The 46,718-nt window shown below is 67.2% G+C and carries 49 protein-coding genes and 2 pseudogenes (1 of these 51 running past the window's edge); 17 read left to right on the forward strand and 34 right to left on the reverse strand.

Annotation, left to right across the window (positions count from 1 at the left end; translation table 11 throughout):
* Both N4S67_RS02270 and N4S67_RS02275 read left to right on the forward strand, forming a co-directional pair.
* Positions 1-1,849: the 3' portion of a helix-turn-helix transcriptional regulator gene (locus N4S67_RS02270; RefSeq protein WP_260991310.1), read on the forward strand. The gene continues 908 nt to the left of window position 1, outside the view; the window shows 1,849 of its 2,757 coding nt (coding positions 909-2,757); the start codon falls outside the window, past its left edge; it ends in the stop codon at positions 1,847-1,849.
* A 96-nt stretch (positions 1,850-1,945) separates the two neighbouring features.
* Positions 1,946-2,158: a hypothetical protein gene (locus N4S67_RS02275; protein ID WP_260991311.1), complete on the forward strand. Its 213-nt coding sequence runs from the start codon at positions 1,946-1,948 to the stop codon at positions 2,156-2,158.
* A gap of 11 nt (positions 2,159-2,169) precedes the next feature.
* Here N4S67_RS02275 and N4S67_RS02280 read toward each other — a convergent pair whose 3' ends face one another.
* The 4 genes from N4S67_RS02280 to N4S67_RS02295 form a co-directional block, all read right to left on the reverse strand.
* A complete protein-coding gene (locus tag N4S67_RS02280) occupies positions 2,170-3,483 on the reverse strand; it encodes a PhoH family protein (protein ID WP_260991312.1) in 1,314 nt (437 codons plus the stop codon).
* A gap of 189 nt (positions 3,484-3,672) precedes the next feature.
* Positions 3,673-4,500 (reverse strand): acyl-ACP desaturase, encoded by an 828-nt coding sequence (locus N4S67_RS02285; RefSeq protein ID WP_260991313.1) that lies wholly within the window; start codon positions 4,498-4,500, stop codon positions 3,673-3,675.
* A 56-nt stretch (positions 4,501-4,556) separates the two neighbouring features.
* Positions 4,557-6,017 carry a glycine hydroxymethyltransferase gene (locus tag N4S67_RS02290; protein WP_260991314.1) on the reverse strand — a complete coding sequence of 487 codons (1,461 nt, stop codon included), beginning with the start codon at positions 6,015-6,017 and terminating at the stop codon, positions 4,557-4,559.
* 18 nt (positions 6,018-6,035) lie between these two features.
* Entirely contained in the window at positions 6,036-7,232 is a 1,197-nt protein-coding gene (locus N4S67_RS02295; protein ID WP_260991315.1) for a DUF885 domain-containing protein, read from the reverse strand.
* A gap of 30 nt (positions 7,233-7,262) precedes the next feature.
* On the opposite strand from N4S67_RS02295, the gene coaA reads away from it, so the two are divergent.
* Positions 7,263-8,201 carry a type I pantothenate kinase gene (gene coaA / locus N4S67_RS02300; RefSeq protein ID WP_260991316.1) on the forward strand — a complete coding sequence of 313 codons (939 nt, stop codon included), beginning with the start codon at positions 7,263-7,265 and terminating at the stop codon, positions 8,199-8,201.
* Here coaA and N4S67_RS02305 read toward each other — a convergent pair.
* From N4S67_RS02305 to N4S67_RS02330, 6 genes are all read right to left on the reverse strand, one after another.
* Positions 8,198-8,836 carry an NADPH-dependent F420 reductase gene (locus N4S67_RS02305; RefSeq protein ID WP_260991317.1) on the reverse strand — a complete coding sequence of 213 codons (639 nt, stop codon included), beginning with the start codon at positions 8,834-8,836 and terminating at the stop codon, positions 8,198-8,200. The genes coaA and N4S67_RS02305 overlap by 4 nt on opposite strands.
* A 106-nt stretch (positions 8,837-8,942) precedes the next feature.
* Positions 8,943-9,353: a hypothetical protein gene (locus N4S67_RS02310; RefSeq protein ID WP_260991318.1), complete on the reverse strand. Its 411-nt coding sequence runs from the start codon at positions 9,351-9,353 to the stop codon at positions 8,943-8,945.
* A gap of 34 nt (positions 9,354-9,387) precedes the next feature.
* On the reverse strand, positions 9,388-9,780 hold the full coding sequence (locus tag N4S67_RS02315) for a hypothetical protein (RefSeq protein WP_260991319.1): 393 nt from the start codon (positions 9,778-9,780) through the stop codon (positions 9,388-9,390).
* A 93-nt stretch (positions 9,781-9,873) separates the two neighbouring features.
* Positions 9,874-10,281 (reverse strand): hypothetical protein, encoded by a 408-nt coding sequence (locus N4S67_RS02320; protein WP_260991320.1) that lies wholly within the window; start codon positions 10,279-10,281, stop codon positions 9,874-9,876.
* Positions 10,282-10,363: 82 nt separating this feature from the next.
* Positions 10,364-11,713, reverse strand: a complete 1,350-nt coding sequence (locus N4S67_RS02325; RefSeq protein ID WP_260991321.1) for a hypothetical protein — start codon at positions 11,711-11,713, stop codon at positions 10,364-10,366.
* Between the two features lie 2 nt (positions 11,714-11,715).
* Positions 11,716-12,507: a (2Z,6E)-farnesyl diphosphate synthase gene (locus N4S67_RS02330; protein ID WP_260991322.1), complete on the reverse strand. Its 792-nt coding sequence runs from the start codon at positions 12,505-12,507 to the stop codon at positions 11,716-11,718.
* A gap of 56 nt (positions 12,508-12,563) precedes the next feature.
* Between N4S67_RS02330 and trhA the strand changes: the two genes are divergently transcribed.
* A complete protein-coding gene (gene trhA / locus N4S67_RS02335) occupies positions 12,564-13,298 on the forward strand; it encodes a PAQR family membrane homeostasis protein TrhA (RefSeq protein ID WP_260992019.1) in 735 nt (244 codons plus the stop codon).
* A gap of 58 nt (positions 13,299-13,356) precedes the next feature.
* Here trhA and N4S67_RS02340 read toward each other — a convergent pair whose 3' ends face one another.
* From N4S67_RS02340 to mca, 4 genes are read right to left on the reverse strand one after another with little or no spacing between them, the layout of a single operon-like run.
* Positions 13,357-13,728, reverse strand: coding sequence for a nuclear transport factor 2 family protein (locus N4S67_RS02340; RefSeq protein WP_260991323.1), 372 nt, complete (start codon positions 13,726-13,728; stop codon positions 13,357-13,359).
* A 10-nt stretch (positions 13,729-13,738) separates the two neighbouring features.
* Positions 13,739-15,745, reverse strand: a complete 2,007-nt coding sequence (locus tag N4S67_RS02345) for a thioredoxin domain-containing protein (protein WP_260991324.1) — start codon at positions 15,743-15,745, stop codon at positions 13,739-13,741.
* Positions 15,729-15,965 (reverse strand): hypothetical protein, encoded by a 237-nt coding sequence (locus N4S67_RS02350; RefSeq protein ID WP_260991325.1) that lies wholly within the window; start codon positions 15,963-15,965, stop codon positions 15,729-15,731. The genes N4S67_RS02345 and N4S67_RS02350 overlap by 17 nt, the downstream gene beginning before the upstream one ends.
* Positions 15,962-16,831, reverse strand: a complete 870-nt coding sequence (mca, locus tag N4S67_RS02355; protein WP_260991326.1) for a mycothiol conjugate amidase Mca — start codon at positions 16,829-16,831, stop codon at positions 15,962-15,964. The genes N4S67_RS02350 and mca overlap by 4 nt, the downstream gene beginning before the upstream one ends.
* Positions 16,832-16,936: 105 nt before the next feature.
* Here mca and N4S67_RS02360 point away from each other — a divergent pair, with 105 nt between their 5' ends.
* The 3 genes from N4S67_RS02360 to N4S67_RS02370 all read left to right on the forward strand — a co-directional run bounded on the left by N4S67_RS02360 (position 16,937) and on the right by N4S67_RS02370 (position 18,799).
* The gene (locus tag N4S67_RS02360; protein WP_260991327.1) at positions 16,937-17,356 is read left to right on the forward strand and encodes a DUF4307 domain-containing protein; all 420 of its coding nucleotides are present in this window, start codon (positions 16,937-16,939) and stop codon (positions 17,354-17,356) included.
* Between the two features lie 249 nt (positions 17,357-17,605).
* Complete coding sequence (gene greA, locus N4S67_RS02365) at positions 17,606-18,100, forward strand: transcription elongation factor GreA (RefSeq protein ID WP_260991328.1); 495 nt, start codon at positions 17,606-17,608, stop codon at positions 18,098-18,100.
* Positions 18,101-18,136: 36 nt separating this feature from the next.
* Positions 18,137-18,799: a GOLPH3/VPS74 family protein gene (locus N4S67_RS02370; RefSeq protein WP_260991329.1), complete on the forward strand. Its 663-nt coding sequence runs from the start codon at positions 18,137-18,139 to the stop codon at positions 18,797-18,799.
* On the opposite strand, the gene N4S67_RS02375 is transcribed toward N4S67_RS02370, so the two are convergent.
* Complete coding sequence (locus N4S67_RS02375) at positions 18,791-19,963, reverse strand: cystathionine gamma-synthase (protein WP_260991330.1); 1,173 nt, start codon at positions 19,961-19,963, stop codon at positions 18,791-18,793. The genes N4S67_RS02370 and N4S67_RS02375 overlap by 9 nt on opposite strands.
* 31 nt (positions 19,964-19,994) lie before the next feature.
* On the opposite strand from N4S67_RS02375, the gene N4S67_RS02380 reads away from it, so the two are divergent.
* Complete coding sequence (locus N4S67_RS02380; protein ID WP_260991331.1) at positions 19,995-21,173, forward strand: acyl-CoA dehydrogenase family protein; 1,179 nt, start codon at positions 19,995-19,997, stop codon at positions 21,171-21,173.
* Between the two features lie 6 nt (positions 21,174-21,179).
* Here N4S67_RS02380 and N4S67_RS02385 read toward each other — a convergent pair whose 3' ends face one another.
* From N4S67_RS02385 to N4S67_RS02400, 4 genes are all read right to left on the reverse strand, one after another.
* Positions 21,180-21,953: an RDD family protein gene (locus N4S67_RS02385; RefSeq protein ID WP_260991332.1), complete on the reverse strand. Its 774-nt coding sequence runs from the start codon at positions 21,951-21,953 to the stop codon at positions 21,180-21,182.
* A 13-nt stretch (positions 21,954-21,966) separates the two neighbouring features.
* On the reverse strand, positions 21,967-22,521 hold the full coding sequence (locus tag N4S67_RS02390; RefSeq protein ID WP_390893182.1) for an RDD family protein: 555 nt from the start codon (positions 22,519-22,521) through the stop codon (positions 21,967-21,969).
* Between the two features lie 115 nt (positions 22,522-22,636).
* On the reverse strand, positions 22,637-24,031 hold the full coding sequence (locus N4S67_RS02395) for a cystathionine beta-synthase (RefSeq protein ID WP_260991333.1): 1,395 nt from the start codon (positions 24,029-24,031) through the stop codon (positions 22,637-22,639).
* 45 nt (positions 24,032-24,076) lie between these two features.
* On the reverse strand, positions 24,077-25,138 hold the full coding sequence (locus N4S67_RS02400; RefSeq protein ID WP_260991334.1) for an alpha/beta hydrolase fold domain-containing protein: 1,062 nt from the start codon (positions 25,136-25,138) through the stop codon (positions 24,077-24,079).
* 195 nt (positions 25,139-25,333) lie between these two features.
* On the opposite strand from N4S67_RS02400, the gene N4S67_RS02405 reads away from it, so the two are divergent.
* Complete coding sequence (locus tag N4S67_RS02405; protein WP_260991335.1) at positions 25,334-26,293, forward strand: SGNH/GDSL hydrolase family protein; 960 nt, start codon at positions 25,334-25,336, stop codon at positions 26,291-26,293.
* 32 nt (positions 26,294-26,325) lie between these two features.
* On the forward strand, positions 26,326-27,543 hold the full coding sequence (locus N4S67_RS02410; protein WP_260991336.1) for an acetyl-CoA C-acetyltransferase: 1,218 nt from the start codon (positions 26,326-26,328) through the stop codon (positions 27,541-27,543).
* 75 nt (positions 27,544-27,618) lie between these two features.
* Here the strand turns inward: N4S67_RS02410 and N4S67_RS02415 are convergent, their stop codons facing one another.
* Together N4S67_RS02415 and N4S67_RS02420 are read right to left on the reverse strand one after the other, a co-directional pair.
* A complete protein-coding gene (locus N4S67_RS02415) occupies positions 27,619-28,479 on the reverse strand; it encodes an endonuclease domain-containing protein (RefSeq protein WP_260991337.1) in 861 nt (286 codons plus the stop codon).
* A 129-nt stretch (positions 28,480-28,608) separates the two neighbouring features.
* Positions 28,609-29,454, reverse strand: coding sequence for a Bax inhibitor-1/YccA family protein (locus N4S67_RS02420; protein WP_260991338.1), 846 nt, complete (start codon positions 29,452-29,454; stop codon positions 28,609-28,611).
* A 156-nt stretch (positions 29,455-29,610) separates the two neighbouring features.
* Between N4S67_RS02420 and N4S67_RS02425 the strand changes: the two genes are divergently transcribed.
* The 3 genes from N4S67_RS02425 to N4S67_RS02435 are packed head-to-tail and all read left to right on the forward strand — an operon-like array spanning position 29,611 to position 33,140.
* Positions 29,611-30,648 carry an enoyl-CoA hydratase/isomerase family protein gene (locus tag N4S67_RS02425; RefSeq protein ID WP_260991339.1) on the forward strand — a complete coding sequence of 346 codons (1,038 nt, stop codon included), beginning with the start codon at positions 29,611-29,613 and terminating at the stop codon, positions 30,646-30,648.
* Positions 30,645-31,421: an enoyl-CoA hydratase gene (locus N4S67_RS02430; RefSeq protein ID WP_260991340.1), complete on the forward strand. Its 777-nt coding sequence runs from the start codon at positions 30,645-30,647 to the stop codon at positions 31,419-31,421. The genes N4S67_RS02425 and N4S67_RS02430 overlap by 4 nt, the downstream gene beginning before the upstream one ends.
* A gap of 9 nt (positions 31,422-31,430) precedes the next feature.
* A complete protein-coding gene (locus tag N4S67_RS02435; RefSeq protein WP_390893183.1) occupies positions 31,431-33,140 on the forward strand; it encodes an alpha/beta hydrolase in 1,710 nt (569 codons plus the stop codon).
* Here the strand turns inward: N4S67_RS02435 and N4S67_RS02440 are convergent.
* Both N4S67_RS02440 and N4S67_RS02445 read right to left on the reverse strand, forming a co-directional pair.
* Entirely contained in the window at positions 33,137-33,517 is a 381-nt protein-coding gene (locus N4S67_RS02440; RefSeq protein ID WP_260991341.1) for a rhodanese-like domain-containing protein, read from the reverse strand. The genes N4S67_RS02435 and N4S67_RS02440 overlap by 4 nt on opposite strands.
* Positions 33,514-34,056, reverse strand: a complete 543-nt coding sequence (locus N4S67_RS02445) for a cysteine dioxygenase (protein WP_260991342.1) — start codon at positions 34,054-34,056, stop codon at positions 33,514-33,516. Before N4S67_RS02445 ends, N4S67_RS02440 begins: the two co-directional genes overlap by 4 nt.
* A 109-nt stretch (positions 34,057-34,165) precedes the next feature.
* On the opposite strand from N4S67_RS02445, the gene lpqV reads away from it, so the two are divergent.
* On the forward strand, positions 34,166-34,600 hold the full coding sequence (gene lpqV / locus N4S67_RS02450; RefSeq protein ID WP_260991343.1) for a lipoprotein LpqV: 435 nt from the start codon (positions 34,166-34,168) through the stop codon (positions 34,598-34,600).
* 56 nt (positions 34,601-34,656) lie between these two features.
* Positions 34,657-35,622, forward strand: a complete 966-nt coding sequence (locus N4S67_RS02455; protein ID WP_260991344.1) for a patatin-like phospholipase family protein — start codon at positions 34,657-34,659, stop codon at positions 35,620-35,622.
* A gap of 1 nt (position 35,623) precedes the next feature.
* Here the strand turns inward: N4S67_RS02455 and N4S67_RS02460 are convergent, their stop codons facing one another.
* Together N4S67_RS02460 and N4S67_RS02465 are read right to left on the reverse strand one after the other, a co-directional pair.
* A complete protein-coding gene (locus N4S67_RS02460) occupies positions 35,624-36,478 on the reverse strand; it encodes a patatin-like phospholipase family protein (RefSeq protein ID WP_260991345.1) in 855 nt (284 codons plus the stop codon).
* Between the two features lie 82 nt (positions 36,479-36,560).
* Entirely contained in the window at positions 36,561-37,610 is a 1,050-nt protein-coding gene (locus N4S67_RS02465) for an NAD(P)H-dependent amine dehydrogenase family protein (RefSeq protein WP_260991346.1), read from the reverse strand.
* Between the two features lie 138 nt (positions 37,611-37,748).
* Here N4S67_RS02465 and N4S67_RS02470 point away from each other — a divergent pair, with 138 nt between their 5' ends.
* Complete coding sequence (locus tag N4S67_RS02470; RefSeq protein WP_260991347.1) at positions 37,749-38,948, forward strand: lipid-transfer protein; 1,200 nt, start codon at positions 37,749-37,751, stop codon at positions 38,946-38,948.
* Here N4S67_RS02470 and N4S67_RS02475 read toward each other — a convergent pair.
* Positions 38,872-40,035, reverse strand: a complete 1,164-nt coding sequence (locus tag N4S67_RS02475) for an alpha/beta fold hydrolase (protein WP_260991348.1) — start codon at positions 40,033-40,035, stop codon at positions 38,872-38,874. The genes N4S67_RS02470 and N4S67_RS02475 overlap by 77 nt on opposite strands.
* A 114-nt stretch (positions 40,036-40,149) precedes the next feature.
* On the opposite strand from N4S67_RS02475, the gene N4S67_RS02480 reads away from it, so the two are divergent.
* Positions 40,150-40,467, forward strand: coding sequence for a hypothetical protein (locus N4S67_RS02480; RefSeq protein ID WP_260991349.1), 318 nt, complete (start codon positions 40,150-40,152; stop codon positions 40,465-40,467).
* Between the two features lie 5 nt (positions 40,468-40,472).
* Here the strand turns inward: N4S67_RS02480 and N4S67_RS02485 are convergent, their stop codons facing one another.
* From N4S67_RS02485 to N4S67_RS02520, 8 genes and pseudogenes are all read right to left on the reverse strand, one after another.
* Positions 40,473-40,769 carry a hypothetical protein gene (locus N4S67_RS02485; RefSeq protein ID WP_260992021.1) on the reverse strand — a complete coding sequence of 99 codons (297 nt, stop codon included), beginning with the start codon at positions 40,767-40,769 and terminating at the stop codon, positions 40,473-40,475.
* 158 nt (positions 40,770-40,927) lie between these two features.
* A complete protein-coding gene (locus N4S67_RS02490; protein WP_260991350.1) occupies positions 40,928-41,977 on the reverse strand; it encodes a hypothetical protein in 1,050 nt (349 codons plus the stop codon).
* A gap of 450 nt (positions 41,978-42,427) precedes the next feature.
* Complete coding sequence (locus N4S67_RS02495) at positions 42,428-42,757, reverse strand: STAS domain-containing protein (protein ID WP_260991351.1); 330 nt, start codon at positions 42,755-42,757, stop codon at positions 42,428-42,430.
* 174 nt (positions 42,758-42,931) lie between these two features.
* The gene (locus N4S67_RS02500) at positions 42,932-43,390 is read right to left on the reverse strand and encodes an ATP-binding protein (RefSeq protein ID WP_260991352.1); all 459 of its coding nucleotides are present in this window, start codon (positions 43,388-43,390) and stop codon (positions 42,932-42,934) included.
* Positions 43,391-43,422: 32 nt separating this feature from the next.
* On the reverse strand, positions 43,423-43,767 hold the full coding sequence (locus tag N4S67_RS02505; RefSeq protein WP_260991353.1) for an STAS domain-containing protein: 345 nt from the start codon (positions 43,765-43,767) through the stop codon (positions 43,423-43,425).
* A 127-nt stretch (positions 43,768-43,894) separates the two neighbouring features.
* Positions 43,895-44,479 carry a CHAP domain-containing protein gene (locus N4S67_RS02510; RefSeq protein ID WP_260991354.1) on the reverse strand — a complete coding sequence of 195 codons (585 nt, stop codon included), beginning with the start codon at positions 44,477-44,479 and terminating at the stop codon, positions 43,895-43,897.
* Positions 44,480-44,841: 362 nt separating this feature from the next.
* Positions 44,842-45,649 (reverse strand): annotated as a pseudogene (locus N4S67_RS02515) (peptidoglycan recognition protein family protein).
* Between the two features lie 168 nt (positions 45,650-45,817).
* A pseudogene (locus tag N4S67_RS02520) lies at positions 45,818-46,718 on the reverse strand (condensin complex subunit 2); the annotation flags it as partial.

Below are 46,718 nucleotides of genomic sequence, written 5' to 3' on the forward strand. Positions count from 1 at the left end.
CGAAGTGGCGGAGACCAAGGGCGTCATCACGATTGACGGCCACCGCATCCACTTCGCGCACCCGCTACTGGCCAGGGGCGTGTACACCCAGGCACCTCCGAGCCGCCGCCGGCTCATGCACCGCAGGCTTGCCGAGATCGTCGACGAACCGGAGCTGCGCGCCAGGCACCTTGCCCTTGCGGCGACGAGCGGCGATCACACCACCCTGCGGGCGCTCGACACCGCGGCGGACTCCGCGCAGGCGCGGGGTGCACCCGCCGCGGCGGCGGAACTGGTCGATCTGGCGATCAACCTGGGTGGCGATACACCCGAACGGCGGCTTCGCTCGGCACTGCACCACTTCGACGCAGGCGACCAGGAGCGGGCGGCAACGGTACTCGAAGACACCATCGGTCAACTGCCGCCGGGCAGCCTTCGCGCAGAAGCGTTGAGCCGCTTGGCCGTCGTGCGCCTCTACAGCGACGGATTTCACGACGTCGGCCGCATGCTCGGCCAGGCGCTGCGTGAGGCGGAGGAGACCAGCCCACTGCGCGTGCAGATATCGACGTCGTTGGCGTACGCCCTACTCAACGCCAACCGAATCGACGAGAGCATTCGCACCGCCGAGGCGTCGGTGGCCGACGCAGAACGGCTCGGTCAGCCGCATCTGCTCAGCGTGGCGTTGGGGATGCGGGCCACCCTGCAGTTCCTGAGCGGCAACGGCATCGACGACGTCAGCATCCGCAGGGCGCTGGCCCTGGAGGACCCGCAGGCCTACACACCACTGGTATTCCGCCCGACCGTGCAGCACGCCCTGCTGATGGAGTGGACGGGTCAGTTGGACCGGGCCGACGAGGCGCTGGATGCAATCCGGTTGCGCTGCATAGAAAGAGGCGAAGAGGGCGAAGACGTGTTCCTCGCCCAGCACGTCGTCATGAGTTCGGTCTGGCGTGGTGACTTCGTCAAGGCGAACCTCGTCGCCGAGGATGCGATGGAGCAGGCCCGACAACTCGGCGGTCATACTCCGCTGTACTTCGCGCACAGCCTGCGCGCCCTGCTGGCCGCTTACTCCGGCAACGAGGACACCGCGCGCCAAGCCGTCGACGAAGCGCTCGAACTCAGCAGGCGCATAGGCAGTTTGCGCTTTGCGGAGCGCATCTACTCTGCGCTGACATTTCTCGAACTGTCGCTGGGCAACTACGACGCGGCAGCGGCTGCGGCGACGCCGATGCTGTCCGCCTTCGACCCCGAGTCCACCCCGACCGAACTGCCCAACGGGGCGTATCTGCCCGACGCTGTGCAGGCGCTCGTCCACCTCGGCCGCCTCACCGAGGCCGAGCCGCTGATCGGGGCGCTCGAGCGCAACGGCCGCCGGCTGGACCGCGCCTGGATGCGGGCCGCCGGTGCGCGCTGTCGAAGCATGCTGCACGCCGCACGCGGCGATCTCGAGGCCGCCCATGGGTCCGCCCTCGGAGCGCTGGCCGACTACGACCGGATCACCATGCCCTTCGAGCGGGCGCGAACGCTGTTGCTGCTGGGCCAGCTCGAGCGTCGCCAGCGCAAGAAGGATTCCGCATCGGCGGTACTGCAGGAGGCCGTCGATGCCTTCGAGCGGCTGCACACCCCGCTCTGGGCCGAGCGGGCCCGCGCCGAATTGGTCCGCGCCAACGTCGGCCCGCGGCAGAGCGGGCAGCTCACGCCGTCTGAACAGCGGGTCGCCGAGCTCGCCGCGTCGGGCATGAAGAATCGCGACGTCGCCAACGCCCTGTTCATCAGTCCGAAGACCGTCGAGGCCAATCTCGCGCGCATCTACCGCAAGCTCGGCATCAAGTCGAGGGCTGAGCTGGGCCGCCACATCGGTCGGGGCTGACCAAATCTCAGGTATAGGGAAACACCCTATTTCTTGACGCCGCAATCGGACTTAACGTAAATCCGCCAGATCGATTTCTTCAAAACGAGGAGAACCGTGCGCGCCGACCAAGCCCCCGCGACCCTGACCGCCCAGAGCCCGTCTCTGGTCACGACCGCCACCAGCCAGCCCGCGCTGCGCACCGGCTTCGCGATGCTGGGCCTGGTCTCGCTGCTGGACCTGCCGAAGGCAGAGCGCGCGGACCGGATGGTGGCCCTGGGCGGCGCGGCGGCTGCAGGCTGGTTCCTTGTGCGAGGCCGTCACCGCTAGCCCCGCCACCCTCAGGGCAGCGCGCCGGGACTGAACTCTTCCAGCATCTCGGTCACCAACGCCGCGATCGGTGAGCGCTCGCTGCGCAGCAGCGTGATGTGTGCGAACAGCGGGTGGCCCTTGAGCTTTTCGATCACCGCGGCGACACCGTCGTGACGACCGACACGCAGATTGTCGCGCTGGGCGACGTCGTGGGTGAGCACCACGCGAGAGCCCGAGCCCAGCCGCGACAGGACGGTCAGCAGCACGTTGCGTTCCAGCGACTGTGCCTCGTCGACGATGACGAATGAGTCGTGCAGAGAACGACCGCGGATGTGGGTCAGCGGCAGGACCTCGAGCATGCCGCGGGAGAGCACCTCTTCGAGCACGGCGGGGCTGGCCAGACCTTCGAGCGTGTCGAAGACGGCCTGCGCCCACGGGCCCATCTTCTCGCTCTCGCTGCCCGGCAGATAACCGAGATCCTGTCCGCCGACCGCGTACAGGGGTCGGAACACCACGACCTTGCGCTGGGTGCGGCGTTCCAGGACGGCCTCGAGACCGGCGCACAATGCGAGCGCGGATTTCCCGGTGCCTGCCTTGCCGCCGAGCGAGACGATGCCGACGGACTCGTCGAGCAACAGGTCCAGTGCGACTCGCTGTTCGGCCGAGCGCCCCCGCAGCCCGAAGACCTCACGATCGCCGCGGACCAGCTGAACCCTCTTCTCCGCGTTGACCCGGCCGAGCGCATGCGAGCTGCCGCCGAGCAGCCGAACACCGGTGTGGCACGGTAGATTACGGGCCGCCTCGAGATCGATCTCCCCGTCGGAGAACAGCGCGTCGATCTCGTCGGCCGACACCTCGACCTCGTCCATACCCGTCCAGCCGGACGTCACGACGTCCTGGGCGTGGTACTCGTCGGCGTGAAGACCGACCGCGCCTGCCTTCACCCGCAGCGGAATGTCCTTGCTGACCAGCGTGACGTGTTTTCCCTCCGCGGCGAGGTTGGCCGCGACGGTGAGGATCCGCGCGTCGTTGCTGTCGTTGCGGAACCCTGCAGGCAGCACCGAAGGGTCACTGTGGTTCAGCTCGACATGTAGCGTGCCGCCTTGCGTCCCAACGGGAACCGGCTGATCAAGCCGGCCGTGTTCGAGCCGCAGATCGTCGAACATCCGCAGTGCCTGCCTCGCGAACCAGCCAAGTTCGTGATGATGGCGCTTGGCTTCCAGTTCGCTGATGACCACCAGCGGGACCACCACTTCGTGCTCGGCGAATCGTGTGCACGCCCAGGGATCGGACAGCAGCACGGAGGTGTCGAGTACGTAGGTCCGGACGGTCGAATCTGTCACGTCGCTCCTCGAACCCGCGCGGCCCCACGCGAACCTCTTGGGAGACAATGCGGCACTAGGACCGGGGCCGGTCCTCTCGTGATCGAAACGATCGGTACCGCCCGGATAGCAGAGCGAGTCGCTAGCCATCGAAAGCGACGCTACTCTCGTCGCGACGCAAGCGCCGCGCAGGCGCGCCGTCGCGAAAAGTTAGCCCTGTGTGAACTGTTTGAGCGCCGGTTCGTCGGCCAGACCCCATGCCGAGATCCGGTCGGCGATCACGGCGCGCAACTGCTCGCGCCCGAAGATGCCCGCCTCGGCGACGTTGGCGAGCTTGTCCTCGTAGGCATCGATGTCCCCGCCGACGACCTGCAGTTCACCGGCGCGCTTCGCGATCGCCTCGACGGTCTCCTCGCGATCGGACGTCAGCAGGTGCGCGACGAGGTTGGCGAAGAATTCCTCGTGCCGCTCCTCGTCCTTCGCGATGCGTCCGATCAGGCCCTTGAGAGCGGGTTCGGTGATCTGCGCTTCGAGGTTGCGACAGAACACCGCGTGAGCGCGTTCGAAGAAGGCCATGAACACGAGGCGCTCGACCTGGCTGTAGGAGTCGGCGCGGTAGCCCTTCATGACGTGCTCGACGCGCACGTCCTCGTTGGCCGCCGGATCGATCTCGCGGGTCACCACGAGGTAGTTGCGCAATGCGACGGCGTGCAGATGCTCCTCGGCGGTCCAGCGGCCGATCCAGCGACCCCACCTCTCCTCGAGGATGAAGCTGAAGACGAACTCGCGGTGGTAGCCGGCGAGGTTGTCCTTGGTGATCAGCAGGATCTCCAGCGCGTCGGTGACCGCCTTGGGCAGCGTGACCTCCGACGGATCCCAATCGCGACCGCCGAGGAAAGCGAAGTTCTCGCCCTCGTCGAACGGCACGTAGTCGTGTGCGTACCAGAGGTCTTCGGAGTCGATGTGTCGACGGAGTTCCTGCTGCACGACCGGCACGAGTTCAAGGATCAGCGCGTTAGGTACAGGTTTCTGTGCCATGCGGTTACAGTAACCAATCCTGTGAGAATCGTAAAATTCCCACCCCGGCGGTGCGGCTAGAGCGTCAGTCCGGGATAGAGCGGGTTGGCCGACAGCAATTCGGCGGCCGCGGCGTGCACGCGCTCGGCGGTGCCGTCGGCCAGCTTGTACTTGGCCTTCGAGGAGCCTTCAGGCTGCGTGTTGCTCAGCACTTCGATCACCAGTTCGGCAACGCGGTCGAAGTCCTCGGCGCCGAAGCCGCGGGTGGTCAGCGCGGGGGTGCCGAGTCGGATGCCGCTGGTGTACCAGGCGCCGTTGGGGTCGGCGGGAATGGCATTGCGGTTGGTGACGATTCCGGAGTCCAGCAGCGCCGACTCGGCTTGGCGCCCGGTGAGCCCGAACGATGTCACGTCCAGCAGCACGAGGTGGTTGTCGGTGCCGCCGGTGACCAGGCCTGCGTCTCGCTTGACGAAACCGTCGGCCAGCGCCTGGGCGTTGTCCGCGATGGACTGGGCGTACTCGCGGAATGCCGGCTGGCGGGCCTCGGCCAACGCGACGGCCTTGGCGGCCATGACATGGGACAGGGGTCCGCCCAGCACCATCGGGCAGCCCTTGTCGACGGCGGGCGCGTACTCCTCGGTGGCCAGCACGAGCCCGCCGCGGGGACCACGCAGAGACTTGTGCGTGGTCGTCGTCGTGACGTGGGCATGCGGCACCGGGTCTTCGTCGCCGGTGAACACCTTGCCCGCGACCAGGCCGGCGAAATGCGCCATGTCGACCATCAGGGTGGCCCCGACCTCGTCGGCGATCTCGCGCATCTTGGCGAAGTTGACCCGGCGCGGGTAGGCCGAATAACCGGCGACCAGCACCAGCGGCTTGAACTCGCGGACAGCGGCCGCCACGGCGTCGTAGTCGATGAAGCCGGTGTCGGGGTTGGTTCCGTACTGGCGCTGGTGGAACATCTTGCCGGAGATATTGGGCCGGAAGCCGTGGGTGAGGTGGCCGCCGGTGTCCAACGACATGCCCATCAGCCGCTGGTTGCCCAGCTTGTTGCGCAGGGACTCCCACTCGGCCTCGGAGAGGTCGTTGACGTGCTTGGCGCCCAGGTCCGCCAGGCCCGGCGCCTCGACGCGGGTGGCCAGGATCGCCCAGTACGCAACCAGGTTGGCGTCGATGCCGGAGTGCGGCTGGGCGTAGGCGTAGGGAGCGTCGAAGAGCTCGCGGGCGTGCTCGGCGGCCAGCGCCTCGACGGTGTCGACGTTCTGGCAGGCGGCGTAGAAGCGGTGTCCGATGGTGCCTTCGGCGTACTTGTCGGAGAACCAGGTGCCCATGGTCAGCAGCACCGCCGGCGAAGCATAGTTTTCGCTGGCGATCAGTTTCAGCGAATCCCTCTGGTCGGCAAGCTCTTTGCGGGTGGCGTCGGCGATGCGTGGCTCGACGGTCTCGATCACCCGCAGCGCGGCCCGGTAGGCCTCGCTGGCAGTGTCGGCGTACTCGGCGCCCAGGCCGTTGGAGGAGGTCACGGACTCTGCAGTCATGGCGCTCAGCCTAGTCCGCTAGGCCGCCCGCAACGCCGACGGGATCAGCGGTTCGTCGAGCAGGCGGCCGAACCGATCGGTCAGGCTGACGTCGTCGGGCCGGGCGTCCAACCAGGCCCGCAGCAGCCGATACCCCTCGACGTAAGTGCTCGTGTACGCGCGCCACAGCGGCGACGACAGGAACCGCAGCATCTGCCGGGCGCGCTCGTCGTTGACCAGCAGCCAACGCTTGAGGAAGTCGACGACGTCATCGACGTCGCGGTGCTCGTCGTGCAGCATCAGCGCCGCGTCCTGGCGCACGTCGGCCAGCGCTGCGGTGGCCTCCGACACGACCTGGGCGCGCTCGCCGTCGAACCGCAGCCCGAGGTCGGCGTAGATCTCGGTGGCCCAGGCGCCCCAGCCCGACCCGATCGCGGCGTGCAGCGCCAGGTCCGCCAGGCCCTCGGCCATCAGGCACTGCGGCGTGTTGACGAGGAAGATCGTCTGCTCGATCTGCCCCTTCGCCGCCACCAGCCCGGCTTCCTTGCGGCAGTGCTCGGTGTGGTGGCCGGGATAGGACTCGTGCGCGACGAGCCGGGGCAGGTTCGACATCTGCTGCCGCAGATCGGCGTTGACGGCCACCGTCGAGGTGTAATCGCCGAGGTAGTAGTTGAAGCCCGACCACGGCTTGTCGGTCACCACCTCGTAATTGATGGTCTCGGTGTCGGGCAGCGCGTAGTCGGCGCGCACCCGGTCGCGCAGCGCGCTGGAGAAAGCGTGAATGCACTCTTCGAGCCGCTCCGGCGGAATCTCCTCGCCTGCGCGGTAGGCCTGGACCCGCTCGGCGAGCGGTCCACTGCCGCCGAGCGCATCGTCGAGCTTGGCGTGAGCCTGCCGGTACTGCTCGGGGTCGCCCCGGCCGATGCGCACGTCGAAGTAGGCCTCCACCTCGTCGACGAATCCGACGTCCTCACCGGCGAACTTGCGCCCGGCGCAGGCCAGCGCCCGCAGATGGGTGCGCAGGTAGTCCGCCCGCGCGGGTTCCAGACCCGCCGGCAGCTCGGCCGCCAGTCGATCGGCTTGGCGGGCAAGGTCGGCCGGGTCGGGAGGTGGCTCGTTGTCGACGGCGCGGCGCAGCGCAGGGTCGCCGGTGAAGGAGTCGACATAACCCTCTTCGACCCGGTCGAAGCGCAGACCGAGCATCAGATACTCGCGGATCACGGTGCTGGCGTCCATGACGTCCACGGTAAATGCAAGACTGAGCCCATGGCGCGGCTGAGTGAACCCAGCCCTTATGTGGAGTTCGACCGGAGTCAATGGCGGAACCTCCGCATGTCGACTCCGTTGAAGCTGACCGAAGACGAGCTGGTCAAGCTGCGCGGCATCGGCGAGAAAGTCGACCTGCTCGAGGTCGAAGAGGTCTATCTTCCGCTGGCCCGTTTGATTCACCTGCAGGTCGCGGCGCGCCAGCGGCTCTTCGCGACGACGGCGGAGTTCCTCGGTGAGCCGCAGCAGAACCCGGACCGGCCGGTGCCGTTCGTCATCGGCGTCGCGGGCAGCGTGGCGGTCGGCAAATCGACTACCGCCCGTGTGCTGCAAGCACTTCTGGCCCGCTGGGAGCATCACCCACGGGTCGACCTCGTCACCACAGACGGGTTCCTCTACTCCAACAGCGAGTTGGTGCGACGGAACTTGATGGGACGTAAAGGTTTTCCGGAGAGTTACGATCGGCGCGGGTTGATGCGGTTCGTCACGGCGGTCAAGTCAGGCTCGGGCCAGGTATGCGTACCGGTGTACTCGCACCTGCTCTACGACATCGTTCCCGGCGAGAAGCAGCTCGTGCGCCACCCCGACATCCTGATCCTGGAGGGGCTCAACGTCCTGCAGACCGGGCCGACGCTGATGGTCTCGGACCTGTTCGACTTCTCCGTCTACGTCGACGCCCGCATCGACGACATCGAGAAGTGGTACATCGAGCGGTTTCTCGGGCTGCGGACAACGGCGTTCGCCGACCCGGCGTCACACTTTCACCACTACGCGACGCTCACCGACGAGCAGGCGGTGTTCGCCGCGCGCGACATTTGGCACTCGATCAACCGGCCGAACCTGATCGAGAACATCCTGCCCACCCGGCCACGCGCCACGCTGGTGCTGCGCAAAGACGCCGACCACTCCATCAACCGGCTGCGGCTGCGCAAGCTCTAACCGAGCAGGTCCATCTCAGCCGGGTTGGCTCCCCCGATGGGTTGCGAGATGAGGCTTCGCGTGGTGAGCGGGCCGCCGAACTGCTGCAGAAGACCGCCCTCGTCGTTGCGCCCCAGATCAATGGGCTCAAATCCCAACCGCTCGATCAACTGGCCGACTTCGGCGTTGGCATCGGGATGGTTACCCGAGACGAACAGCGCTCGACGGCCGCCACGTCCGTCGCCGGGTTCGCGCGCCAACACGCGCGCCCACGTGTGACCGAACGCCTTGACGACGCGCGCGTTGACCGCCCATTCCCCGACGAGATCCGAGGATGGACGGCCGCCGAGATCGGCGGGCGAGAAATCGGTGTAGTCAATGGCATTGGTTGCGTCCACGATGATGCGACCGCCCCAGTCGGGCACCCGCCCGACAAGCTCTTGGACCGCCTCGAAGGGCACGGCCAGTACGGTGAGATCGGCTGTGAGAGCATCGGATATCTCCGTCGCAACCACGAGCTCACCGATCTGTTCGGTGAGACGGGCTGCGGCGGCGACACCTTTGGCCGTCGCGACCTCCACCGGCATACCCACCCGAGCGAACGCCCGCGCCACGGCCGACCCGATGTTGCCCGAGCCGATTATCGAATATCGCATTGGTTCTCCTGTGGCCATCGTCGACGTCGACACCCAGCCTAACGTGACTGACCTCGACACGCTCAGGCCCGCCCGGCAGAGCCGAACGGGCCTGAGCGCTAATGACTTACGCTTTGGCGCGACGCCACCCCTGGTACTGCAGTTCGGCGAACACCGCGGTATACACGCCGAGTGCCAGCGTCAACACGACGCCGGTCGTGGTCAGCGGGTAAACGTCCGCGAGCACGAACACGACGGACGCGACCGTGTACAGCAGGTTGGCCACGGCCACCGCGATGCCTGCGCGGCGCACCGACGGCAGAGCCGCCAGACCGAAAACCGCGATGCCGTAGACGATGAAGAACGCGCTCATCGAGTACTCGAACGCGGTTGTCGTGCCGGATATCTCGGCCAGCCAACCGGCCAGCGGGAGGCCGGCGATTCCCGCGAGTCCAGTAAGAAGCGCGTCGGCGCGCATGGTGAAGCGGAGGAACGAGTCGGTGGACTCACCGAGGCGGCGAGTGGCGATGGCGGTCATGAGAATTCCTTTCCTGGTGGGTGTTCGAAAGCGGTCACGCCAGGCGGCGCAGCCCGATGTACTGCACGGCGCCGATGACGGCCGTGTAGAGAGCCCCGCCGAGCAGCAGGGCCACGCCCCACCCGGTCAGCGGCCAGATGCCCACCACCGCTTCGGCGACGAAGAACACCGTGAACGCGGCGTTCGCCGCGATGGTCGCGATGCCGCCCGGGCGCACGCGTTCCAGACCGGCGAGCCAGTAGACGACGACGCCGTAGACGAGGAAGAACACTCCGAGCGCGTAGTACATCGCCACTGGAATGCCGGTGTGCGACGACAGCCACCCCGCGGCGGCGACGAACGGAATGCCGGTGATCCCGACGAGCACGGCGTCCAGGCGCATCGCGTAGCGCAGCAATCCGGACGTTGCGGTGGTGGGAGCGGTCATCGCGGTTCCTTTCCTTGTCGGTGATGGGTGGACCGTTCCGGAGCCGACGCCGCAACCTCTTACGACGGCGGCTCCGGACCAGTCATGAGGGAGTCACGTCAGGCGACGCACTCCGAGGTACTGCGCGTAGGCCAAAGCCACAGTGGCGGCGGTGAACACGACGGTCGACGCGACGCCGAACGTAGTCAGCGGCAGCCAGCCCGCGACGAGCACTGCAGCGACGGCCAACGCGAACGCGATGTTGCCGACAAGCACGCCGACGCCGACGCGCCGGACGTCGGACACCCCGGCGGCCAGATACAGCCCCGCGCCGTAGGCGACCAGTGCGGCACCCGCGATCCACTCACTGGTGGGCGACAGGCCGGTCAGATGCGACAGCGGATCGGCGGTCAGACAGACGAGCAGACCCAGTGCCCCACACAGCGTCGCGTCGGCTCGCAACGCGAAGCGCAGCAGCGAGTCGGTGCCGTGCCGGACGGGCCGGGTGGTGATTGCGGTCATGGCACCGACACTGCTCAGATGCCACTGCCAGATCGACGCAGGACGCTGCCAGTTACTGCCAAGCGCTGGTCAGCGGGTTGGGCTAATCCTTGACGGCGACGAGGCCACGAAGGTCGGCGGCGATCAGTCGGGCCGCGGCGTTCTGCCAGTTGTGCAGCGACCGCTGCGGGACCTCGGTGACGAACCACTGCCACGCCTGCCGCGCCACCGGGTCGAGTCCGGAGGCGGTCGCGTTCTGCGCGTAGGCCCGCACGCCGACGACGTACGGGAAGTACAGCGAGTTGTAGTAGCGCCACTCCTCGGTGGTGCCGAAGTCGCCGCTGTCGCGCGGCTTCAGCGCGGCGATGCGATCGGCCAGCAGCGCCTTGAGTTCATTGGCGCGCTCGAGCGGTTGATCAGGGGCGCCGCGGGCGGCCAGACGTTGATCGATGACCGGCAACGCCGTGAGCGGGCTGGCGACGAGCTTGGACAAATCGCTGTAGTGGCCGAGCGCGCGGCGGGTCAACCGGACGAACGTCTCGTCGTCGACGTCGTCGAGCGGGCTCTTGGACCGCAGCGGCAGCGCCGCCTCCGTCTGCCGCAGCGCGGCGCGGTCGGCGCGCAGCGCCGGTGAGCGGGAGAACGCGAGCCGGTCGAGGATGCCGGCCAGCGGGTCGGCGAGCACGTTGATCGCGATCGCGATGCCGAGGCTGGTGAACAGCAGCACCGTCAACGCGGTCTGCTCGTCGGTGACGGCCAGCCCGATCAGCGCCTGCCCGCCGAACAGCACGGCCACCACCGCCGTCGCCGCGAACGACCGCAGCATGTCGGCCCGCAGCGCCTGACCCTCGTCGAACGCATCGCCGATCGCGACCGCGATGCCCAGCAGCGCGACGTCGAAGCCTGTGGACGCCAACGCCAACCAGCTCGGCACCAGGCCCAGCGGGATGATCAGGATCGCGTTGCCCAGCGCGAAGAACAGCGTCGCGATCACCACGAAACCGACCACCGGACCGGGTTGCGAGCGTCGCACCACCGCGTTGACCATGGCGCCTAACGACGACAGGGAAATGGCGGCGAACATCACCCAGTGACCGGTGCGCAACGGACCCTCGACGCTGCCGGCCATCGTGGCCCCCACGAACGCCAGCGTGGCCACGGCCACGACGATCACGATCTCGCCCGCCCGGCTGCGCCACGTGTCGGACGGCCGCGACAACTCGAGCAGGACGGCGAACCATGCGATGCCCGGCACGGCGACGAGGTAGATCTCGATGCGGCCCAGCACATCTGAGCCGCTCACCAGCCGCACGGCGTCCAGCGCCACGACCGCAGCGAAGCTCGTCAGGCCGATCGCGGCCAATACCAGTACGGGTTTGCGTGGATCACGGGCCAGCAGATACAACCCCAGCCACCAGCTGAGCGCGAAGACCACCGCCGACAGCGCAGCCATGATCACATGCCGTACCGACGGTGTCGCGCGGTGTAATCGCGCAGCGCGCGAAGGAAATCCACTCGCCGGAATGCCGGCCAGTAGGCCTCGGTGAACCACATCTCCGAGTACGCGCTCTGCCACAGCAGGAACCCTGACAGCCGCTGCTCCCCCGACGTGCGGATGACGAGGTCGGGATCGGGCTGCCCTGAGGTGTACAGGTTCTCCGAGATGGCCTCGACGGTCACCGCTTCGATCAGCTGGTCCCCCGCCGCCCCATTGGCCAGCTCCTTGCCGAGAAGCTGGCGCACGGCGTCGACGATCTCCTGGCGGCCGCCGTAGCCGACGGCGAGGTTGACATGGAATTGGCTGCCGTTGCCGTTGGTGGACTCGACGGCGTCGCGCAGCCGGCGCGCCGGTTCCTCGCCGATCAGCTCCAGGTCGCCGACCGCGCGCACACTCCACCGGTTGGCGGGTGCGCAGATCTCCTCGACGACGTCGGTGATGATGCCGATCAGCGAGGACAGTTCGGTCGGGTCGCGCTGCAGGTTCTCGGTGGACAGCAGGTAGACGGTGGCCATCTCGACGCCGGTCTCCTGGCACCACCGCAGCATCTCGGCGATCTTGTGCGCGCCCATTCGGTAGCCGTAGCTGACGTCGTCGTGACCAGCATCACGCGCCCAGCGGCGGTTGCCGTCGCACAGGACGGCAATATGACGAGGCAGTTCGGCTCTGGACCGCGCCAACTCCTGGCGCAACCGCATCTCGTAGAGCCGGTAGGCCGGTTCCTTGAGCCGCGGGGGAATGATGTCCACGGAGATCCAGACTACTGTGAGCATGAGCAGCCCCCATGGCATTAGTGGAGGTGAACATGGTTCAGGTTGACGCCGACGAGGCGCAGCAGCAGACCCCTCACGTGTACGCCGAGGATTTCCCGGAAGCCGTCGTCGACGGGGTCGAGCGGTTCTTCGGTAAGCCACGCGCCCGCGGCTGGATTCACGTGTACTCGGCGATCGTCGCGGTCTTCTGCGGCGCGACGCTGGTGTCGGTGTCGTGGTCGGCCGTCTCGACGCGCGCCGGCATCGCGACGCTGATCTACACGCTGACGATCGTCGCGATGTTCGGGGTCAGCGGCGCCTATCACCGCGTGAACTGGACGTCGGACACGGCGCGCAAGTGGATGAAGCGCCTCGACCATTCGATGATCTTCGTGTTCATCGCCGGCAGCTACACGCCGTTCGCGCTGTTGGCGTTGCCGTCGGGCGACGGGATGGTGCTGTTCTGGATCGTGTGGGGCGGTGCGATCGCCGGGGTGCTCCTCAAGATGTTCTGGCCGTCGGCGCCGCGCTGGTTCGGCGTGCCGCTGTACATCCTGCTCGGCTGGGTGGCGGCCTGGTTCGTCGGCCCGATCATGGACGGGGCCGGGGTGGCGGCGCTGGTGCTGCTGATCGTCGGTGGCGCGTTGTACAGCATCGGCGGCGTGCTCTACGCGCTGAAGTGGCCCGACCCGTGGCCGACGACATTCGGCCATCACGAGTTCTTCCACGCCTGCACCGCCGTCGCGGCGATCTGCCACTACATCGCGATGTGGTTCGCCGTCTTCTGACGGTGATTTCGGTGCGCAAACGTTCGCTCAGCGACTGTTGGCGCACCCAATTCGCTCGTTATTGGGTGACGTTCTCCGGGCCCCAGTAGGCCTTCATCGACGCGATCTTGCCTTCGTCGTTGAACGTCATGATGCTGATGATGTCGATGGCCATCTTGTTGCCGCCGAGATCGATGTTCAGCGTCCAGTGGAACGCCGCCTCGTTGCCCAGCGCACGCAGTGTCTGCACCTGGGTCTGGGCGCCGGAGGCCGGAAGGGCGCCGTAGAAGCCGCGAATCGCTTCGCGCCCGATGTGCACCTCGCCGCCGCCCACCGGATCCTCGACGGTGGCGTCGTCGGCGTAGAGCTCGGCGATGTCGTCGGCCTTGCCTTGCGCGGCGAGTTCCAGATAGCGGTTGACGGTCTTGGCGTTGTCTTCCGGTGTGGACATGCGCCGAAGGCTACACGCGCGCCCCGAGCGCGGCGGCGAGTTGTTCGGCCGTGGTGACCGGCAGATCGCACACCCGGCCGCGGCAGACGTACGCCGCGTCGGCGCCGCCGACGCGGTCGCGGTCGCGCAGCAGCGGTGTCGAGTTCACCTCTCCACCCACCACGACCGCCCCGCCGGGCGCCAGCGTGCGCGCCGCCGACAGCAGCTCCGATTTCGGCGGATCGCACGCCACCGCAACCTGAATGGGCCCACGCACGGCGGCTTCCGCGACCGCCAGCCAGTGCCCGCCCGAGCGCGGCAGCTTCGCCAGGATCGGCGTCGACGACTGCAGCGTGGCGTCGGCAGCCGCGGCGTACCGCTGCGCATCGTCGACGAGCTGGGCGGCCAGCAGCAGCGCCTCGGCGATCAGCGACGCGCCCGACGGGGTCGCGCCGTCGAGTGGGTCGGCCGGCCGGACCATCAGCGCCTCGGCATCGTCGGCGCTGTCGAACCACCGGCCGTCGCGCTGCGGGTCGGCGAAATGATCGAGCGCGACGTCCAGCAGCAAGGTCGCCGTCTCGAGCCAGGCGTTGTCGCCGGTGAGCTGGTACAGGGTCAGCAAGCCGGTCGCGAGCGCGCCGTGGTCCTCGAGAATCCCGGCGGGCTCACCGACGCGACCCCCGAGGCTCGCCCGCCGCAGCCGCCTGCCGACGATATGGAGGTCGACGACAGCGCGTGCGCATCGCGTTGCCGCATCAAGCAATTCGGGCCGGCCCAGTGCGACGCTCGCCTCGGCGAGCGCGGTGATGGCCAATCCGTTCCACGCGGTGACCACCTTGTCGTCGCGACCCGGCTGCGGTCTGGTGAGCCTCGAGGCCAGCAGCGCCGTGCGGACCCGGTTGAAGCGCTCGACGTCGTCGGGATCGCGCGGCAGTTGCAGCACCGAACTACCGTGTTCGAACGTCCCGGTGTCAGCGACCGCGAAAAGGTCTGCAGCCCAGCGGCCGTCGTCGTCACCCAACACCTCGCGCAGTTGGTCGGGCGTGAAGACGTACGTCAGCCCCTCCTCGCCGTCGGCATCGGCGTCCAGCGACGAGGCGAACATGCCGCCGACGCCCAGCCCGTCGAGAATGAACTGCGCCGTCTCCGCGGTGACCTTGCGCGCCAGCGGGTCTCGGGTGCGCCGCCACCAGTGGGCGTACACCCGCAGCAGCTGGGCGTTGTCGTACAGCATCTTCTCGAAGTGCGGCACCACCCACGACGGGTCGACGCTGTACCGGGCGAACCCGCCCGCCAGCTGGTCGTAGATGCCGCCGCGCGCCATCGCCGTGCACGTCCGCTCAACGGCCTCCATGGGCATCACGTCACCGGTGCGCTCGTGACTGCGCAGTAGCGCTTCGAGTAGCGCCGACGGCGGAAACTTCGGCGCGGCAGCCTGATTGGTGAAAAAGCCGCCACGCTGAACGTCTTCGTCCTGCAGCACCGCGGCGACGGCGTGGTCGCAGAGTGCGGGCACCACGGGCGGCCCGCCGCCGGGAAGGCCTGATGCCATCGACCGCAACTCGCCCGCGATCTTGTTCGAGGCTTGCTCGACCTCGTCGCGCCGGGTCTGCCACGTCTCGCTGACGGCCGCCAACAACTGCAGGAAGTTGGGCTTGGGATAGTAGGTGCCGCAGAAGAACGGCCTGCCGTCCGGCGTCAGGAAGCAGGTCATCGGCCAGCCGCCCTGGCCGGTCAGCGCGACGGTGGCGTTCATGTAGACCGCGTCGATGTCTGGCCGCTCCTCCCGGTCGACCTTCACACAGACGAAGTTCGGGTTGGCCACGGCTGCCACCTCGGCGTCGGAGAACGACTCGTGTGCCATGACATGGCACCAGTGGCAGGCCGCGTACCCGATCGACAGCAGGATCGGCACGTCACGATCCGCGGCCTCGGCGAGTGCTTCGGCCGTCCACTGCTGCCAGTGCACCGGATTGTCGGCGTGCTGGCGCAGGTACGGGCTGGTGGCCCGCGCCAGCGTATTAGCCGCCGGGCTCACTGTTGTGTCCGTCGGTGGTGCCGTCGTCCTGCGTGTCGTCGAACGACTTCGGCAGTTTTCGCAGGTGCCGGTTCATCGACCAGACGAGCGCGAACGTCCCGATCAGCAGGAGCACCACGATCAGCAGACCGAACGGCGCGGCCTTCCCGAAGTCGGGGCCGGTGTTGCGGGGGCTGTCCTGTGCCAGGAGGTTCATCGCCAGCAGGACGACGTCGTTCATTCCACGGACTCGATCCCGGCGAACAGGTCGGTCTCGGGCAGCGACACCGGCACCCGCGACCGGGCCAACTCGTATTCCTCGGTGGGCCAGAGCCGTTGTTGCCATTCCATCGGCGTGGTGAAGAAGAAGCTCTTCGGGTCGATCTGGGTGGCGTGCGCGAGCAGCGCCTGGTCACGTCGTTCGAAGTACTTCGAGCATTCGATGCGAGTGGTGACCCGGTTCAACAGGTCCTCCTTGGGATCCCAGCTCTCCAACCACTTGCCGAACGGTCCCTCCTGGCCGTGTTTGGTGAACTCGTCCTGCAGCACCTGCATGCGCTGACGCAGGAACCCGTGGTTGTAGTACAACTTCAGGACGTTCCACGGAGCCCCGGCGTCGGGGTAGAGGTGGTAATCGCCTGCCGCCTCGTAGGCCGCAACCGACACCTCGTGGCAGCGGATGTGGTCGGGATGGGGATAGCCGCCGCTTTCGTCGTAGGTGGTCATCACGTGCGGCTTGAATTCGCGGATCAGCTTGACCAACGCACCGGTCGACACCTCGAGTGGCACCAGCGCGAAGCACCCTTCGGGCAACGGCGGCGGCGGGTCACCTTCGGGCAGTCCGGAATCCTCGAAGCCGAGCCACGCGTGTTCGACACCGAGGATCTCGGCGGCCCGAGCCATCTCGTCGCGCCGAATCTCGTGAATCCGGCCATGCACCTCGGGCAGGTCCATGGCCGGGTTGAGGATGTCGCCGCGCTCTCCACCCGTCAGCGACACGACCATCACGCGAACGCCCTCGTCGGCGTAACGCGCCATGGTCGCGGCGCCCTTGCTCGACTCGTCGTCCGGATGGGCGTGCACCGCCATCAACCGCAGTTCGCTCAACCTCGTTCCTCTGCTCACCGAGGTTTCAACCACCTCGCGCTTTCGAGTAGTCCCTATAGTTCCAGTTCGGTAGAACCATCCGACCGACGGGCATACAAAACGATGATGATCGAACGTCCCGCCGCCCGCTACGGACGGCAGCGGTCGGGGCGGCAGCGCCGCTGGGTCCTCATCGCGCTGGCGGTGCTGGTCCTGGCAGCCGGGGTGACGGTCGCTGTACTCGCGTCAGCGCGCTTCGGCAGCGGCGACGCCGAGGGTGAGCTGGCCGGGTACCGGATCGTCGACGACGAGACGGTGGCGGTGACGATCAGCGTGACCCGCGACGACCCGTCCCGCCCTGTGGTGTGCATCGTGCGATCGCGGTCGCTCGACGGCGGGGAAGCCGGCAGGCGCGAGGTGCTGGTGCCGCCGTCGACGCAGACAACGGTGCAGGTCACAGCCGAGGTCAGGTCGAGCAGGCCACCCGTGGTCGGTGACGTCTACGGCTGCGGCACCGATGTGCCGCCCTACCTGGTGGCGCCCTAGCTCACCGTTCGACACAACATCGAGGCGGCCGCGCAACAAACGGCGAACTGCGAAATCATGAAATTCCGCTGACCCGGCGGTGCTACCATGGTGTGCGTACACGGTTCCTGCTGGGGCCGTGTATTGCTGCATTTGGTGCGGGGAAGAAGCGCTCGCGACCTGCAGCGATACATGACGAGCTCCCGGCGCCGTACCACAAGACTTCTTACGCGAAGAGCGCGAGAGCAACAACGACAGGAGCGCGAAGACATGACCGACACGCAGGTCACCTGGCTGACCCAGGAAGCACACGACAGGTTGAAGGCGGAGCTGGACCAGCTGATCGCCAATCGGCCGGTGATCGCCGCCGAGATCAACGACCGCCGTGAAGAGGGCGACCTGCGCGAGAACGGTGGCTACCACGCGGCCCGCGAGGAGCAGGGTCAGCAGGAAGCCCGCATTCGTCAGCTGCAGGAGCTGCTCAACAACGCCAAGGTGGGCGAGGCGCCCAAGCAGTCCGGCGTCGCGCTGCCCGGTTCCGTGGTCAAGGTCCAGTACGGCGACGACGAAAGCGACACCGAGACCTTCCTGATCGCCACCCGCCAGGAGGGCATCAGCGACGGCAAGCTCGAGGTGTACTCACCCAAGTCGCCACTTGGTGAGGCGCTCATCGACGCGAAGGTCGGCGACGTCCGCTCCTACATGGTGCCCAACGGCAGCACGGTGACGGTGAAGCTGCTCGAGGCCGAGCCGTACCACGCCTGACGCGACCGGTCGGCGGACGAACGTTATTGTCCGCTCATGGCGCAGATCGCCGAAGACCTCTACCTGCTGCTGCTGGACAACGCGTCCGGGCAGCCCGGCTTGGAGCGTGACCGCCGTCAGCGGGTGCTCTCGGCAGCGGTGTTGCTGGATCTGGCGTACGCGTGCAGGATTCGGCCCGCTGTGGCAGGCGACAACGTCGAGCCCGGCCGGCTGATCGCGCTGGCCGCGCCCGGCCGCACGGACCCCGTCGTCGAGCCGGCGTTCCAGCTGCTGCAGCGGCAACCCCTTCGGGCGCCGTCCGCGGTCAAGAGACTGTCCAGGCAGACCGAGGACGACGTGGTCCGACACCTGGAATACACCGGACAGATCCGGCGTATCCGGTTGCGGTCGAAGCGATTCAGCCATCCCTATGCATGGCCGCTGACGAACCGTGAGCGCGTCGGCCACGCGCGCTCGGCGCTGCTGTCGGCGCTGTTCGACCGCAGGCCGCCCGCTCCGGCGACCGCGGGGATCATCTCGCTGCTGCACGCGGTGGACGGGCTCGGCGCCCTGCTGAGCCTCAACGACCGAGGCTGGCGGTGGGTGCACGCCCGAGCCGGTGAGATCGCCAGTGGCAGTTGGGTTGACGAGTACCCGACGGCGATGCCGGAGGTCAACCTGGCGGTCACCGCGTCGGCGGTGCGGGCGGCGCTAGCGTAGCGCCTGCTCCAGGTCGGCCAGCAGGTCGGCCGAATCCTCGATGCCCACCGACAGCCGCACCAGGTCGTCGGGCACCTCGAGCTGAGAACCTGCGGTCGACGCGTGCGTCATCGCGCCGGGATGTTCGATCAACGATTCCACGCCGCCGAGCGACTCCGCGAGAATGAATATGTCTGTGCGCGAGCAGAAATCGCGAGCCGCCTGCGCTCCGCCACGCAACCGCACCGACACCATGCCCCCGAACCCGCTCATCTGTTTGGCGGCGACCTCGTGGCCGGGATGTCCGGGAAGCCCCGGGTAGAGCACGGTCTCGATCGCGGGATGGCCGTCGAGGAACTCGGCGACCAGCGCGGCGTTGGCGCTGTGCCGCTGCATGCGCAGCACCAGCGTCTTCAGTCCGCGCATGGTCAGGTACGCGTCGAACGGCCCGGGTACCGCACCGGCGCCGTTCTGCAGGAAACCGAATGCGGCATCGAGCTCTTCGTCGTTGGTCAGCAGCGCACCACCGACCACGTCGGAATGACCGCCGATGTACTTCGTCGTGGAGTGCAACACGATGTCGGCGCCGAACAGCAAGGGCTGCTGCAATGCCGGGGACGCGAACGTATTGTCCACCAACACCTTTGTGCCCTTGGCGGTGCCGAGCTGAGATATCGCGGCGATGTCGGCGATCGACAGCAGTGGATTGGTCGGTGTCTCCACCCAGATCAACCGGGTCTTCGGGGTGATCGCCGCCTCGACCGCCTCGAGGTCGGACAGGGAGACCGCGGTGTACTCGATCCCCCACTCGCGAAACACCTTGTCGATGAGCCGGAAGGTGCCCCCGTAGGCGTCGTCGGGCATGACCAGGTGATCGCCCGGCCGCAGCACGGCGCGCAGCGCGCAGTCGGTCGCGGCCATGCCCGAGGAGAACGCCCGGCCGTAGGTGGCCTCTTCGACGGCGGCCAGCGCTGCCTCCAGGGCGGTGCGGGTCGGGTTGCCGGTGCGCGCGTACTCGAAGCCGCCGCGCAGGTTCCCGACGCCGTCCTGGGCGAATGTTGAGCTGGCGTAGATGGGGGCGTTGACAGCGCCGGTGCCGGGATCGGGTCGGAACCCTGCGTGGATGGCTTTGGTGGCCAGGCCGTACGCCTGGTAGTGGTCCGCTGCGCTGCGCCTCTCGCTCATGGTCGCCAGGGTAACGGTGTAGAACTTGACCATGTCCACCGCTGCGACCGCCTCGATCGAAACTCTGCTCGACCTCGACTCGCTGCTGACGCCCGAGGACCTCGAGCTGCGCACCATGGTTCGGCAATTCGGCGAACAGCGGCTGCGCCCGCACATCGCCGACTGGTTCGAGGCCGGCGAGGTGCCTGTCCGCGAGCTGGCATCCGACCTGGGCAAATTGGGCCTGCTCGGCATGCACCTCGAGGGTTACGGGTGCGGCGGCTCGACCGCGAGCGCCTATGGGCTGGTATGCCAGGAGCTCGAAGCGGTCGACAGCGGTCTGCGCAGCCTCGTGTCGGTGCAGGGTTCGCTGGCGATGTTCGCGATCTACCGGTGGGGCAGCGAGGAGCAGCGCGAGTCGTGGCTGCCGCGGATGGCCGCCGGCGAGGCCATCGGCTGCTTCGGCCTGACCGAGCCGGACTTCGGGTCCAACCCCGGCGGCATGCGCACCACCGCACGTCGCGACGGTTCGGACTGGATCCTCAACGGTTCCAAGATGTGGATCACCAACGGGTCGGTCGCCGATGTCGCGATCGTGTGGGCCAGGGCCGACGACGGCGTCCTCGGTTTCCTCGTGCCGACGGACACGCCGGGGTTCTCCGCCCGCGACATGACCCACAAGCTCTCGCTGCGAGCGTCGGTCACCTCCGAGTTGCACCTCGACGACGTGCGACTGCCCGCCGACGCGCAGCTACCTGAGGCGCAGGGCCTCAAGGCTCCGCTGAGCTGCCTGTCGGAGGCGCGGTTCGGCATCGTCTTCGGCAGCGTCGGCGCCGCGCGGGACTGCCTGCAGTCGGCGGTGGACTACGTAGGTACCCGTGAGGTGTTCGACAAGCCGCTCGCGGGATACCAACTGACACAGGCGAAGATCGCCGACATGGCTGTCGAACTCGCCAAGGCGCAACTGCTGGCGCTGCACCTCGGGCGCCTCAAGGACGAGGGCAAGATCCGGCCGGAGCAGGTCAGCGTAGGCAAGCTCAACAACGTCCGCGAAGCGATCAAGATCGCTCGGCAGTGCCGAACCCTGTTGGGCGCCAACGGGATCACGCTGGAGTATCCGGTGCTTCGGCACGCAAACAACCTCGAGTCCGTGCTGACCTACGAGGGCACGTCCGAGGTTCACCAATTGGTCATCGGAGAGGCGCTGACCGGAGTCAGCGCCTTCCGTTGACCCCTCTTATTGCTGCGGCTGCTGGGGCTGCGGCGGCAGCGGCTGCGGATTGAGCCCCTGCCGGTCCAGCGGCAGAGCGACGTGGTTGAGAATCTTGTCGACCAACGTCTGACGCTTCGAATCCCATAGCGGGAACAGGACAGCGACCAGCCAGACGATGCCCAAGCAGACGCCGGCTCCTACCCAGTAGATCAGCTCACGCACGATCGACATGCCGAAACCGACCGGCTGCCCGTCCTTTTCGTTGACGATCTTGAACTTCATGATCGACTTGCCGATGCTCGAGCCGGTCTTGCCCTGCTTGTACCCGAGGTTCCAGATCCAGTAGGCGAGCGCCAGGAGGTGCCCCAGAGCCAGCAGGATCACACCGATCGCCGAAAAGTCGGACGAGCAGTAGACCCCGTAGCCGTCGGCGTCGCTCGTGCAGTTGTTGTCGGCGGTACCGAAGGCGATGCCGTAGGTGATGCCGAGCAAGATGAGGATCGGAACCGCGTCGATCAGGTACGCCAGCACGCGGGTGAACCACGGTGTGTACGCATCCTGGGGCAGGGCCGGTACTTGCGATGGCGGAAACCCACCGCCCTGTGGGCCGTAGCCACCGTGCTGCTGTGGCGGATAGCCGCCGGACTGCGGCGGGTAGCCGGGCGCATTCTGCGGCGGAGGCGGCGGATACCCACCCTGCGACGGCGGGGGTGGATAGCCGCCGGGTGGTGGCGGCGGGTATCCGCCCTGCGGCGGCGGCGGATAGTTCCCCTGCGGAGGAGGCGGTTGGTCGGTCATGAGCTCCCTTTCGTTAGAGCGGTAAGCAGATTGACGAGACGATCTTGTCGGCCAACGACTGTCGCTTGTGATCCCAGAGCGGGAGCAGCACCGCGACGAGCCACACGATGCCGCACAGCCCGGCGGCCACCAGATAAACGAGCTCCCGCACCACCGACATGCCGAAACCGATTGGCTGCCCTGTCTTTTCGGCGACAACCTTGAACTTCATCACGGACTTGCCGATGCTCGAGCCGGTCCTGCCCTGGCGGTATCCAAGGTTCCAGATCAGGTAGCCGAGCGCGAGGATCGCCGCGAGAGCCAACGACAGCTGCCCGACTGGCGAGGCGCCCGTCGCACAGAACTCGCCGATCTCGTATTCCGAGGTGCCGGCGATGCAGGCGGTCTCTTGGGTGGCGAACAGCACCGCCCAGCCGACGCCATTGATGAGCGCGAAGGGCAGGTAGTCGATCAGGTAGGCGATGACCCGGGGCAGCCATGGGGTGTAGGCGTCGCGCGGCAGCCCGTCGACTGAGCCCGGCTGCGGGGGGTAGGCGAACCCGACCTGCGGGGGCGGATGGTCGGTCATGGACGCCTTCCAGTGACGTGAAACTGGGATCGAGCGGCCCTACCCTAACCTGCTCGTTGACTGCCAGCGGGGTTTTCGTCCGGCATTTTGATCATGACCTCGCCTGCGTGTCCGGCTAGCGGCGAATGCTGCCGTCCGACAAGAATCCGAGCAGGTCATGACGGGTGAGGACGCCCACCGGCTTGCCCTCCTCGACCACCATGACGGCGTCGCATTCGCGCAGTGTCTTGGCGGCGTTGCTGACCAGTTCACCCGCTCCGATCAAGGGCAGCGGCGGGCCCATGTGCTCGGCGACGGCGTCGGCCAGCTTGGCGCGGCCTTCGAACACCGCCGAGAGCAATTCGCGCTCCGAGACGCTGCCCGCCACCTCGCCTGCCATCACCGGCGGCTCGGCTCCGACCACAGGCATCTGCGAGACGCCGTACTCCCGCAGAATGCCGATGGCGTCGCGCACCGTCTCCGCAGGGTGGGTGTGCACCAGGTCGGGCAGGGCGCCGGATTTTCCTCGCAGCACGTCGCCGACCGTCGACTCTTCGACCGAGCCGTCGAGCCGACTGCGCAGGAATCCGTAGGAGGACATCCATGCGTCGTTGAAAACCTTTGAGAGATAGCCTCGTCCGCCGTCGGGTAACAGGACGACGACGACCGCGTCCGGGCCGGCCTTCTCGGCGACCTTGATTGCTGCGACCACCGCCATCCCGCACGAGCCACCGACCAGCAGCGCCTCCTCGCGGGCCAGGCGGCGGGTCATCTCGAAAGAGTCGGCGTCGGACACCGCGATGATCTCGTCCGCCACGGCGGGGTCGTAGGCCGACGGCCAGAAGTCCTCGCCCACCCCCTCGACCAGGTAGGGCCTGCCGGTGCCGCCGGAGTACACCGAGCCCTCGGGATCGGCACCGATGATCTTGACTTTTCCGCCGGACACCTCTTTGAGGTATCGCCCCGCGCCGGTGATGGTGCCGCCGGTGCCGACACCGGCGACGAAGTGTGTCACCCTGCCCTCGGTATCGGCCCAGATCTCGGGCCCGGTGGTCTCGTAATGCGACTCCGGACCCATCGGGTTGGAGTACTGGTCGGGCTTCCATGCGCCGTCGACTTCGGTGACGAGGCGGTTCGAGACGCTGTAGTAGCTGTCGGGGTCATCCGGAGCCACGGCAGTCGGGCATACGACCACATCGGCGCCGTAGGCGCGCAACACATTCCGCTTGTCCTCGCTGACCTTGTCAGGACAGACGAAGATGCACTTGTAGCCGCGCTGCTGCGCCACCAGCGCCAGCCCGACGCCGGTATTGCCCGACGTGGGCTCGACGATGGTGCCGCCGGGTTTGAGTTCGCCGCTGGCCTCGGCGGCGTCGATCATCTTGATCGCGATGCGGTCCTTGGAGCTGCCTCCGGGGTTGAGGTATTCGATCTTGGCCGCGACCAGTCCGGCGCCGTCTGAGACAACCGAGTTCAGCTGCACCAACGGGGTGTTACCGATGAGCTCGCTGACGTGCCGGGCGATCCGCATGACTCCATGGTGTCAGGCCGACCATGTGCTGACCAGGTGAGGGGCCTACCAGGTGGCCTCTCGGATGTAGTCGCCGATCTGCTTGAGCGAGCGGGTGGCCTCCGGGACCGCGGGTGCGGCGAGTTGGAAGACGTGCATCTGACCGGGCCAGACCCGTACCTCGACCGGCACTCCGGCGGCGGCCAGCCGGCGCGCGGCCTTGCGCGCGTCGCTCACCAGCACTTCCGAACCGGAGACGTGAATCAGGGTGCGTGGAAGGCCGGGCTCGATGTGATCCAGCGGCTCGTAGACCTCCTCGGGCTTCCCGTCGACGAGGCGCCGCCCGGCGGCTTCTTTGACGAGGTCGACCAGCGCGTAGAAGGCCCGCGACGGGAACATCGCGTCGCTGCGGATGTTCGGGTGGTTCGCTCTGGTCTCGTTGTCGATCTCGAACAGCGGGGAGAGCGTCACCATAGCGGCCGGCGATTCGCCCTCGAGGCCGTCGCGCCGCAGCTTCTCGGCCAGCGCCAGCGCCAGGTAGCCTCCGGCGGAGTCGCCGGCCAACACGATCTGGTCGGGCTCGTATCCCTTGAGCCGCAACCACTTATAGGCGTCGTAGCAGTCGTCGAGCGCCTCGCCGACGGAGTGCTTGGGAATCATCCGGTAGTTGACCATCAGCACTGGACTGTCGGCGTAACCCGACAGCGCGGTCACCAGGCGGCCGTGGGAATTCACGCCACAGGTCAGAAACGCCCCGCCGTGCATGTACAGGACAACGCTGCGCTTGCCGTCGGCGGCGAGCACACCTGACGCGCGGACCAACTGCGCGGTGCAATTAGGCAAAGAAATGGTGGCGCGAATAGTGCCGGGGGCGGGTCGCGCAACCCGCGCGACGAAGTCGACCAGACCCCATGGCCAGGGCAGGCGCGGAGCGTAGCTACCGATAGCTAGCGTCGGCCGAATAGTTAGCAGTGCGGCCAGCGAAGTGAGTCGTCCCGCGAGGCTCGGGCCGTCCTCGACGACCTCGACAGGGGCGCCGTCGCTAACCGGAAATTTGCGAGCCTTACCTGCTTTAGCAGGCACGAAACCAGCGCGCGAGACGCTGGCCGCTTTGCTTGGTGCCGTCATCGCCACCACTTCCTACGCCGTTGTAGAGCCGACTCCACCTGTTTGCTCCAGCGGTGCCGGTACCTTAGCTTGACACTCTACGAGTGATACAACAATCAAAGAGTCGCAATCGATACCGGACTTGATACCGCACTGTGATCCCGGTGCGGACCTCGCCACGCGGAATCTCGCGAAATTCGACCTAGACTTGACCGCGTGGGCACACCACGTCGGAGCACCATCGCCCTGGCGGCCGCGGCAACGCTCGCGTCGAGCGGCTCGGCTTACGTCGGGGCCCGTAATCTGCTGACCGGGCAAGCGCAGAAGGCTCGACAGGTCATACCCAAAGCGTGGGACATCCCGCCACGGGCCGACGGCGTCTACACGCCGGGCGGGGGCCCTGTCGAACGGTGGCACCGGGGCATCCCGTTCGACCTGCACCTGATGATCTTCGGCGACTCCACCGCCACCGGCTACGGCTGCCAGGTCGCCGATGAGGTGCCCGGTGTGCTGATCGCGCGCGGACTGGCCGAGGCCTCGGGAAAGCGGATCCGGCTGTCCACCAAGGCGATCGTCGGCGCAACGTCGAAGGGGCTGTCCGGGCAGATCGACGCGATGTTCGTGGCCGGGCCGCCACCGGATGCCGCGGTCATCATGATCGGCGCCAACGACATCACCAAGCCCAACGGCATCGGACCGTCGGCGCGGCGACTCGGCAAGGCCGTCACGCGCCTGCGCGCCAGCGGTGCGGCCGTCGTGGTGGGCACCTGCCCGGATTTCGGCGTCATCACCGCGATTCCGCAGCCCCTGCGGTGGTACGCCCGCAGCCGCGGGTTGCGGCTTGCGCGGGCCCAGGCGTCGGCGGTGCGGGAGGCCGGAGGTATTCCGGTGCCCTTCTCCGACCTGCTTGCCCCGGAGTTCCGCAAGGCCCCGGAGCAGCTGTTCAGTCCCGACATGTTCCACCCGTCGGCAGCTGGCTACGCGCTGGCGGCCAAGCAGTTGCTGCCTGCGTTGTGTAATGCCTTGGGCGAGTTCATCGGCGGCGCGCAACCGGCCGACGCGCTGGAACCGCGCAACGCGGAGGGCAGTTCGCTGCTCGCTCGGGTGGGCAACATCAGCCGGCTGTGGCGGCGCTCGACCGGGGTCCCCGCGCCCATCGTGGTGCACGCGAGTTAGGTTTCTTGTATCCATCGATACGAGGAGAAGTCATGCCTGAAGCCGTCATCGTCGCGACCGCACGGTCGCCGATCGGTCGCGCTAACAAGGGTTCGCTGGTCGACATGCGGCCCGACGACCTGGCCACCCAGATGGTGCGCGCGGTGCTGGACAAGGTGCCCGCCCTTGACCCCCGCGACATCGACGACCTGATCATGGGCTGCGGTCAGCCCGGCGGCGAGGCCGGCTTCAACATCGGCCGCGCGGTGGCCGTCGAACTGGGCTACGACTTCCTGCCGGGTACCACCGTCAACCGCTACTGCTCGTCGTCGCTGCAGACCACCCGGATGGCGTTCCACGCGATCAAGGCCGGCGAGGGCGATGCGTTCATTTCCGCAGGCGTGGAGACGGTTTCGCGATTCCTGAAGGGCACCTCGGACGGCTGGCCGGACAGCAAGAACCCGTTGTTCGGCGACGCGATGAGCCGCTCGGACCAGGCCGCGGCGGGCGCCGAGGAGTGGCACGACCCCCGCGAGGACGGGTCGCTGCCCGATGTCTACATCGCGATGGGCCAGACCGCGGAGAACGTCGCGCTGTACACGGGCATCAGCCGCGAGGACCAGGACCACTGGGGCGTGCGGTCGCAGAACCGCGCCGAGGAGGCCATCAACAGCGGCTTCTTCGACCGCGAGATCGTGCCGGTGACACTGCCCGACGGTTCGACGGTGTCCAAGGACGACGGTCCGCGCGCGGGCACGACCTACGAGAAGATCAGCCAGCTCAAGCCGGTGTTCCGGCCGAACGGCACCATCACCGCGGGCAACGCGTGTCCGTTGAACGACGGCGCGGCGGCTCTGGTCATCCTCAGCGACACGAAGGCCAAGGAGCTGGGGCTGACCCCACTGGCGCGCATCGTCGCGACGGGCGTGTCGGGGCTGTCGCCGGAGATCATGGGTCTCGGCCCGATCGAGGCGTCGAAGAAGGCGCTTGCCAACGCAGGCATGACGATCGGCGACGTCGACCTGTACGAGATCAACGAGGCGTTCGCCGTGCAGGTGCTCGGCTCGGCGCGCGAGTTGGGCATGGACGAGGACAAGCTCAACGTCTCCGGCGGCGCGATCGCCCTGGGGCATCCGTTCGGCATGACCGGCGCGCGGATCACGGCCACGCTGCTGAACAACCTGACGACACACGACAAGACGTTCGGTCTCGAGACGATGTGCGTCGGCGGCGGCCAGGGCATGGCGATGATCGTGGAGCGACTCAGCTAGCGCCGTCACGCGCCTTCCCCGGGCTGGCTACCTGGCTGGCTTCTAGTGTGCAATCAGATCGCAATCCGCACGTTTCTAGCTGATTTCGCGATCTGAGTGCACACTAGCCGACCACGCACGGCGTACGCGGTTGATGATGTCGGCCGGGCGATTGCCCGCGACGACACGGATATGAGTCCAGCCGCGATATGCGATGAATTCTGACCGCACGATGTCCCTTCGGAAGTGCATGCGTTCGCGGTGGTGATCCCCGTCGTACTCGACGGCGACCATCACGTCGTCCCAGCCCATGTCGAGGGCGTACCGGCGTTGGCCGAAGTCGTCGTAGATGGGAATCTGCGTCCGGGGCTTTGGGAATCCTGCGCGGATGAGGAGTAGCCGCAGCCAGGTTTCGCGTGGCGACTGGGCCCCGGGGTCGTGGAGGTCGAGGGCCGAGCGAACTTGAGGAACACCCGGCGAACCGCTGTGACGCCGGGTGATCTCGGCGACTTCCTGGCAATCGAAGCGAGTTGCGTTGCCCAGTGCGTCGAGACGCGACACTGCCTGGTCGCCGTCGATCAGACGGGCGAGATCAAACGCCGTTCGGGCGGGTGTCGTCACCGGCAAGCCGAAGACGACTTGCCATTCGCCTGGAGTAAGCCGGTCTCGACGGGTCACAATTCCGCGAGGCGGACGGGCATTCGCCCAAATGAGTTCCACCGGCACATCGTCGGCGATGTAGTTAGCACCGTGCACCGCCGAGGCAGCCAGCCCAGCCACCACCCCGCGTCGGCGCGACCACAACCACGCTGCCGCCGTCCGCTGCCGAAGATCAGGTGCGCGACCGGCGGCCAGATAGACGTCCGGATGAAGAGCCTGAAAACGGGTTCGCAACTGATGCTTGTTGGCCACCAAGCCTTCACACAGCGCCTCACTTCCGAGGAACGGCATCTCCATGCGAGGCACTGTCGTCGGCAGTGCCGACAGCAATGCGGCGCCGACGCGGTCACGGTCGGCGGGCTGTGGATAACCCGGACGTGAAAAAGGGCGCCCACATACGTGGACGCCCCTTCTCTCGCAAGGCTGCTAGTCGCTGTTGAAGTAGCTCAGCAGCCGTAGGATTTCCAGGTACAGCCAGACCAGCGTCACGGTCAGGCCGAGCGCGATGCCCCACGCCGCCTTCTCGGGCGCACCCGCGCGGATCGCCTGATCGGCCGCGTCGAAGTCCGCCAGGAAGAAGAACGCCGCCAGACCAATCATCAGCAGCGAGAACAGGATCGCCAACGGACCGCCGTCGCGCAGCGGGCCCGCACCGTCGGTGAACAGGCCGATCACCAGGTTCACCAGCATCAACACGACAGCGCCGAAGCCGGCGGCCACGAGGAAGCGGGTGAACTTCGGCGTCACGCGAATGGCGCCGGTCTTGTAGACGACGAGCATGCCGAAGAACACGCCCAACGTGCCGACAACGGCCTGGCTGATCAACGCGCCTGCGCTGATGCCCGAGACCATGAAGTTGGCGACCACGAAGGAGAACGCGCCGACGACCAAGCCTTCGAACGCGGCGTAGCTCAGCACGATCGCCGGGTTGTCCTGCTTACGCCCGAAGATCGCGACGAGCAGCAGCACCAGGCCGCCAATCATGCCGACGACGAGCATCGGCATGGCCAGCCCGACGTTCTGACCGATCAAGAAGTAGGAAACGGCGGCGACGGCCGTCAGGACGGCCAGCGTGATGCCGGTCCGGGTGACGACGTCGTCGATGGTCAGCGGCCGAGAAACTCCGACCTGCTGCTGATCGGGGTACTGCGCCGTGTAGGGGTCGGCGTGTACCGCCTGCGTACCGTAGCCGGCGGCTCCGGTACCGAATTGCGCATATCCGCCCTGCCCCTTTGGCAGGGAACGAAATACCGGGTTGCTGGTCTCCCGCACCGTCGGTTCCTCTCACTGTGCTGTGGTTCGACTCGTTGACGAACACTGACTCAACGAGCGGCGACCCCGGCCGGTTCCCGAAAAAACCTCCCAGGATCTTCACAGGGAACCCTACCCGGCGACGCCCGATTAGGGCCGACGATCTAGATTGCAACCGTGGGCGAAAACGAGGATGTCCTAGTAACCGTCGACCGGGGCGTCGGCCTGATCACCCTCAACCGGCCCAAAGCCATCAATTCGCTGAACCACCCGATGGTCACCGCAATGGCCCAAGTCCTGCGCGAGTGGGAGGACGACGACGCCGTGCGCGCGGTCGTGGTCTCCGGCGCCGGCGAACGCGGCCTCTGCGCCGGCGGCGACATCGTCGCGATCTACCACAGCGCGCGCGCCGACGGCGCCGAGGCACGGCAGTTCTGGTACGACGAATACCTGCTCAACGCCCAGATCGGCCGCTTCGCCAAACCATATGTCGCCCTCATGGACGGCATCGTCATGGGCGGCGGCGTCGGGGTCAGCGCCCATGGCCGCGTCCGCGTCGCGACCGACACCACCAAGATGGCCATGCCCGAAGTGGGCATCGGCTTCATTCCCGACGTCGGCGGCACCCTGATCCTGTCGCGCGCGCCCGGTCTGCTCGGCCTGCACGCTGCACTAACCGGTGCGACGTTCGACGGCGCCGACGCCATCGCGATGGGATTCGCCGACCACTTCGTGCCCCACGAACGTCTCGACGACTTCACCGAGGCGATCCTGAGCGACGGCATCGACGCCGCGCTGGCAACGCACGCCCAGGAGCCGCCGCCCAGCCGGCTGCTGGCACAGCGCGATTGGATCGACGAATGCTTCTCCGGTGACACCGTCACCGACATCGTCGTGGCGCTGCGCGGTCACGGCACCGGGCCTGCCAACGACGCGGCCGATCTGATCGCGAGCCGCTCCCCCGTTTCGGTGGCCGTTGCGCTGGAAGCGGTCAGACGCGCGGCGAAACTCGACACACTGGAAGACGTGCTGCGCCAGGAGTACCGGACATCCTGCGGATCGCTGCGCTCACACGACCTCGTCGAGGGAATCCGCGCCCAGGTCATCGACAAGGACCGCAATCCGAAATGGTCGCCGGCGTCGCTTGCGGCCGTCACCACCGCCGACGTCGAGTCGTACTTCGAGCCGGCCGACCGCGAACTGGAGTTCTCATGACAAGTTACGAGACCATTCTGGTCACCCGCGACGACCGCGTCGGAACGATCACTTTGAACCGGCCCAAGGCGCTCAACGCCCTCAACAGCCAGGTGATGCTCGAAGTCACCAGCGCGGCAGCCGAATTGGATTCCGATGCCGGCATCGGGGCGATCATCGTCACCGGCAACGAGAAGGCGTTCGCCGCAGGCGCCGACATCAAGGAGATGGCGAGCCTGACGTTCGCCGACGTCTTCGCCAGCGACTTCTTCGCTGCGTGGGCGAAATTCGCCGCGACGCGCACACCGACGATCGCCGCGGTGGCGGGCTACGCGCTGGGCGGCGGATGCGAACTGGCGATGATGTGCGATCTGCTGATCGCCGCCGACTCCGCGAAATTCGGCCAGCCCGAGATCAAACTCGGCGTCCTGCCCGGCATGGGCGGTTCGCAGCGGTTGACGCGTGCGATCGGAAAGGCCAAAGCCATGGATCTGATTCTGACCGGACGAAACATGGACGCCGAGGAAGCCGAACGCGCAGGGCTGGTTTCGCGCGTGGTACCCGCTGACTCCCTGCTCGACGAGGCGAACGCCGTCGCCAAGACCATCGCCGGCATGTCGCTGTCGGCGTCACGGATGGCCAAGGAAGCCGTCAACCGTGCGTTCGAATCCACGCTCGCCGAGGGACTTCTGTACGAGCGCAGGCTTTTCCACTCCGCCTTCGCCACCGACGACCAGACCGAGGGCATGAACGCTTTCGCCGAGAAACGCCCGGCGAACTTTCGTCACCGTTAATCTGCGTGGGTGACTGACACCGCGCACGCGCCGGAGGCACCTGAGGCCCCGGAGGTCGAGCAGCGGGTGGCGTCACCGAAAACAGCGTGGTGGGTACGCCACTACACCTTCACGGGGACGGCCGTGGCGCTGGTTTTCCTGTGGTTTTCGCTGACGCCGTCGTTGTTGCCGCGCGGGCCCCTGTTCCAGGGGCTCGTCAGCGGCGGCGCGGGTGCATTCGGTTACGGGCTCGGCGTCTTTGCGGTATGGCTGGTGCGCTATATGGGCTCGAAGGACAGCAGTCCGCCCGCGCCGCGGTGGGCGTGGATCGCGCTGGTGTCCATCGGCGCGGTCGGTCAGATCCTGATGATCATCTACTTCCACGTGTGGCAGGACGAGGTCCGCGACCTCAACGGGGTGCCGCGACTCGGGTTCTGGGCCCACCCGGCGTGCGCCGTGCTGTCGATCGTCTTCCTGTTCGTGCTCGTCGAAATCGGTCAGCAGGTCCGCAGGCTGGTGTTGTTCTTGGCGCGACAGCTCAATCGCGTTGCACCGCCGCGAGTCTCGGCGGTCGTCGCCGTGCTGCTCCTGCTCGCACTGACGGTCGCGCTGCTCAACGGCGTCGTCGTGCGCGTCGGGATGAGCACGATCAACAAGACCTTCGCGGCAGCCAACGACGAGACCGACCCCGAGTTCGCCGCCCCGACGTCGCCGCTTCGCTCGGGTGGCCCGCAGTCGCTGGCCAGTTGGGAGTCGCTGGGCCACCAGGGCCGCGTGTTCGTTGCGGCGGGACCTTCGGTCGACGAGATGTCGGAGTTCAACGGCCGGCGGGCCGTCGAGCCGATCCGCGCATACGCCGGTCTGCACTCCGCCGAGGGGATCAAGGCGACCGCGCAGTTGGCGGCTCAGGAACTGCGGCGCACCGGCGGGCTGGACCGTGCGGTCGTCGCGGTCGCCACCACCACCGGCACCGGCTGGATCAACGAGGCCGAAGCCTCTGCGCTGGAGTACATGTACAACGGCGACACCGCAATCGTCAGCATGCAGTACTCGTTTCTGCCCAGTTGGCTCTCGTTCCTCGTCGACAAGGAGAACGCGCGCCAAGCCGGGCAGGCGCTGTTCGAGGCCGTCGACGCAATGATCCGGGAGATGCCCGAGGCCCGACGGCCGCGGCTCGTCGTATTCGGCGAGAGCCTGGGCTCTTTCGGCGGTGAGGCTCCCTTCCTGGCGCTGAACAATCTCGTCGCGCGCACCGACGGCGCACTGTATTCCGGGCCCACGTTCAACAACACGATCTGGACGCAGCTCACACGGGACCGCGACGAAGGTTCGCCGATGTGGCTGCCCATCTTCGACAAGGGCGCGAACGTCCGCTTCGCCGCGCGTTCGGACAACCTCGGTCGGCCTGCCGAGGTGTGGGGCAACCCGCGCGTCGTCTATCTGCAGCACGCGTCGGATCCGATCGCGTGGTGGAACCCGGATCTGCTGTTCGCCGAACCGGACTGGCTCAAGGAACCGAGGGGCTACGACCTCTCGGGTCGCATGCAGTGGATTCCCGTCGTGACGTTCTTACAGGTGTCGGCCGACATGGCGGTCGCCGTCGATGTGCCCGACGGACACGGTCACGTCTATGTCAAGGACGTCGCCAATGCGTGGGCGGCCATCCTGGAGCCGCCGGGTTGGACGCCGCAAAAGACAGAAAAGCTTCGTCCGCTGCTGTCCAACGACGAAAGCGCCTAAACGAGTACGCCTTCGGCTTTCAGCGCGTGGTAGCCGCCGACCACGTCGGTGGCCCGGTGCAGCCCGAGATCGAGCAGCGAAGCGGCGGCCAGGCTCGACGTGTAGCCCTCCGAGCAGAGCACCACCCACTCCACGTCGTCATCGACGGCCTCGGGCAACCGCGCGTCGCTGGTCGGGTCGCAACGCCACTCCAGCACATTGCGTTCGATCACCATCGCGGCGGAGACGTCGCCCTCGCGAGCGCGTTGGGCCTGCGGGCGGATGTCCACCAGCACCGCGCCCCGCTCCAGAGCGGCGGGCACGTCCGACGCAGGCAGCCGGCTCAAGCGCGAGCGGGCGTCGTCGAGAACACGGTCGATGCGGCTGGTCACAGTCATCCCTCCGGGGCGTCGGTCAGCTCGGTGCGGTTGCGGCGCAGCGTGTTCCGCTCCGTCACTTCGTAGTACGACATCGCCGTCAGTGGCGGCGAGTACGCGTGCACGCTCAGGGCCGGCGTGATCGGGGCGGACGTGTGGCGATCGGGCGCCCACACCACGTCGTGCACCCAGCCGAGCGGGAACGCCGCCTGATCACCGGACTGCAAACGCTTGCGGCGCAACGCCTCCCCGTCCCAGCGGGTCTCGCGCAGCGAGCCGGACACCACGGTCAACGCACCCAGCGAACCGCCGTGGTCGTGCAGTTCGGTCGAGCGGTCCGGCACCCAACTGATCAACCACACGTCGAGTTCTTCGTCGCCGTGCAGGCGCGTGTACCAACGGTCGGTCGCCGGCGGGCCACCGGCCGGAAGCCGGTGGTCGTACCGGCCCGACAGCACGTCGTCGGCGTACCGGTCGGTGGCGAACAACAGATCGGGCAACCGCAGGCGGGTGGGTGTGGACACGGCGGACGGCGGCAACACAGCGGACTGCGTGGGCATGCAAGCTCCAGGAGGGACGGACGGGTGAGGGGTCGGGGGCTAAGCCCGACAACAGTCCTCTGATCCGGTCCCGAACATCACGGCCGCCAGTGTTGCATAGATTGTCGGCATGCGTAGGTACCCACTTTGTGCCGCGGTAGCCGCGACCCTGGCGCTGGCCGCCTGCTCGTCGGGCACCGACAGCGAGCCGACGACGCCGCCGCCGACCACCTCGGCCACCTCGGAGGCGTCGGCGTCCTCGGAGACGCCCACCGCCGCGCCGGGGCAGGTCAGCGTCTCCCCCGGCGGCGTCACCACGGCCGTCGGCGCGCCCGCGGAGTCCACCGAGGAGGAGTATTCGCAGGCCTGCATCGCGGCCAGGACGTGGATGACCGAGCAGGGCGGTGACCCGAAGTCCCAGATCGAGCCGTACCTCGGCATGGTGCAGTCCACGGATTCGGCGGGCCCCGGCACCTACGGCACGCCGTGGTCGCAGCTGTCGCCTGGGCGTCAGGCGGCCGTCATCGTGGCCGTCCAGGCTGCCGCGGACGCGCTGTGCGGCTAGCCGGATGAGTTTGAATCACGGGTGTAATAAAGTCCGCGCCCGGCGACAATAAGGTCATGGCTGGCAAGCGGGTGGCGCTGGCTCTGGGCAGCGGGGGTGCGCGCGGCTACGCGCACATCGGGGTGATCGACGAACTGCAGGACCGCGGCTACGAGATCGTGGGCGTGGCGGGATCCTCCATGGGCGCGCTCGTCGGCGGCCTGCAGGCTGCCGGCAAGCTCGACGATTTCGCCGAGTGGGCCAAGAAGCTGACGCAGCGGGCGGTGTTGCGCCTGCTGGACCCGAAGATCACCGCGGCGGGCGTGCTGCGGGCCGAGAAGATCCTCGACGCGGTGCGCGACATTCTGGGCGAGGTCACCATCGAGCAACTGCCGATCCCCTACACGGCCGTCAGTACGGACTTGCTGACCGGCAAGTCGGTGTGGCTGCAACGGGGTCCGGTCGACGCCGCCATCCGCGCGTCGATCGCGATCCCCGGGGTGATCACCCCGCACTTCCTCGACGGCCGACTACTCGCCGACGGCGGCATTCTCGATCCGCTGCCGATGGCGCCCATCGCGGCCGTCAACGCCGACCTCACCATCGCCGTCAGTTTGTCCGGCAGCGAGTCCGGCGGTCGCGAGGAGCCGGCCAACGCCGAACCCAGCGTTTCCGCTGAGTGGTTGAACCGGGCATGGCGAAGCACGACAGCACTTTTCGACACCGGGCGGTTCGGTGCAGCGACCGAGGACGACAGCGACAAGGAACTCGTGGACGCCGCCAAGGAGATTGCCGTGCCGAAGCTCGGCAGCTTCGAGGTGATGAACCGGACCATCGACATCGCGCAGGCAGCGCTGGCGCGTCACACCCTGGCCGCCTATCCGCCCGACGTTCTGATCGAGGTGCCGCGCACCGCGTGCCGCAGCCTCGAATTCCACCGCGCCGCAGAGGTGATCGAGATCGGCCGCGTGCTCGCCTCCGCTGCGCTCGACGACTACGAAAAGGGCGTCGAGCGTCAACTTGACGCGATCCGGGGTCGCTGAGTCAGCGCGTCAGGAATTCGGCGATCTCGGCGGCCACCCGTCGGCCCTGGGCACGGCCCGCCTGCGCCGAGGGTGCCCGGCACGCGGGGTCCAGTGGGTTGGTGCCGAACGCGGCCAGTGACTCGTCGTCGGCGAATACCCCGAACGTCGATCTAGCGAAGGAGTCCACCTCGTCGGCGGCACCCTGGCTGAATGGAGAAGGCGCCGTCCGCCCCGACGGCACCAGCACCACCGCAGTGTCACAGTCGTCGGCGAGCGCGAGATTGACGGTGCTGCCGACGCCACCGTCCATGTAACGGCGCTCGCCGATCGTGACCGGCGGCCAGACTCCGGGCACCGCGCAGCTCGCAGCGACCGCGTCGATGAGCCCGACCCCCGACGACCCGTCGAATGCGACCAGTTCGCCGGTTGCGGTGTCGATGGCGCTGATCCGGAGCACTCGATCCGGCCAGTCGTGCGACGGCAGCCGCTGTGCGATCACGTCGCGGCGCACCGACTCCGCGACGGTGTCGGTCGACAGTGCGACAGCGCCGATCCGTTGCAGCTTCTCGGCTTTAGTGCCGGGCCGGGTCAACGCGCTGAGGAACAACTCGGTGATCTCCTCGATGCCTGCGGACGGCTTGATCTCGGCCGTGGATGGCTCGATCTGCCGGTCGAACAACGCCTCGAGATCGAGACCACTACCGAGTTGGGCGGCGACCGTCGAACCGGCCGACGTGCCGACCAGCACGTCGGCGTCCAACAGCGCTTTGGCCGCCGCGGGCTCCTGGTCGGCGATACCGCGCAGAACGCCGGTCTCCCATGCAATTCCCGCGAGTCCCCCGCCTGCGAGCACCAAGGCTCTTCTTGTTGCCACGCCAGCGAGTGTGCCAGGAGACCGACGGCACGCCCGAACCCGCGCCCCTCAATCGCGGCCGACACCACCACGACACCAACCCCTAGCCGAGGCGCGTCGCCGCCTTGCCGCTGATCAGCGGTAGGTCGAGATACGTCGCGATACCCGCTTCCGCGGCGCACACCGCCGGAATCGAGTTCACGCAGTGCGCCGCCGTGCCGACGATGCCGTACTCGGGTCCGACTCCGCCAACCTCGGACTGGAACCCCTTGACGGTGATCGTCACATCGGGATTGCCACGCACCTCCATCTCGTAGCGCTGCCCCTCCGGGCCGAATGTCCAAGCGGGGTCCAGGTTCTCCTCGCCCATCAGCCAGTTCACCGTGACGCGCACGACGGGTTCGCCACCGGCCAGCGCCTCCCAGTGGAATTTGCGGCCAGCCACCTGGCCGGGCTCGATGGTGCCGATCGGCGAGGATATGGGCGCCGTCGCGACCGCGATCTCCTGCGACGAGCGCACCTTCGGGTCGGTGTCGAACCCCATCTTGTCGACGATCATCCTGACTGCCTGGATGAAGCCGCCGTCGAGCAACTTCTGCATCGGGCCGCTGAGCGCCTTGTCGGGCACCTCACCGAAGCCCATCACATGCCGCACGACGTCGGGCGCTTCGTAGGTGCGCAGATCCGAGAACTCCTCGGCGCGAACGAATGTCACACCGGTTGAGAAGGCCGAAAACAGCAACGGGAACTTCTCGCTGATGCCCCCGGGCGCGATCCCGGTCCCGTGCAGCGTCGCATTACCTTCCAGGGCAGCTTCGCGAAGCGGCGCACTCTGCCGCTCGCTCGGGTACACCCAGCCCACCGGGGTCACCACGTTCTTACCGGACCGAAGCAACGCGGCGACCTCGTCCGGATTCGGCAGCAGCGGGGCGTACACGACCGCGTCGGCGTCCAGCGCGAGAATCTCGTCGACGCTGTCGGTGGCGGTGACACCCACGCGACCCGTGCCGATGATCTCGCCGACGTCCTTGCCCGCCTTGCCCGGCGAGTGCACCCAGCAGCCGACGAGTTCGAGATCGGGGTGCTCGAGCACGCCTTTGATCGCCGCGACGCCAACGCCGCCGGTTGCCCACTGCACGACCCTCAGGGCCACGTCGCCTCCCAGAAACTAGAACACGTTCTACTCCGGTGTACACCACAGGTCGCCCTGCCGGACCACATTCGACCGGTTGGTCGATCGGCGACGGGTATGTTGCTGTGCAGACCGCAGTGCAGCGAAGGGACAACCGCCATGCCAACCGCCAGGAACAAGGTTTTCGTCGTCGGCGTCGGAATGACGAAGTTCGAGAAGCCGGGCCGCCGGGAAGGCTGGGACTACCCGGACATGGCGCGCGAGTCGGGAACGAAGGCGCTCGACGACGCAGGCATATCGTACACCGAAGTCGAACAGGGCTTCGTCGGCTACTGCTCGGGCGACTCGACCTCGGGCAACCGCGCGCTGTACGAACTCGGCATGACAGGCATCCCGATAGTCAACGTCAACAACAACTGCTCCACGGGCTCCACCGCGCTTTTCCTTGCCGCGCAGGCGATTCGCGGTGGGCTCGCCGATTGCACGATCGCACTCGGCTTCGAGAAGATGCAGCCGGGCGCGCTGGCCGGCGGCGCCGAGGACCGCGAGTCACCACTGGGCCGTCACGTCAAGGCCCTGACGGAGATCGATGAGTTCGCGTTACCGGTTGCGCCGTGGATGTTCGGCGCCGCGGGTCGCGAGCACATGCGCCAGTACGGCACCACCGCCGAGCATTTCGCGAAGATCGGCTACAAGAACCACAAGCACTCGGTCAACAACCCGTACGCGCAGTTCCAGGAGGAGTACACCCTCGACGACATCCTGGCGGCGCGCATGATCTCCGATCCGCTGACCAAGCTGCAGTGCTCGCCGACGTCGGACGGTTCCGGCGCGGCGATCGTCGCCAGTGAGGCATTCGTCGACAAGCACGGCCTGGCCGGTCAGGCGGTGGAGATCGTCGGGCAGGCCATGACCACCGACTTCGACAGCACCTTCGACGGCAGCGCCAAGAACGTGATCGGCTACGACATGAATGTGCAAGCGGCACAGAAGGTTTACGACCAGTCCGGCCTGGGGCCAAGCGACTTCCAGGTCATCGAACTGCACGACTGCTTCTCGGCCAACGAGTTGCTGCTGTACGAGGCGCTGGGTCTGTGCGCCGAGGGCGAGGCGCCCAAGCTGGTCGACAACAATGACACCACCTACGGCGGCCGCTGGGTCGTCAACCCCTCCGGCGGACTGATTTCCAAGGGACATCCGCTCGGCGCGACCGGGCTGGCGCAGTGCGCTGAGCTGACCTGGCAGCTGCGCGGCACCGCTGACGCCCGGCAGGTCGACAACGTCACCGCGGCGCTGCAGCACAACATCGGCCTCGGCGGCGCGGCGGTGGTGACCGCTTACCAGCGCGCCGAACGCTAAAGCTCACCGATGCCCGGCGGCGCCGGCGCCAGCGCAATCGTCCCGGACTCGAAGTGCGCTGCGGCGCACGTGCGGACCGGCAGGGTCCCGCACGTAGTCGGTCGAGCGAAACATGTTGTGGTGGTTCGCTTCCGACGGTGTCAACCGGCGCGGCGAGCCTGCGCAGCATGGCGTCCTCAGTGAGCAGGTGCTCGGCCCAGCAGGTGAGGCACCCGTCGCTCGCGGAAGCACGTAGCGCGTCGCCCAGTTCGGCCGCGAGCAACTGGCGCATCATGTCGGCGCCGTGCCGAGGATTGGCCAGCATCCACGAGTGATAGGCACCGGGCACCCGGTACAGCGCGCCGTCGGCGCGTTCGGCCATGTCGACCGCGGCGTCGAACGGGACGACCAGGTCCTTCTCGCCGTGCACGACGATGGTGGGTACGTTGCGCTCGCGCATCGTCTCCAACATCGGGGTGTAGTCGCCCGAGGCGACGATGGCCCGGAACGCCGCGGGCAGTCCGAGCGGTGTGCGGACGTTGCGGGCCAGCGTTGACGACATCATGCGCAGGTAGCGATTGCGCTCCGGAGCAGGCAACTGAAGCGGGTCGCCGTGTGCGTCGTAGGCCGCGCCGAGCAGACTGCGGATGGCCCGCCGCGGCGAGCGGATGGGCATGCGGATCGACTCGTCGAACGGTGCGCCCGCGGCGGCGTCGAGCAGGATCGCGGCCAGCACGCGGTCCGGTGCGGTGGCCGCCAAAGCGACGATCATGCGGCCGCCCATCGAGTGGCCCATGAACACCGCCTGCTTCACGCCCAGGGCATCGAGCGTGCGCATGGTCAGGTCGACGCGGTGCGCCAGGTCGGCGGCGTTGCGGGGTAGGTCGCGGGTCACACCGTGGCCGGCGGCGTCCAGGGCGACAACGAGAAAGCCCATGCCGGCGAGGCGGCTGAGCATGCGAATGTAGGCGCGGCCGCTGAGGCCAAGGCCATGCAGGAACACCAGCGGAACGCCATGGCCTCCGACCGACACGCCGACGCGGTGGCCGTCGTCGAGGGCCACCACGTGGTGTGTCAGGCGAACGCGCGTCGCCGATTTCGGGCTCACATGAATATGGTTAGCCAAGCGCCGCGGTGAGCGCCATTTCCGCGGTGGTGGGGTTGGTTACCACCGGCGTCGAACTGTGATCTGATTGACTTCAACACGTCGAAAGGTGCGGTCATGCAGACAACACGGGTGCTGGTCGCCGCGGCCGCCGGCGCATGTGCGGTGGTCGTGTTCTCCGGCGCGGTCGCTTCGGCCGACGGCGAGACGGCGGCGGAAGTGATCGAGGAGCTGCAGAGCGAGGGTTTCACGGTCAACATCGACCGGATCGGCACCCGCCCGCTCGACGAGTGCGTGGTCACCAACGTCCGCAATCCCCAGCAGTTCACCCAACTGGTGCCATTGCTCGGCGGTGACGATGATGGCGGGAGCGTGTTGGTTCCCGCCATCATCAGCAAGCCCGTTTCGGTGTCGCTGGACTGCACCGGCCAGTAACGGCGTCAGCGCCGCGAGCAATCCGCAGTCACGGTGACGTTGCGCTCTGCGACGACCTGAATGAGATCCTCACCACGACGAACGAATTCCTTTCGCTCGCGGGCATTTCCGACGTCGGTGATCACACACTGATCCAGCGGTGCGCTCCCGATCCGGTTGACTTTCACGTCGAAGCCCTGCGCCTCGAGCGTCGCGATCGTGAGCTCGGCCGAATCGGCCGCCGAAGCGATGGCGGCGGGCGCGACGATCGCTCCGCAGGCCGCCGCGGCAATTCCGGTCAGTATCAACAGCGTTGCGCGCATGTCCGCGCCTCCCTTCATGTAGGCCCCGGTGGCCTTCACGCGGTACGACGGGACAGTCGCGCAAGTGGTTCAACGCAATTTCGAAATGCCGAAACTGCGGGGAGATCGCCTACTCACGCGGATCGGCGATCTCCCCGCAGTCTGGAGCGGTGGTGGCGCTAGGCGGCGCTGGTCGACTGCAACTCGCGCGCCTCACGGACCGCGATCGGATCGGTCGCCACGAACTGCGAGTAGAGCAGCGGCAGCGACGAGTCCACGGCGAACGTGGTGATCTGGCCGGTGTAGTCGGCGACGTGCAGCCGGCTCCCGTGGGAGTCGAGTGCGACACTGGCGGGCCGGCCGGCGACCGTGACGGTGTCGACGACGCGACGGGTCAGGGTGCACACCACCGCGACGCGGTCGTAGTCGACGACGTAGGCCCGGGTCTTGTCGGCGCTCAGAACCATCTGGATAGGTGCGCCGACGCCGAGTTCCACTGTCTGGGTGATCCTGTACGTAGACAGGTCCACCACGGCGATGACGCCCCCGCGCTGCCGGTCAGAGGTCAGGACGAAAGCGGTCCCGTCGCCGTATGCGATGTCCCGGATCGGTGAGCCGATCCGTACCGCATGCACTACCCGGGCGGTCTCGGTGTCGACGATGACCAGAGCGCTTCCTTGGGCGTCGGTGGTCGCGACATACAGGCGCTTGCCCGACGGGTCGACGGCCACCGCGTCCACCCCGGCGCCGGGAAGCGCCGCGATGTCGATGGTGCCCACCCGCTCGGCGGTGATGTCGATGACGGCGACGTCCGCGTGGCCGTCGCCGGCGCGACCCACGTAGACCCGCTTACCGTCGGGGCTGACGGCGAGCGAGGTGATGCTGAACGCCAAGGAGTAGGTGGCGATGACGGCCTTGGTGTGGGTGTCGATCACGGACACCGCGTCGTACGTCGATGAGGACGTGCTGACGAAGACGCGATCATTGGACGCGGCGACCGCGAACGGCTCGCCCGGAACGACGACCAACGCCTCGGTGGCAAGCGTGTCTGCGTTGAGCAGCGCAACGGTGTCGTCGCCGAAATTCGAGACTGCCACCGCCCCGGAAGCCGCGGTGATGTCGCCGATGGGCCCGCGTCGCACTGACACGGTGTCGATTCGGGTGATCTGGTCGCGCCGGTCGTCCGTCGCGTTCGCCGCAGCGTTGCCGGGCATCACAAAATTAGCCATGTTCATTCGGTACCTCCGCCGGTTGGGCGTGCACCGGCTGTAGATTTCAGGTCAGTCTGCGCCCGCTGGGCGCGATCTCGACCGAGTCTAGCGACGCAAATTCGTACTTCGAGTACGTGCGAGCTCGGAACGGCAGCGCCGCGCGGAAACCTCTCAGACACCGCTTAGAAAACAATTCGTTACCCAGCCGTTATCAACTGAGAGCAATCCGTGCGGTGCCGCTCATCTGGGAAGACGTGACGTCGGCAACCGAGGGAATTTAAACCTGGCGAGTACGCGAATATCGGTTTCTTACTTTTCGAACTCAGAAGTGAGCGGTAGATCACAGTCGACACGCAGCAAATTTGACGCCCCTGCGGCGTAGTAACCCGACTTGCTGTGGGGCTCGCCAAATTCACTTTGACCGCAGCGGCCCCATGAATCACTCGCCCGTGCTCATACCTTCGTCGCCTAGGCCGGCTCGACGAGTCGCAAAGTGGGCCGGGTGGTGGGCGCCACCGGAATCAAGCCTTCCGGATCGCAGAGTCGCAGCACCCGCGAGACCGCGTCGCTGGGCACCACGTACCACGACGAGTCGGCGTGCATCATGCGCGCGTTGACGGCGTGCAGAGCCGCGACGCCATCCAGAGCCATGAATCCGACGTCGGACAGGTCGACGGTGATCCGATTGTCGCCTGCGGCGGCATGGCACACCGCGTCGGCGAATTGCTTGGCGTTCGACGCGTCCACTTCTCCCCTGGCGCGGATCGTTACCTGCTTCGAGGTGCCGCGACCGGACACGCGCCGAATGACAGAGAACGCCCGAGAAGATATCCGCGGAGGGCGGTAGATGGCAGCGACAGTCATGAATGTGCGCCGTTGTACTCACCCATGCCTGCGCTCGCTTTCCCGCGAAATCGTGACGATGGACCGCCAACCGTGTGTTCCCAGAGGATTCGTCGGCCAAACCCCGGATCACGCAGAAGTGGCGAAACCGTCCTCGGGAGCCAGTCCACAATTGCCGAACCGCAGGTCAACTGTGGTGCCGGTGCGCTCGCGCGAGATCGACACGTCGTCGGACAAAGCTTCCATCAACTGCAGTCCGCGGCCGCGCGTTGTCAACCGATCCGGCTCGACCTCGCGCCAGCGGCCGTGATCGGCAATCGTCACGCGGAGGTCGCCGTCGGGATAAAGGTGCGCCCGCATCGTCATCGAGCCCTGCGGCGAGTCGATGTAGGCGAATTCGGCGGAGTTGGTGAGCGCCTCGTTGACGGCCAGCAGGATGTCATTAAACCGCGCTGCATCCAGCGCGAGAGTCGTCCGCAGCCACTGCGCTAGCTCATGTCGCATCTGAGCCACCGTTTGCGCATCCGCAGTCCCGTTGCAGACAAACGCCGCATCCGGCCCGCTCGACGTGCACATCGGATTACTCATGATGATGGTTGGTTACCCCGTTGCGCTCGCAGTCATGCAGCGAAGTTCTGCAGCGCGTCATCGAGCGTCGCGAACAGGGAGATGAGGTCAGCGATTCCGGTGATCTTGAGCGGCCGACTGGTGGCCGGGCCGTCCGCGACGACAGCGAATCGTGTGGCGTCGCCGGTCTGGTTGTGGGCTTCCATCAGCACCTGCATGCCGGCCGACCCGAGGAATGCCACCTCGGTCAAATCGACGATCAATCCCTCGGGATCTTTGACCAGCACCGCCTCGATGGCATCCCTGAGCTGGGGCGCCGTGAGCATGTCGAGGTCTCCGGATGCGGCCACGACCGCGACACGGTCGATCCATTTCTCCGTACAAAGCTGTCCGTCCAAGCCTCACCTCTTGCTCGGCGACCACTAAAGCGGTCTGTCTTGGTCTTGCGAGGCTGCAGTTTTGAACCCGGGCAATAGGGTAGCGAGTCCGTCAATCCGGTGCACCGCCGCCTCGCCTCCGGCCTGCTCAGGGGAGAAGTATGTAGGTCATCCCCGGCGAGTGCTTCACCCGGCGGCTCGACCAACTGATCAAGCCGTCGCCGTTGCTGTGCACTTCGGTGATGCCGATGTACTGGCCGTCGCGTCGGCTGGCCGTCGTATCGACCCAGGCCACATGGCCCGGCGGCGGTGCGCGGTCGATCCCTGGCTGAAACACGACGATCGATCTCGGTTCCGGGCGTTCGGCGACGGTCCACCCCGCGGCCCGCGCACTGTTGCCCCAGTCCTTCGGCGGTCCCGTCAGCGCCGGGTAGTACTGATCGCCGGATACCTGGAACCACTTCGCGAGCGCGCCCCATGTCGGACTGCCGGGGTCGGCCGGGTTCTTCTGGGCCTTCTTCCCCGTCGCGCGCGCGGGCGCTACCGGGGCGGGCGTCTCGCCCTCGCACCGCGGAACCACTGGGTCGTCGGAGCCCGTGTCGAGCATTGCGTCGGTGACGTAGCCGCCTTTGTCGAGCCGGTTCCAGATATTCGTCGTGAGCCGATACGGGCCACCGGAAAACGCTTCCCCGCGGAAATAGCAGACGATCACCACACGAGCCCGATCGTCCACGGACCCTATTTTCTGGCTGTTTGCCGAGGGCGCCGAGCGGACATTGAGGTCGCCGCTTCCGGTGTTCACCGTGACGGTGCGAGGATCTGCGGTGGCCGGGGCAGCGAGAATAAGGGCCGCTCCGACCGAAACAACCAGCGACACAGCGAAAGAGATCGACGGGACAATGCCGCGTCGGGGCAGGGCACACAGGCTCATAGCGCAACCCCCTCGAAGTCGTCGGCAGAATGATAATCCATTCTTGCCGTTTGCTGTGAACCCCGACCGAGTGTCGGAGTGAAATTTGCCCGCCGTTTGCCACGGATTACTCGTGTTCCTGACGAATTGAGCCGCTAGTTGGAGTGCGACATGCAATGGCGATCTCAGACCGCCATTCGCTTGGCCTGCGAGCGGCTCGACGGCAGCCGCGACAGTCTCAACGCTGCAGCAGTGGCAGGTCCGACGATGCCGTCCACCGCGAGGGTGCGCGCGTACTCCTCACTCTTGAGGCGGCGCTGCAGTTCGGCAACCTGAGGTCCCCGTGACCCGCGAGACAGGAGGACGTCGGCGTACTCGCCGATCGGGATCGGCGAACGCGGCGTCGTTGTCGGCACGGGGCACCCTGTCGATCTGGCGCTGAATGTCGTCACGTAGGACGTCCATGTCGATCCCGCCTGGGTCCCACTTCCCCTGCGAGCGGCCGGCGTACTCCTTATGGCCTATCGTTCTCGCGGAGGTCTGAGCGAGTCGCCGATTGATAGCGGCGCAGCACCGCACCAGGGCGAAATATTGTTCTTCAGGCCAATTTTCGCGATGCGAAGCGGTAGGACTTGTCCCACTGTTGGCGCACTCGATTCCGATCAAGTGCCAGTTGCCCATGTTGGTCGGCAACCAGGGGTACATGCCCGCACCGGCGTGCCATGCGACGCCGACCGCGACGACGGTCACGGTGCCGTCTCGCGCGATGTGTAGTTGTGACAGTGGGCCGGCGAGATCAGGCCGGCCCTCGGCGATCGAGGCGGCGCTCGCGAAGTCGGATCCGGTGTGGTGCACCATCACGCCGCGGATGTCTTTGAAGTCGCCGTGACCCCGGTTGCGCCATCCCGGATACTCGACAAGGTCGACGCCCTCTGACTTGATGACATCGGCAAGCCAGACAGGATCTCCGGTCCACGTGTTGGTCTGCGGCACCGGCCAGATCCTCCTCACACAGGAAACTCTTGTCGTGGTCATGTAACGGTCGAAACAGCGAGATCGATTATCGCGCTACAGGTTTCGTGCACAGTCTAGATCAGCACATGAATCGACCCCCTCCCCGTAGGGAGGGGGTCGACTCAGTTACCTCGACGCTTGGCCGCGTTAGTCGGAGTCGCCTCCGCCGCTGCCACCGCTGCCACCGTCGGAGCCGCCGCCACCGCTGCCGCCGCTGCCTGAGCCGCTGCCACCGCTGCCGCCGCTGCCTGAGCCGCTGCCAGCGCTGCCGCCGCTGCCTGAGCCGCTGCCAGCGCTGCCGCCGTCGGAGTCGCTGCCGCTACCGGTGGACCCACCGCTGCCCGTGCCGCTGCCGCTTCCGGCGTCGTTGGCATCGTCGCCGCCGCTGCTGGCGTTGTTGCCGGCATCGTCGTCGTCTCCGCCGGTGTTGCCGGCATCGTCGTCGCCGCCGGTGTTGCCGGCATCGTCGTCGTCGCCGGTGTTGCCGGCATCGTCGTCGCCGCCGGCGTTGCCCGCATCGTTGGACCCGCCGCCGGTATCGCCAGCAGTACCGCCGCCGGTATCGCCGCCACCGGTGTCGACGTCACCGCCAGTGTCGCCGCCGCCATTGTCGACGTCGCCCCCGGTAGTGACGTCACCGCCACCCTGCGAGCCATTCGCATCGCCAGCGCCGTCTAGCGACTGAGTTTGCGCTTGCCCGGTGTCGGCGAACGACATCCGCACCGATGAAGGCACTTCGCCCACATCTTCGGTGGCCACCTGGACCGTTGCGGCCGGGTTGATCGCGTTCTGGATCGCCTGCCCGATCGCACCGAGGATCGACTCGGCGAGGTCGCCCGCAGCGCCGAGACCGAACTGCGTCAGATCGCCTGCGCCGCCGATGCCGAACTGCACGAGATCGCCTGTGCCCCCGATACCGAACTGCACCAGCGACCCCAGCGAGCCAAGGGCGAATTGGAGCGCGTCACCGGCATCACCCGGATCCACCAGCTGCGCCGACGGACCCGCCGCGGCAGCCGCGGTGGTGGTCGCCGCCAACGGCGAGAAC

Origin of the sequence: Mycobacterium deserti (assembly GCF_025345615.1) — a bacterium.
Classification (GTDB): Bacteria; Actinomycetota; Actinomycetes; order Mycobacteriales; family Mycobacteriaceae; genus Mycobacterium; species Mycobacterium deserti.

Excerpts from the sequence above, each read along its gene's own strand:
- N4S67_RS02285 (WP_260991313.1), bottom strand. The coding sequence starts at position 4,500 with ATGGCACAGAAACCTGTACCTAACGCGCTGATCCTTGAACTCGTGCCG.
- N4S67_RS02290 (WP_260991314.1), bottom strand. The coding sequence starts at position 6,017 with ATGACTGCAGAGTCCGTGACCTCCTCCAACGGCCTGGGCGCCGAGTAC.
- N4S67_RS02295 (WP_260991315.1), bottom strand. The coding sequence starts at position 7,232 with ATGGACGCCAGCACCGTGATCCGCGAGTATCTGATGCTCGGTCTGCGC.
- coaA (WP_260991316.1), top strand. The coding sequence starts at position 7,263 with ATGGCGCGGCTGAGTGAACCCAGCCCTTATGTGGAGTTCGACCGGAGT.
- N4S67_RS02305 (WP_260991317.1), bottom strand. The coding sequence starts at position 8,836 with ATGCGATATTCGATAATCGGCTCGGGCAACATCGGGTCGGCCGTGGCG.
- N4S67_RS02310 (WP_260991318.1), bottom strand. The coding sequence starts at position 9,353 with ATGACCGCCATCGCCACTCGCCGCCTCGGTGAGTCCACCGACTCGTTC.
- N4S67_RS02315 (WP_260991319.1), bottom strand. The coding sequence starts at position 9,780 with ATGACCGCTCCCACCACCGCAACGTCCGGATTGCTGCGCTACGCGATG.
- N4S67_RS02320 (WP_260991320.1), bottom strand. The coding sequence starts at position 10,281 with ATGACCGCAATCACCACCCGGCCCGTCCGGCACGGCACCGACTCGCTG.
- N4S67_RS02325 (WP_260991321.1), bottom strand. The coding sequence starts at position 11,713 with ATGGCTGCGCTGTCGGCGGTGGTCTTCGCGCTCAGCTGGTGGCTGGGG.
- trhA (WP_260992019.1), top strand. The coding sequence starts at position 12,564 with ATGGTTCAGGTTGACGCCGACGAGGCGCAGCAGCAGACCCCTCACGTG.
- N4S67_RS02340 (WP_260991323.1), bottom strand. The coding sequence starts at position 13,728 with ATGTCCACACCGGAAGACAACGCCAAGACCGTCAACCGCTATCTGGAA.
- N4S67_RS02350 (WP_260991325.1), bottom strand. The coding sequence starts at position 15,965 with ATGAACGACGTCGTCCTGCTGGCGATGAACCTCCTGGCACAGGACAGC.
- N4S67_RS02360 (WP_260991327.1), top strand. The coding sequence starts at position 16,937 with ATGATCGAACGTCCCGCCGCCCGCTACGGACGGCAGCGGTCGGGGCGG.
- greA (WP_260991328.1), top strand. The coding sequence starts at position 17,606 with ATGACCGACACGCAGGTCACCTGGCTGACCCAGGAAGCACACGACAGG.
- N4S67_RS02370 (WP_260991329.1), top strand. The coding sequence starts at position 18,137 with ATGGCGCAGATCGCCGAAGACCTCTACCTGCTGCTGCTGGACAACGCG.
- N4S67_RS02375 (WP_260991330.1), bottom strand. The coding sequence starts at position 19,963 with ATGAGCGAGAGGCGCAGCGCAGCGGACCACTACCAGGCGTACGGCCTG.
- N4S67_RS02380 (WP_260991331.1), top strand. The coding sequence starts at position 19,995 with ATGTCCACCGCTGCGACCGCCTCGATCGAAACTCTGCTCGACCTCGAC.
- N4S67_RS02385 (WP_260991332.1), bottom strand. The coding sequence starts at position 21,953 with ATGACCGACCAACCGCCTCCTCCGCAGGGGAACTATCCGCCGCCGCCG.
- N4S67_RS02390 (WP_390893182.1), bottom strand. The coding sequence starts at position 22,521 with ATGACCGACCATCCGCCCCCGCAGGTCGGGTTCGCCTACCCCCCGCAG.
- N4S67_RS02395 (WP_260991333.1), bottom strand. The coding sequence starts at position 24,031 with ATGCGGATCGCCCGGCACGTCAGCGAGCTCATCGGTAACACCCCGTTG.
- N4S67_RS02400 (WP_260991334.1), bottom strand. The coding sequence starts at position 25,138 with ATGACGGCACCAAGCAAAGCGGCCAGCGTCTCGCGCGCTGGTTTCGTG.
- N4S67_RS02410 (WP_260991336.1), top strand. The coding sequence starts at position 26,326 with ATGCCTGAAGCCGTCATCGTCGCGACCGCACGGTCGCCGATCGGTCGC.
- N4S67_RS02415 (WP_260991337.1), bottom strand. The coding sequence starts at position 28,479 with ATGGAGATGCCGTTCCTCGGAAGTGAGGCGCTGTGTGAAGGCTTGGTG.
- N4S67_RS02430 (WP_260991340.1), top strand. The coding sequence starts at position 30,645 with ATGACAAGTTACGAGACCATTCTGGTCACCCGCGACGACCGCGTCGGA.
- N4S67_RS02440 (WP_260991341.1), bottom strand. The coding sequence starts at position 33,517 with ATGACTGTGACCAGCCGCATCGACCGTGTTCTCGACGACGCCCGCTCG.
- N4S67_RS02445 (WP_260991342.1), bottom strand. The coding sequence starts at position 34,056 with ATGCCCACGCAGTCCGCTGTGTTGCCGCCGTCCGCCGTGTCCACACCC.
- lpqV (WP_260991343.1), top strand. The coding sequence starts at position 34,166 with ATGCGTAGGTACCCACTTTGTGCCGCGGTAGCCGCGACCCTGGCGCTG.
- N4S67_RS02455 (WP_260991344.1), top strand. The coding sequence starts at position 34,657 with ATGGCTGGCAAGCGGGTGGCGCTGGCTCTGGGCAGCGGGGGTGCGCGC.
- N4S67_RS02470 (WP_260991347.1), top strand. The coding sequence starts at position 37,749 with ATGCCAACCGCCAGGAACAAGGTTTTCGTCGTCGGCGTCGGAATGACG.
- N4S67_RS02480 (WP_260991349.1), top strand. The coding sequence starts at position 40,150 with ATGCAGACAACACGGGTGCTGGTCGCCGCGGCCGCCGGCGCATGTGCG.
- N4S67_RS02485 (WP_260992021.1), bottom strand. The coding sequence starts at position 40,769 with ATGCGCGCAACGCTGTTGATACTGACCGGAATTGCCGCGGCGGCCTGC.
- N4S67_RS02490 (WP_260991350.1), bottom strand. The coding sequence starts at position 41,977 with ATGGCTAATTTTGTGATGCCCGGCAACGCTGCGGCGAACGCGACGGAC.
- N4S67_RS02500 (WP_260991352.1), bottom strand. The coding sequence starts at position 43,390 with ATGAGTAATCCGATGTGCACGTCGAGCGGGCCGGATGCGGCGTTTGTC.